51 protein-coding genes and 1 pseudogene (2 of these 52 running past the window's edge) are annotated in these 55,484 nt (G+C 74.8%); 20 read left to right on the forward strand and 32 right to left on the reverse strand.

All coding sequences use genetic code 11. The annotated features are described in order from the left end of the window. Together ACI2LW_RS25550 and ACI2LW_RS25555 are read left to right on the forward strand one after the other, a co-directional pair. Positions 1–33 carry the 3' portion of an SsgA family sporulation/cell division regulator gene (locus ACI2LW_RS25550; protein ID WP_404733538.1) on the forward strand. The gene continues 393 nt to the left of window position 1, outside the view, so 33 of the gene's 426 nt are visible here — the last part of the coding sequence; the start codon falls outside the window, past its left edge; its stop codon occupies positions 31–33. Position 34: 1 nt separating this feature from the next. Beyond that, a pseudogene (locus ACI2LW_RS25555) lies at positions 35–472 on the forward strand (DUF2238 domain-containing protein); the annotation flags it as partial. Positions 473–568: 96 nt separating this feature from the next. On the opposite strand, the gene ACI2LW_RS25560 reads toward ACI2LW_RS25555, so the two are convergent. After that, the gene (locus tag ACI2LW_RS25560) at positions 569–994 is read right to left on the reverse strand and encodes a DUF6328 family protein (protein ID WP_404733604.1); all 426 of its coding nucleotides are present in this window, start codon (positions 992–994) and stop codon (positions 569–571) included. 277 nt (positions 995–1,271) lie between these two features. On the opposite strand from ACI2LW_RS25560, the gene ACI2LW_RS25565 reads away from it, so the two are divergent. Beyond that, entirely contained in the window at positions 1,272–1,619 is a 348-nt protein-coding gene (locus ACI2LW_RS25565) for a hypothetical protein (RefSeq protein WP_404733539.1), read from the forward strand. 54 nt (positions 1,620–1,673) lie between these two features. Here ACI2LW_RS25565 and ACI2LW_RS25570 read toward each other — a convergent pair whose 3' ends face one another. From ACI2LW_RS25570 to ACI2LW_RS25580, 3 genes are all read right to left on the reverse strand, one after another. Further along, a complete protein-coding gene (locus tag ACI2LW_RS25570; RefSeq protein ID WP_404733540.1) occupies positions 1,674–2,657 on the reverse strand; it encodes an aldo/keto reductase in 984 nt (327 codons plus the stop codon). Between the two features lie 95 nt (positions 2,658–2,752). After that, positions 2,753–3,424 carry a TetR family transcriptional regulator gene (locus tag ACI2LW_RS25575; protein ID WP_404733541.1) on the reverse strand — a complete coding sequence of 224 codons (672 nt, stop codon included), beginning with the start codon at positions 3,422–3,424 and terminating at the stop codon, positions 2,753–2,755. Next, positions 3,421–4,914, reverse strand: coding sequence for an MFS transporter (locus tag ACI2LW_RS25580; RefSeq protein ID WP_404733542.1), 1,494 nt, complete (start codon positions 4,912–4,914; stop codon positions 3,421–3,423). The genes ACI2LW_RS25575 and ACI2LW_RS25580 overlap by 4 nt, the downstream gene beginning before the upstream one ends. A 377-nt stretch (positions 4,915–5,291) precedes the next feature. Here ACI2LW_RS25580 and ACI2LW_RS25585 point away from each other — a divergent pair, with 377 nt between their 5' ends. Continuing rightward, positions 5,292–5,753: a tyrosinase cofactor gene (locus tag ACI2LW_RS25585; protein ID WP_404733543.1), complete on the forward strand. Its 462-nt coding sequence runs from the start codon at positions 5,292–5,294 to the stop codon at positions 5,751–5,753. Between the two features lie 82 nt (positions 5,754–5,835). Beyond that, complete coding sequence (locus tag ACI2LW_RS25590; protein WP_404733544.1) at positions 5,836–6,660, forward strand: tyrosinase family protein; 825 nt, start codon at positions 5,836–5,838, stop codon at positions 6,658–6,660. A 122-nt stretch (positions 6,661–6,782) separates the two neighbouring features. On the opposite strand, the gene ACI2LW_RS25595 is transcribed toward ACI2LW_RS25590, so the two are convergent. After that, positions 6,783–7,481, reverse strand: a complete 699-nt coding sequence (locus ACI2LW_RS25595; RefSeq protein ID WP_404733545.1) for a ribonuclease H — start codon at positions 7,479–7,481, stop codon at positions 6,783–6,785. A 56-nt stretch (positions 7,482–7,537) separates the two neighbouring features. Then, the gene (locus tag ACI2LW_RS25600) at positions 7,538–8,335 is read right to left on the reverse strand and encodes a VOC family protein (RefSeq protein ID WP_404733546.1); all 798 of its coding nucleotides are present in this window, start codon (positions 8,333–8,335) and stop codon (positions 7,538–7,540) included. 215 nt (positions 8,336–8,550) lie between these two features. Here ACI2LW_RS25600 and ACI2LW_RS25605 point away from each other — a divergent pair, with 215 nt between their 5' ends. Continuing rightward, entirely contained in the window at positions 8,551–9,558 is a 1,008-nt protein-coding gene (locus ACI2LW_RS25605; RefSeq protein WP_404733605.1) for a zinc-binding alcohol dehydrogenase family protein, read from the forward strand. A 59-nt stretch (positions 9,559–9,617) separates the two neighbouring features. On the opposite strand, the gene ACI2LW_RS25610 is transcribed toward ACI2LW_RS25605, so the two are convergent. Next, positions 9,618–10,100: a VOC family protein gene (locus tag ACI2LW_RS25610; protein WP_404733547.1), complete on the reverse strand. Its 483-nt coding sequence runs from the start codon at positions 10,098–10,100 to the stop codon at positions 9,618–9,620. Positions 10,101–10,389: 289 nt separating this feature from the next. Here ACI2LW_RS25610 and ACI2LW_RS25615 point away from each other — a divergent pair, with 289 nt between their 5' ends. Next, complete coding sequence (locus ACI2LW_RS25615) at positions 10,390–11,028, forward strand: ATP-dependent Clp protease proteolytic subunit (protein WP_404733548.1); 639 nt, start codon at positions 10,390–10,392, stop codon at positions 11,026–11,028. A gap of 1 nt (position 11,029) precedes the next feature. Continuing rightward, a complete protein-coding gene (locus ACI2LW_RS25620; protein WP_404733549.1) occupies positions 11,030–11,632 on the forward strand; it encodes a ClpP family protease in 603 nt (200 codons plus the stop codon). Positions 11,633–12,215: 583 nt separating this feature from the next. On the opposite strand, the gene ACI2LW_RS25625 is transcribed toward ACI2LW_RS25620, so the two are convergent. From ACI2LW_RS25625 to ACI2LW_RS25635, 3 genes are all read right to left on the reverse strand, one after another. Beyond that, on the reverse strand, positions 12,216–12,632 hold the full coding sequence (locus ACI2LW_RS25625) for a helix-turn-helix domain-containing protein (RefSeq protein ID WP_404733550.1): 417 nt from the start codon (positions 12,630–12,632) through the stop codon (positions 12,216–12,218). Between the two features lie 127 nt (positions 12,633–12,759). Then, positions 12,760–13,218, reverse strand: a complete 459-nt coding sequence (locus ACI2LW_RS25630) for an ATP-binding protein (RefSeq protein WP_404733551.1) — start codon at positions 13,216–13,218, stop codon at positions 12,760–12,762. 99 nt (positions 13,219–13,317) lie between these two features. Continuing rightward, positions 13,318–14,613: a DUF6777 domain-containing protein gene (locus tag ACI2LW_RS25635; protein ID WP_404733552.1), complete on the reverse strand. Its 1,296-nt coding sequence runs from the start codon at positions 14,611–14,613 to the stop codon at positions 13,318–13,320. A gap of 460 nt (positions 14,614–15,073) precedes the next feature. On the opposite strand from ACI2LW_RS25635, the gene ACI2LW_RS25640 reads away from it, so the two are divergent. Continuing rightward, positions 15,074–16,372 (forward strand): streptophobe family protein, encoded by a 1,299-nt coding sequence (locus ACI2LW_RS25640; protein ID WP_404733553.1) that lies wholly within the window; start codon positions 15,074–15,076, stop codon positions 16,370–16,372. A gap of 253 nt (positions 16,373–16,625) precedes the next feature. Here the strand turns inward: ACI2LW_RS25640 and ACI2LW_RS25645 are convergent, their stop codons facing one another. The 3 genes from ACI2LW_RS25645 to ACI2LW_RS25655 form a co-directional block, all read right to left on the reverse strand. After that, positions 16,626–17,312: a hypothetical protein gene (locus tag ACI2LW_RS25645; RefSeq protein ID WP_404733554.1), complete on the reverse strand. Its 687-nt coding sequence runs from the start codon at positions 17,310–17,312 to the stop codon at positions 16,626–16,628. A 13-nt stretch (positions 17,313–17,325) separates the two neighbouring features. Next, complete coding sequence (locus tag ACI2LW_RS25650) at positions 17,326–19,665, reverse strand: FHA domain-containing protein (RefSeq protein ID WP_404733555.1); 2,340 nt, start codon at positions 19,663–19,665, stop codon at positions 17,326–17,328. A gap of 146 nt (positions 19,666–19,811) precedes the next feature. Then, positions 19,812–20,222 carry a hypothetical protein gene (locus ACI2LW_RS25655; protein WP_404733556.1) on the reverse strand — a complete coding sequence of 137 codons (411 nt, stop codon included), beginning with the start codon at positions 20,220–20,222 and terminating at the stop codon, positions 19,812–19,814. A 283-nt stretch (positions 20,223–20,505) separates the two neighbouring features. Here ACI2LW_RS25655 and ACI2LW_RS25660 point away from each other — a divergent pair, with 283 nt between their 5' ends. After that, complete coding sequence (locus ACI2LW_RS25660; protein ID WP_404733557.1) at positions 20,506–20,889, forward strand: nuclear transport factor 2 family protein; 384 nt, start codon at positions 20,506–20,508, stop codon at positions 20,887–20,889. 183 nt (positions 20,890–21,072) lie between these two features. Here ACI2LW_RS25660 and mgrA read toward each other — a convergent pair whose 3' ends face one another. Beyond that, complete coding sequence (mgrA, locus tag ACI2LW_RS25665) at positions 21,073–22,065, reverse strand: L-glyceraldehyde 3-phosphate reductase (protein WP_404733558.1); 993 nt, start codon at positions 22,063–22,065, stop codon at positions 21,073–21,075. Between the two features lie 295 nt (positions 22,066–22,360). Here mgrA and ACI2LW_RS25670 point away from each other — a divergent pair, with 295 nt between their 5' ends. Both ACI2LW_RS25670 and ACI2LW_RS25675 read left to right on the forward strand, forming a co-directional pair. Continuing rightward, positions 22,361–23,275, forward strand: a complete 915-nt coding sequence (locus ACI2LW_RS25670; protein ID WP_404733559.1) for a LysR substrate-binding domain-containing protein — start codon at positions 22,361–22,363, stop codon at positions 23,273–23,275. Between the two features lie 112 nt (positions 23,276–23,387). Then, positions 23,388–23,903 carry a DinB family protein gene (locus ACI2LW_RS25675; RefSeq protein WP_404733560.1) on the forward strand — a complete coding sequence of 172 codons (516 nt, stop codon included), beginning with the start codon at positions 23,388–23,390 and terminating at the stop codon, positions 23,901–23,903. Here the strand turns inward: ACI2LW_RS25675 and ACI2LW_RS25680 are convergent. From ACI2LW_RS25680 to ACI2LW_RS25700, 5 genes are all read right to left on the reverse strand, one after another. After that, positions 23,867–24,955, reverse strand: coding sequence for an adenosine deaminase (locus tag ACI2LW_RS25680; protein ID WP_404733561.1), 1,089 nt, complete (start codon positions 24,953–24,955; stop codon positions 23,867–23,869). The genes ACI2LW_RS25675 and ACI2LW_RS25680 overlap by 37 nt on opposite strands. A gap of 69 nt (positions 24,956–25,024) precedes the next feature. Next, positions 25,025–25,438, reverse strand: coding sequence for a VOC family protein (locus ACI2LW_RS25685; RefSeq protein WP_404733562.1), 414 nt, complete (start codon positions 25,436–25,438; stop codon positions 25,025–25,027). Between the two features lie 438 nt (positions 25,439–25,876). Next, complete coding sequence (locus ACI2LW_RS25690) at positions 25,877–27,262, reverse strand: phospholipase (protein WP_404733563.1); 1,386 nt, start codon at positions 27,260–27,262, stop codon at positions 25,877–25,879. Positions 27,263–27,336: 74 nt separating this feature from the next. Next, on the reverse strand, positions 27,337–28,230 hold the full coding sequence (locus ACI2LW_RS25695; RefSeq protein ID WP_404733564.1) for a glycoside hydrolase family 19 protein: 894 nt from the start codon (positions 28,228–28,230) through the stop codon (positions 27,337–27,339). Positions 28,231–28,678: 448 nt separating this feature from the next. Further along, the gene (locus ACI2LW_RS25700; protein WP_404733565.1) at positions 28,679–29,035 is read right to left on the reverse strand and encodes a YciI family protein; all 357 of its coding nucleotides are present in this window, start codon (positions 29,033–29,035) and stop codon (positions 28,679–28,681) included. A 98-nt stretch (positions 29,036–29,133) separates the two neighbouring features. Here ACI2LW_RS25700 and ACI2LW_RS25705 point away from each other — a divergent pair, with 98 nt between their 5' ends. Further along, positions 29,134–30,180: an acyl-CoA dehydrogenase family protein gene (locus tag ACI2LW_RS25705; protein WP_404733566.1), complete on the forward strand. Its 1,047-nt coding sequence runs from the start codon at positions 29,134–29,136 to the stop codon at positions 30,178–30,180. Positions 30,181–30,292: 112 nt separating this feature from the next. Here ACI2LW_RS25705 and ACI2LW_RS25710 read toward each other — a convergent pair whose 3' ends face one another. From ACI2LW_RS25710 to ACI2LW_RS25720, 3 genes are all read right to left on the reverse strand, one after another. Beyond that, positions 30,293–30,457, reverse strand: coding sequence for a hypothetical protein (locus ACI2LW_RS25710; protein ID WP_404733567.1), 165 nt, complete (start codon positions 30,455–30,457; stop codon positions 30,293–30,295). Between the two features lie 184 nt (positions 30,458–30,641). After that, entirely contained in the window at positions 30,642–32,786 is a 2,145-nt protein-coding gene (locus tag ACI2LW_RS25715) for an MMPL family transporter (RefSeq protein ID WP_404733568.1), read from the reverse strand. A gap of 317 nt (positions 32,787–33,103) precedes the next feature. Then, entirely contained in the window at positions 33,104–33,634 is a 531-nt protein-coding gene (locus tag ACI2LW_RS25720) for a MarR family winged helix-turn-helix transcriptional regulator (RefSeq protein WP_404733569.1), read from the reverse strand. Positions 33,635–33,774: 140 nt separating this feature from the next. On the opposite strand from ACI2LW_RS25720, the gene ACI2LW_RS25725 reads away from it, so the two are divergent. Next, on the forward strand, positions 33,775–35,340 hold the full coding sequence (locus ACI2LW_RS25725) for an SDR family oxidoreductase (protein WP_404733570.1): 1,566 nt from the start codon (positions 33,775–33,777) through the stop codon (positions 35,338–35,340). A gap of 562 nt (positions 35,341–35,902) precedes the next feature. Here ACI2LW_RS25725 and ACI2LW_RS25730 read toward each other — a convergent pair. The 4 genes from ACI2LW_RS25730 to ACI2LW_RS25745 all read right to left on the reverse strand — a co-directional run bounded on the left by ACI2LW_RS25730 (position 35,903) and on the right by ACI2LW_RS25745 (position 39,588). Continuing rightward, positions 35,903–36,826, reverse strand: coding sequence for a Rieske 2Fe-2S domain-containing protein (locus ACI2LW_RS25730; RefSeq protein ID WP_404733571.1), 924 nt, complete (start codon positions 36,824–36,826; stop codon positions 35,903–35,905). 89 nt (positions 36,827–36,915) lie between these two features. Continuing rightward, positions 36,916–37,719, reverse strand: a complete 804-nt coding sequence (locus tag ACI2LW_RS25735) for a GNAT family N-acetyltransferase (RefSeq protein ID WP_404733572.1) — start codon at positions 37,717–37,719, stop codon at positions 36,916–36,918. A 57-nt stretch (positions 37,720–37,776) separates the two neighbouring features. Further along, the gene (locus ACI2LW_RS25740) at positions 37,777–38,640 is read right to left on the reverse strand and encodes a GNAT family N-acetyltransferase (protein WP_404733573.1); all 864 of its coding nucleotides are present in this window, start codon (positions 38,638–38,640) and stop codon (positions 37,777–37,779) included. 327 nt (positions 38,641–38,967) lie between these two features. Then, the gene (locus tag ACI2LW_RS25745) at positions 38,968–39,588 is read right to left on the reverse strand and encodes a chaplin (RefSeq protein ID WP_404733574.1); all 621 of its coding nucleotides are present in this window, start codon (positions 39,586–39,588) and stop codon (positions 38,968–38,970) included. A gap of 684 nt (positions 39,589–40,272) precedes the next feature. Between ACI2LW_RS25745 and ACI2LW_RS25750 the strand changes: the two genes are divergently transcribed. The 3 genes from ACI2LW_RS25750 to ACI2LW_RS25760 all read left to right on the forward strand — a co-directional run bounded on the left by ACI2LW_RS25750 (position 40,273) and on the right by ACI2LW_RS25760 (position 44,315). After that, positions 40,273–41,886: an alpha/beta hydrolase gene (locus ACI2LW_RS25750; protein WP_404733575.1), complete on the forward strand. Its 1,614-nt coding sequence runs from the start codon at positions 40,273–40,275 to the stop codon at positions 41,884–41,886. Positions 41,887–42,115: 229 nt separating this feature from the next. Further along, on the forward strand, positions 42,116–43,216 hold the full coding sequence (locus ACI2LW_RS25755) for a chemotaxis protein (RefSeq protein WP_404733576.1): 1,101 nt from the start codon (positions 42,116–42,118) through the stop codon (positions 43,214–43,216). Positions 43,217–43,289: 73 nt separating this feature from the next. Then, positions 43,290–44,315, forward strand: a complete 1,026-nt coding sequence (locus ACI2LW_RS25760) for a Gfo/Idh/MocA family protein (protein WP_404733577.1) — start codon at positions 43,290–43,292, stop codon at positions 44,313–44,315. A 163-nt stretch (positions 44,316–44,478) separates the two neighbouring features. Here ACI2LW_RS25760 and ACI2LW_RS25765 read toward each other — a convergent pair whose 3' ends face one another. Further along, positions 44,479–44,892 (reverse strand): SsgA family sporulation/cell division regulator, encoded by a 414-nt coding sequence (locus ACI2LW_RS25765; protein WP_404733578.1) that lies wholly within the window; start codon positions 44,890–44,892, stop codon positions 44,479–44,481. Between the two features lie 417 nt (positions 44,893–45,309). Between ACI2LW_RS25765 and ACI2LW_RS25770 the strand changes: the two genes are divergently transcribed. Further along, a complete protein-coding gene (locus ACI2LW_RS25770; RefSeq protein ID WP_404733579.1) occupies positions 45,310–46,809 on the forward strand; it encodes a PP2C family protein-serine/threonine phosphatase in 1,500 nt (499 codons plus the stop codon). A 104-nt stretch (positions 46,810–46,913) separates the two neighbouring features. Here ACI2LW_RS25770 and ACI2LW_RS25775 read toward each other — a convergent pair whose 3' ends face one another. Continuing rightward, entirely contained in the window at positions 46,914–48,407 is a 1,494-nt protein-coding gene (locus ACI2LW_RS25775) for a hypothetical protein (RefSeq protein WP_404733580.1), read from the reverse strand. A gap of 234 nt (positions 48,408–48,641) precedes the next feature. Here ACI2LW_RS25775 and ACI2LW_RS25780 point away from each other — a divergent pair, with 234 nt between their 5' ends. Then, positions 48,642–49,781, forward strand: a complete 1,140-nt coding sequence (locus ACI2LW_RS25780) for an aminoglycoside phosphotransferase family protein (RefSeq protein ID WP_404733581.1) — start codon at positions 48,642–48,644, stop codon at positions 49,779–49,781. A 506-nt stretch (positions 49,782–50,287) separates the two neighbouring features. Further along, complete coding sequence (locus tag ACI2LW_RS25785; protein ID WP_404733582.1) at positions 50,288–52,279, forward strand: N-acetylmuramoyl-L-alanine amidase; 1,992 nt, start codon at positions 50,288–50,290, stop codon at positions 52,277–52,279. A 139-nt stretch (positions 52,280–52,418) separates the two neighbouring features. Here ACI2LW_RS25785 and ACI2LW_RS25790 read toward each other — a convergent pair whose 3' ends face one another. The 4 genes from ACI2LW_RS25790 to ACI2LW_RS25805 all read right to left on the reverse strand — a co-directional run. Next, positions 52,419–52,916: a hypothetical protein gene (locus ACI2LW_RS25790; RefSeq protein ID WP_404733583.1), complete on the reverse strand. Its 498-nt coding sequence runs from the start codon at positions 52,914–52,916 to the stop codon at positions 52,419–52,421. Positions 52,917–53,075: 159 nt separating this feature from the next. Further along, positions 53,076–53,978 carry a universal stress protein gene (locus ACI2LW_RS25795; RefSeq protein ID WP_404733584.1) on the reverse strand — a complete coding sequence of 301 codons (903 nt, stop codon included), beginning with the start codon at positions 53,976–53,978 and terminating at the stop codon, positions 53,076–53,078. Positions 53,979–54,106: 128 nt separating this feature from the next. Further along, positions 54,107–54,349, reverse strand: coding sequence for a DUF397 domain-containing protein (locus tag ACI2LW_RS25800; RefSeq protein ID WP_404733585.1), 243 nt, complete (start codon positions 54,347–54,349; stop codon positions 54,107–54,109). A gap of 917 nt (positions 54,350–55,266) precedes the next feature. Continuing rightward, on the reverse strand, positions 55,267–55,484 hold the end of the coding sequence (locus tag ACI2LW_RS25805) for an acyl-CoA synthetase (protein ID WP_404733586.1). Its footprint extends 1,279 nt past the window's final position; only the last 218 of its 1,497 coding nucleotides appear in the window; its start codon lies off the right edge, out of view; the stop codon is at positions 55,267–55,269.

Consider the following 55,484-nt stretch of genomic DNA (forward strand, 5'->3'; position numbering starts at 1 on the left):
GACTTCCTGGCGGAGGTCATCGCGGGCGGCTGAGGCGCTGCTGTGCTGTCTGCTCGCGGCGCACGCGCTGGTCCTGGCGGTGGGCGGGCACTACACCTACGCCGAGGTCCCCGCCGGCGACTGGGTCCGCGACACCCTCGGCCTGGACCGCAGTCCGTACGACCGCTTCGGCCATCTCATGCAGGGCTTCGTTCCCGCCGTGCTGGTGCGGGAGCTGCTGGTGCGCACCTCTCCGCCGCGCGGCAGCCGCTGGCTGCCGGTGCTGACGGTGTGCGCCTGCCTCGCCTTCAGCGCCTTCTTCGAGCTGCTGGAGTGGGCGGCGGCGGTGATCGGCGGGCACGGCGCGGACGCGTTCCTCGCCACCCAGGGCGATGTGCGGGACACCCAGTGGGACATGTTCTGCGCGCTGGCCGGCGCCGTCGTGGCGCTGCTCGTCCTGGCCCGCCCGCACGACCGGCGGCTCGCGGCCCTCAGCGGGGCGCTCACCGAAGCCGTCTGCGCGGGCCGTGCCGCGGCCCTGCGCGGTCCGGCCCGCGCAGGGGGCCACGCGCCCGCGCGGGGCGCGGTCTCACCGGGAGGTGTAGCGGCGCCGGGTCCACAGGGGCAGCACGAACCAGCACAGCAGGTACCACAGGACCACGACCGCGACCAGCCAGGGCACCCAGCCGCCGTGCGTCGCCACCCGCAGGATCAGCAGGAGTGAGGCGGTCATGGTGGCCAGCAGCAGCACCAGGCCGACGAAGGTCAGCCGGGACGCCCAGCGCACCGCCTGCGGCTTGACCCGGCGCCCGGAGACCAGGCGGTGCAGGGACACCGGGCCGATGAGCGCGCCGGTCGCGGTGGCGCCCAGCAGGACGGTGACGACGTAGATCACCTTTTCGGTGTGGGCGAGCGTGTCGTACTTCTGCTGGAAGACCACGGTCAGCAGGAAGCCGAAGAGGATCTGCACGCCGGTCTGGGCCACCCGCACCTCCTGGATGAGCTCCCCCCACATGCGGTCGGCCCGCTCCTCCTCGGTCTCATTGCGCCCCCGGCGCCGCTGCGCCTCCGCTCCCCTCTGCTCCGGTTGTCCCGGCTGTACCGGCTTTTTCGGCTTTCCCGTTTCTTCCGCCACCGTCACGACGCCTCCCCGTTGCCGTTCACTCGGTTCCTCTTCCTCGCGAGTGCCCAGATCGGCGGGATTCCTGCCCGTCCGGCCGCCCGTTTGCGCGGCCGGACGGCGGTTACACGGTCGGGGTGGATCACAAGCCCGCTTCAGGAGGTTCCGGTCGATGTCCGGCACACAGCTCACGGTGACGCTCGACGGTGGCCAGGTCGCCGACGCCCAGGCGGTTGTCAGCGCCCTGGAGGAGGTCTTCGGGGCGCCGGACGGCCTGCCCTCGGACGAGAGGGCGACCGTGCGCACGGCCACCTTCTCCGGGGAGACGACGGCCGGGACGCCCGCTGACGCGGCGGGCGGCGGACACCGCCTCACCGCGCCCGTGACCGTCACCGTGCAGGGCACCCCGGAGGCCGTGCGCAGGGCCCGCGACACGCTCAACCGCGCCTTCTCGGCGCGCGACGAGGGCGTGTCCGCGGGCGACCAGGAGCAGGAGCGCCGGCTGCGCCTCGAGCCGTGAGCGGTCCGGTCCGGTCCGGTCCGGTGACGAGCCATCACCGGCCTGCGACCGCTGCTACCAGCGGGACTCCACCTGGTCCTTGATCCGGCGGTCGTACAGGTCGCGTACGGCGGCCAGGGTCGCGTCGGTCAGCGGGGGCAGTTTGGCCGCGGCCGCGTTCGCGCGGGCCTGCTCCGGTGAGCGGGCGCCCGGGATGACGGTGGTGACGCCGGGCTGCTGGATGATCCAGCGCAGCGCCAGCTGGGCCGGGGTGTACCCCTCGGGGGCGAGCGCGGCGAACTCCGCCGCCGCCTCGACGCCGCTCGCGTAGTCCACGCCGGAGAACGTCTCGCCCTGGTCGAAGGCCTCGCCGTGCCGGTTGAACGTGCGGTGGTCGTTGGCGGCGAAGACGGTGTCCTTGGAGTACTTGCCCGACAGCAGGCCCGAGGCCAAGGGGACCCGGGCGATGATGCCGACGCCGGCCTCGCGCGCGGCGGGCAGCACCTCGCGCAGCGGCTTCATGCGGAACGGGTTGAGGATGATCTGCACGCTCGCCACATTGGGCCGGGCGATCGCCGTCAGCGCCTCGGCGCAGGTCTCCACGCTGACGCCGTACGCGGCGATCCGCTCCTCCTCCACCAGGGTGTCCAGGGCGTCGAAGACCGCGTCGGTGGAGTAGACGGGTGCCGGCGGGCAGTGCAGCTGCACCAGGTCGACGCGGTCGACGCCGAGGTTGCGCCGGGAGCGGTCGTTCCAGGCGCGGAAGTTGTCCAGGACGTAGTTCTCCGGGATCTGCTCCACGCGCCGGCCCATCTTGGTGGCGACCAGCACGTGCAGGTCGGGGCGGGTGCGGAGGAAGGTGGCGATGGTCTGCTCGCTGCGCCCGTCGCCGTAGACGTCGGCGGTGTCGAAGAAGGTCACCCCGGACTCGGCGGCCGCCTCCAGCACGGCCTCGGCCTCCTTGGTGTCCACGTCGCCCCAGTCGGCGCCCAGTTGCCAGGTGCCCAGGCCCACGACCGAGGCGTGCTGGTGCGACCTGGGGAATTCACGTTCGTCCATGGCGTCAGTGTGTCACCCGCCGCGCACCGGTGCGGACCGGTGCGCTCCGCTTGTGTGCCCGGGAGAGCGCCGGCGCCTCCCGCCGGGAGCGGGCGTCAGCGGCGCTCACCGGGAGCGGGTGTCAACTGGGACTGCACCAGCGGGGCGTACCGCTCCACGAGTTCCTCGGTGTCGGTGTCCCGCATCGCGCTCCCGCGGGCGATGCCGTACATCACGCCCAGGCCGAGCAGGGCGCCCACCGCGAGTTCGGCCCGCAGGCCGGCGTCGGGGCCGGTGAGCCGTGCGGCGAGGCGTTCGGTCACCTGGGCGCGGAAGTTGGCGCGCAGCACGTCACCGCGCTCGCCGTGCAGCGGGGCGAAGACGATGCGCAGGACGGGGTCGGCGCCCCGCTCGCGCTGGCCGCGCAGGACATGGCGGACCATGTGCCGGCCGAGGTCGTCGAGCGGTGCGTCCAGCAGGGCGGCCGCGTCCTCGTCGAAGGACATGACGCGGGCGAACAGCGCCTCCTTGGAGCCGAAGTACTTCAGCACCAGCGGCGGGCTGACCCCGGCGCGTTCGGCCACCGCCTTCAGCGTGATCCCCGTGTGGGCCTGCCGGGCGAGGAAGTACCGGGCCGCCTTGAGGATGGCCTCCTTGGTGGCCTCGGCGTCCCGCCGGACGGGCCCGGCGGCGGGGGCGCCGGGAGCCGGCGCGGGGGTCCCGGGGGCGGGCACAGAGGTGCCGGGGGCCGGCGTGGGGGTGCCCTGGGGCGTGCTCACCGCGCTCATGCCTGCTCCAGTGCCTCGTCGCGTACGCCGCGGCCGCGCCCCCGGGCGCCGCGCGGGCCACCGGGGGCCGCGTCCCCGGGGATGGACAGGGCCGCCGCGCAGGCGGCCAGGGCCACGGCGCCCGCCATCGCGAACGCCAGCAGATAGCCGTGCAGGGTGGGCACCGGGGAGCCGTCGACGGAGACGCTGTGGTGGACGAGGACCGCGGCGACGGCGGCGCTGGAGGTGGCCTGGCCGATGGTGCGCATCAGGACGTTGACGCCGTTGGCGGAGGCGGTCTGGGCGGCCGGCACGGCGCGCAGGATCAGGGTCGGCAGCGCCGAGTAGGCGAGCGTGGTGCCGGTGGCCACCACGGTGGCGCCCAGGATGATCATCCACAGGTCGCGGCTGTCGGCGATGCGCAGCGCGTAGCCGCAGGCGATGACCGCGGCGCCGAGGGCGAGCGTGACGCGCGGGCCGCGGGCGGTGGAGATGCGGGCGGACAGGGGCGAGAACAGCAGCATGGTCACACCGCCGGGCAGCAGGCACAGTCCGGTGGCGACGATCGACAGCCCGAGGCCGTACCCGGTGGCCTTCGGCGCCTGCACCAGCTGGGCGGTGACCAGCGAATTGGCGTAGAACGCGAAGCCGGTCAGCAGCGCGGCGACATGGGACAGGCCGACCCTCGGCCGGGAGACCAGCCGCAGGTCGACCAGCGGGCGCGCGGTGCGCAGCTGGTGCCACCACCACAGGGCGAGGACGGCCACGGCGGCGGCGAACAGGCCGAGGACCCGCGGGCCGCCCCAGCCCCACTGGCCGCCCTGGGACACCGCGAGCAGCAGGCACACGAGCCCGGCGGCCAGCCCGAGGGCCCCCGGCACGTCGAACCGGCCCGGCTCGCGCACCGGCGACTCCTTGACCGCCCACCACACGGCGGTCACGCCGAGCGCGCCGAGGACACTGGTGAGCCAGAACATCGTGTGCCAGTCGGCGTACTGGACGACGAGCGCGGCGAGGGGGAGACCCAGCGCGGCGCCGATGCCGACGGTGGAGCTCATCAGCGCGACCGCCGAGCCCCGGCGCCCGGGCGGCAGTTCGTCCCGCAGGATGCTGATCGACAGGGGTACGACGGAGGCGGCGGCGCCCTGCAGGGCGCGGGCGGTGATGAGCACGCCGATGTCGGAGGAGAGCGCGCACATCACCGAACCGGCGGTCATCAGCGCGAGCGCCGCCGTCAGGACCCGGCGCTTGCCGTACATGTCACCGGCCCGGCCGAGCACCGGGGTGAGGACCGCGCCGGACAGCAGGGTGGCGGTGACCATCCACGAGACGGCGCCCGCCGACGCGCCCGTCAGCCGCGGGAGATCGGGCAGGAGCGGTACGACCACCGTCTGCATGACGGCCATGAGGATGCCGCCCGAGGCCAGCACGGGGATGGTGAGCCGGTCCCGCAGGCTCCGGTCCGCCGCGCGGGTGCCGGGCGGGTCGGACAGCGGGGCGGGCTGCTCCATGAGGGCACTCCAGCGGAGGATCTGAAAACCAGGTGAATGACAATTCACCTTATCGAGTGAATGACCTTTCACCCAACACCGGCTCGCGCTCCACCTTCGTGATCACGTCAGCTTGCGGGGGTGAGCCGCACCACGCCGGGCGCGCCCCCGCGCGAAAGTACGCGCCGAACCGCCGCGCCCTGGGGAGGAATTCCCCGTTCCGCGGGCCCGCGACCACCCGGCACAGCAAGATCATCTTCGTTCAATTCTGTACGACATGGGGGTGATTGTCCGAAACACGGCCAACCGCTTCCCGGGGATTTCTCCCGCTCTCCCACCACCCGATAGGCATGCGGTGTCTCCACCCGAACTCCTCCCACCCATCCCGGAGGTCCCGTATGCCCGAACTCAGCCGTCGCCGCGCGCTCACCGTCACGGCGGTCCTCGCCACGGCCGCCGCCGCCCGGACGGCGACCGCCGCACCGGCGTCCGCCGCCGCGCCCCGTGCGTCCGTCCCCGCCCCTCGCGCGTCCGCCGCCGCGCCCCGCACGTCCGGGGCCGCACCCCGCGACCACCGGCACCACGCCGCGCCCGAGCCGTTCGACGAGGTCTACAAGGGCCGCCGGATACAGGGCCGTCCGGCGGACGACGGCGGTCACCACCACGGCATGGAGGGCATGCCCGGCATGGACTACGCCGTGTTCGTCGACGGCGCCCCCCTGCACGTGATGCGCAACGCGGACGGGACCTGGATCAGCGTCGTCAGCCACTACGACCCGGTCGAGAGCCCCAGGGCCGCCGCGCGGGCCGCGGTCGACGAACTGCGCGGCGCGCGGCTCGTGCCGTTCCCCGCCGGCTGAGGCGCCCGACGACACCCCGCACCGACCCGAGGACAGCGCCCCGAGGGGCACAGGCACACATGGACATCCGGAGCACCCGCGCATGACGGTACGCAAGAACCAGGCCGCCCTGACCGCCGACGAGAAGCGGCGCTTTGTCGCCGCCGTCCTGGAGCTGAAGCGCACTGGCCGCTACGACGCCTTCGTCACCACGCACAACGCCTTCATCATGGGCGACACCGACACCGGCGAGCGGACCGGACACCGCTCACCGTCGTTCCTGCCCTGGCACCGCAGATTCCTGCTGGAGTTCGAGCGGGCCCTGCAGTCGGTGGACGCCTCCGTCGCGGTGCCGTACTGGGACTGGAGCACCGACCGCACCCCCCGCGCCTCGCTGTGGGCGCCCGACTTCCTCGGCGGCACCGGACGCGGTGTGGACGGCCGGGTGATGGACGGCCCCTTCGCCGCGGCCGCGGGCAACTGGCCGATCGCCGTCCGCGTCGACAGCCGCGCCTATCTGCGCCGCTCGCTGGGCGCCGGGGTGCGCGAACTGCCCACCCGGGCCGAGGTGGAATCGGTGCTGGCGATACCGACGTACGACGCCGCCCCCTGGAACAGCGCCTCGGACGGCTTCCGCAACCATCTGGAGGGCTGGCGCGGGATCAATCTGCACAACCGGGTCCATGTGTGGGTCGGCGGGCAGATGGCCACCGGGGTCTCCCCCAACGACCCGGTGTTCTGGCTGCACCACGCCTTCGTCGACAAGCTGTGGGCCGAGTGGCAGCGGCGGCACCCCGGCTCCCGCTATGTGCCGGCCGGGGACACGCCGGACGTCGTGGACCTGCACGAGCCGATGAAGCCGTGGAACGACACCACCCCGGCCGACATGCTCGATCACACCGCGCACTACACCTTCGACACCGACTGAGGGGTCGGGACCGGTCGCGACGCCGGTCGGCGGCCCTGCCCGTGCCCGGCCCGGCGGTGCACACCCGGGCAGGCGACCGGCGCGAGAAGCCAGGGCGGGCCAGGGCTAGCCCGGTCGGGGCCCTAGCCGGCCGCGGCCGTGCGGCACTCCGGGTGGCCCCAGCCCTGGTCGTTCTTGGCGATCTGCTCGCCGGCCGCGTAGGAGCGGCCGCACACGCAGCGGCCGGGGAACTTGGCCTTGATCGTGCGCGTCGGCGATCCGCCGCCGCGCTGCCGGGCGGCGCCCGCGCCGCTGGACCGGCGGCGCGGCGCGGCGGACGCCGGTGCGGCCGGCGAGGGCGGCGGCTCCGGCGAGCCGAGGGCGCTGCCCGCCGGCTGCTGGGAGGTCGCCGCCTGGCTGGCGGCGCGGTCGGCGAAGTCGTTGAGCGGATCGCCGTCCACCTGGTGGGCGGGCACGTAGCGGAAGTCGACCGAGCGGCCCTCGAGCAGCGCGTCGATCCGCACCACCAGCTCCTGGTTGGCGACCGGCTTGCCGGCGGCCGTCCGCCAGCCGTTGCGCTTCCAGCCGGGCAGCCAGGTGGTAACGGCCTTCATCGCGTACTGCGAGTCCATCCGCACCTCCAGCGGCACGGACGGGTCGGTCGCCGTCAGCAGCCGCTCCAGCGCGGTGAGTTCGGCGACGTTGTTGGTGGCGGTGCCGAGCGCCCCGGCCTCCCAGCGGGCCGCCGTCGCGGCGTCCTCGGAGACCACCCACGCCCAGCCCGCGGGACCCGGATTTCCCTTCGACGCCCCGTCGCACGCCGCCACCACACGTTCAGCCATGGCCCCGATCATGCCACGGCCGGCGGGGCCCTCCGTACGGGAACGTCCGGCGGCGGCTAGGAGGCGTCCGTCGTCCCGGGCATCTCCCCCCGCGTCGTGGTGAGGTCGATCACCGAGAAGTTCGCGCCCTGCGGGTCGCTGAGCGCGGCGAACCGGCCGAAGGGACTGTCCATCGGGCCGAACCGCAGCTCACCGCCGCGCCCGGTCGCCGCCGCGACGGCCTCGTCGCAGTCCGCGACGGCGAAGTAGACGTTGATGTACGGCGGCACCTCGGGCGGGAAGTCCTCCGTCATCGTCATCCGGCCCAGGACCGTCTCGTCACCGACGTTGAAGATCCGGAAGTCGATCGCGTCGTCCTCGAGCCGCTTGGAGGTGTAGCCGAAGACGCCGGTGAAGAAGGCGTCCGCCTTGCCGGGCTCGCGGGTGAAGACCTCCGCCCAGCAGTAGGCGCCGGGCACCGCGGTCGCCTCGAAGCCCTCGTGGCTGCCGGCCTGCCACACACCGAACACCGCCCCGCTGGGCTCCCGGGCCAGGCACATCGTGCCGAAGTCACCGACGCGCATCGGCTCCATCAGCACCTCGCCGCCGTGCTCGCGGATCCGGCCCGCGGTCGCCGCCGCGTCCGGGGAGGCGAAGTACAGGCACCACTGCGAGTGGCCCTCCTGCCCGGGCATCGGCGGCACGACGGCCGCGACGGCCTTGCCGTCGGCGTAGGCCTGGGTGTAGCCGCCGAACTCCGGCGCGGTCTCGCCGAAGGTCCAGCCGAGCACCTCGCCGTAGAACTCCTTGGCCGCCTGAAGGTCCGGGAACACCGCGTCCGCCCAGCAAGGGGTCCCCTCGGGTCGTACCGCCATGGCCGCGGCCCTTTCCGTGCGGTGGCTCGTCCGGTTCCTCACGCTAGCGGCGCCCGGGACGGACCGCGCGCCGAACCGCCGCCCGCGCCCCGCGCGCCCCGGACCGGACGCGCCCCAGACTGGAAAGGACACGGGCGTCCGCACGGACGCCGTGACGGCAGGACGCGGGACGGACGGCTTTCGCCGGGACGGGGCGTGAGATGGCGGACGGAACGATGCGGGCGTGGACCGTGACCCGGCCGGGACCGGTCGAGGAGGACCCCCTCCGGCTGACCGACAGGCCGGTGCCCGAGCCCGGGGACGACGAGTTGCTGGTGCACGTGCGCGCGTGCGGGGTGTGCCGCACCGACCTGCATGTCACCGAGGGCGATCTGCCCGTGCGGCGGCCCGGCGTCACCCCGGGGCACGAGGTCGTGGGGACGGTCGCGGGCCTGGGCGCCGCGGTGAGCGGCTTCACCCCCGGGGAACGGGTCGGCGTGGCCTGGCTGCGCCGCACCGACGGCACCTGCGCGTACTGCGTGCGCGGGGCGGAGAACCTGTGCCCGGCCTCGCTCTACACGGGCTGGGACGCCGACGGCGGCTACGCGCAGTACACCACCGTGCCGGCCGCGTTCGCGCACCGGCTGCCGGCCGGGCTGGACGACGTGGCGCTCGCCCCGCTGCTGTGCGCGGGGATCATCGGCTTCCGGGCGCTGCGCCGCGCCTCGCTGCCGCCCGGCGGACGGCTCGGGCTGTACGGCTTCGGAGGCAGCGCGCATCTGTGCGCCCAGGTGGCGCTGGCCGAGGGCGCCAGGGTGCACGTGATGACCCGCGGGGCGGCGGCACGCCGGCTCGCGCTGGAGCTGGGCGCCGCCTCGGCCCAGGACGCCTACGCGGCGCCGCCCGAGCCCCTGGACAGCGCGATCCTGTTCGCCCCGGTGGGGGACCTGGTCCCGGTCGCGCTGCGGGCCCTGGACCGCGGCGGGGTGCTGTCCGTGGCCGGCATCCACCTGAGCGACATCCCCGCCCTGCGGTACGAGAGCGACCTGTTCTACGAGAAGGAGCTGCGCAGCGTCACCTCCAACACACGCGAGGACGCCCGGGACTTCCTGGCGCTGGCCGCCCGGCACGGTGTGCGCGCCACGACGCACACCTACCCCCTCTCCCGGGCCCAGCAGGCGCTGAAGGACCTCAAGGCCGGACGGTTCGACGGGGCGGCGGTGCTGGTGAACGACCTCGGCTGAGGCGGTGGGGGCCGGCCCACTCCCCCGGTACGGGTGGGCCGGCCGCCGCCCCGGCCCCGCTACTCCCCCGCGTACGCCCGCTTCAGGGCCGCGATGTCGAGCTTGCCCATGGCGAGCATGGCGCGGGTGGTGCGGGCCGCCTTCTCCTGGTCGGGGTCGCGGACCATGTCGATCAGCTCCTCGGGGACCACCTGCCAGGACACCCCGTACTTGTCCTTGAGCCAGCCGCAGGGTCCGGGCTCGCCGCCGTCCTCGGTGAGCCTGGCCCAGTAGTGGTCGATCTCCTCCTGGGTGGAGCAGACGATCTGGAAGGAGATCGCCTCGTTGAACTTGAACTGCGGGCCGCCGTTGAGCCCGACGAACCGCTGCCCGTTCGCGGTGAACTCCACGGTGACCACCGAGCCCGCGGGGCCGGGCCCGGCCTCGGTGTAGCGGGTGATCCGCCCGATGCCGGAGTTCTTGAAGACGGAGACGTAGTAGTGGGCGGCCTCCTCGGCCTGGCCGTCGAACCAGAGACAGGTGATGAATCCTTCGCTGGCCACGAGTACCTCCTTGGGTGCGGAACGCGGTCATGGGTGTGGACCGCGGCGGGCGGCGGAACTCATCGCCGCCCGGCGGAAATCTTCACCGCCCCGCGGGAAATCCCCGGCCGCCCGGCGGGATTCCCCCGGCCGCCCGCATCCGGCTCTCCCGCGGCCCTCTGCCCGTGGCGAATCTGCCACGGGCAGAGCGGCCTCCTGCCGGGCGCGGGCGCGGCCGACAGTGGAGCGGACGGCATTCCCGCCGGCGGCACCACGACGCCGCGACCCGACCGTTCGACGAGGAGATACGATGAGCCCGCTCGCCCCGCTGCTGCCACGCGCAGAGGAGCAGGACACCCCGCCCAGCCGCTTCGACGACCATCTCGCCGCCCAACTGCTCGCCCAGCGGATCGTGTTCCTGGGCACCCAGGTCGACGAGGTGTCGGCCAACCGCGTGTGCGCGCAACTGCTCCTGCTGTCGGCGGAGGACCCCCGCACCGACATCGGGCTGTTCATCAACAGCCCGGGCGGGTCCGTCACCGCGGGACTCGCCATCTACGACACGATGCGGCTCATCCCGAACGACGTGTCGACCCTGGCCATGGGGTTCGCCGCGAGCATGGGCCAGTTCCTGCTGACGGTGGGCACGCCCGGCAAGCGGCTGGCGCTGCCGAACGCGCGGATCATGATGCACCAGCCGTCGGCGGGGATCGGCGGCACCACCGCGGACATCGAGATCCAGGCCCAGAACCTGGAGTTCACCAAGCGCGCCATCGAGCGGATCACCGCCGAGCACACCGGCCAGAGCCGGGAGACGATCGCCCGGGACGGCGACCGGGACCGCTGGTTCACGGCCGAGCAGGCCAGGGAGTACGGGATGGTGGACCGGGTGGTGGAGTCGCTCGCCGACGTCCGCCCGGCCGCCTCGCGCCGAAGGGCAGGGCTCTGACATGGGGTCGTACACGGTTCCGTACGTGATCGAGCGGACGGCGCAGGGCGAGCGGTCCTACGACGTGTTCAGCCGGCTGCTGAACGAGCGGATCATCTTCCTCGGCACGGAGATCGACGACGGCGTCGCCAACGTCGTCATCGCCCAGCTCCTGCACCTGGAGTCCGCGAACCCGGAGCACGAGATCGCCGTCTACCTCAACTCCCCCGGCGGATCGTTCACGTCGCTCATGGCGATCTACGACACCATGACGTTCGTGCAGTCGCCGATCTCCACGTTCTGCGTGGGGCAGGCGGCCTCGACGGCGGCCGTGCTGCTGGCGGGCGGGGACCCGGGGCGGCGGTTCGTGCTGGAGCACGCGCGCGTGCTGCTCGGGCAGCCGGCCAGCGGCGGCCGCCAGGGCACGGTGTCCGACCTGACCCTGCAGGCCAAGGAGATGGTCCGGATCCGCTCCCAGGTGGAGGAGGTGCTGTCCCGGCACACCGGGCACGACGTGGCCGCGCTGCGCGCCGACATGGACCGCGACAAGGTGTTCACCGCGAGGGAGGCGGTGGCCTACGGACTGGCCGACGAGGTACTGAGCCGACGCCTCGCGATGGCCTGAGCCGCCGGGCCACCGGCCCTGCCGCGATCCCGGACCGGCCCCCGGGCCCGGGATCGCGGCCTGGCCCGGGGCCGGGGCCGCGACCTGTGCCCCGGGATCGCGGTCTGGCCGGGGATCGCGGCCCGGCCGGGGATCGCGGTCTGGCCGGGGCCACGACCCGGTTCGGGGGGCCCTGTCCGGGGCCGCTCGGACCGGGCGGCTGTGTCCGGGGCGGCCCGATCCGGGGCGACTCGGGGGCGGAAACCTGGATCTGCGGCCGGTCGCACGTCCGGTACCGGCCGCACGGCTCGCGGCCGAACCGGACCCGGAGCGGGGCCACGCTCCGCGCAGGGGCCGGACGGGACGAGCCGGAACGAGACGGGACGCGACGGAACGAGCCGCGACCGGACGGAAGGAGCCGGTGGGAGCCGGTGGGAGCCGGTAGGAGCCGGATCGGGCCGGGAGGAGCCGGGTCAGTCCGGGACCGCCCGGGACACCGGGACCGCCCGCACACCCGGACCGCCCGCACACCCGGACCGCCGGGAGACCGGGACCGCCGGGTGGGCGGCCGGAACCGGCCGGGACCCGGCCCGTGAGGCCGGGGTCAGGCGGCCAGGCACAGGCCGTCGCGGTGGGCGGCGGACGGGCCGGGGCCGCGGCGCGCGGTCCGGGCGGTGAGCCGGACCAGTTCGCCCTGCACCCGCGACAGCAGGTCGCCGAGGCCGAGGCCGAGGGCCTGCGCGGCGGCCGCGAGGACCTCCGAGGAGGCCTCCTTGCGGCCGCGTTCGACCTCCGACAGATACGGCATCGAGATCCGCGCCGCGTCGGCGACGTCCCTCAGCGTGCGCTCCTGGGCGAGCCGCTCCCTGCGCAGCACGTCCCCGACGAGGTCCCGCAAGAGGGGCTCGCGCCGGGTGTGCTGGGGGGCGGGGGCAGGGGCGGGGGCGCCGGGGCGGCCGGCCGGACGCAGGGGAATGACACGGGCCGAGTCGGGCGATGAGGCGGGCGAAGGGTTCGTCACCCCTTCAGATTAGGAGTCCCGGGCGCGGAGGGAAGGCAACGGCGTTCCGCCCTGGGTGAATCATCGCCGGACCACGGTCCGGCGGCAGGCGGCCGGACCCGGCCGGGAAGCGGTGTCCGGCGGCCGTTCAGACCTCGTCGAGCCGCAGCACGGCGCGCACCCGCTTGCCGACCGGCACCCGTTCCACGGTGACCTCCGCGGCCAGCGCGTGCACGATCTCCAGGCCGTGGTGGCCGACGCGTTCGGGGTCCTTGGCGAAGCGCCGGGGCAGCGTGGCGCTGCTGTCGTACACCGACACGGCCACCGAGGCGTCGGTGCCCTCCAGTTCCAGGATGTACGGACCGTTGCTGTGCCGGTCCGCGTTGGTGACCAGCTCGCTCACCACCAGCAGCAGCGCCTCGCCGCACCGTGGGCCGATCGCTGCGCACCACTCGGTGCGCAGCTGTTCCAGGAAGTGCGCGGCGAAGGAGCGGGCGTCGGCGATGCACCCCGGTTCACCGGTGTAGTGCGCCGCGCGCCGGAGCGGGTCCACGGGAACGTCGAAACCCGCAGTCGTTATCACTGCCCCGTCCAGGTCTTCGGTCATGCATGTCTCTCTCGGGATCCGGTCCGGCCAACCGGACACTGCTGCATCTGTGCTGTTACCCCGAGCGGCGCCCGGCAGTCCCCCGCACACACGGACGGGTCAGGAGGGCGTCCCGGCGGGGGCGGCCGAGGTGGGCAGCGGCTCGGAGCCGCGGGACTGCGAGGGCGGCTGCTGCTGGACCGGCGCGGACCTCTCCGACTGCGGCGCGGAGGGCGGTGCGGAGGGCAGGGGCTCGGAGCCGCGGGACTGCGAGGGCGGCTGCTCCTGGGGCGGCGCGGTCCTCTCCGACTGCGGCGCGGAGGGCGGCGGCGCCGACGGTTGCTCCGGCTGCGAGGGCTGCGAGGGCTGCGACGGCGGGGCCGCGGGCTTCTCCGAGGACGGCGGCGGGGCGTTCGGCGAGGACTCGGGCGCGGACGGGGCCGAGGACGGTTCGCCCGACGGCGGGGGCTGGGAGCCCGGCGAGGCGGGCTTCTCGGACGCCGGCGGGTTGGAGGATCCCGGGGAGGCGGGCTGCGGGGCGTTGGAGGACGGCGGCGGCGCCCCGGGCGAGGACGGGGCGGAGGGCGGCTTGGACACCGACGACGGCGTACCGCTGGGCAGGGAGACGCTCGCGGTCGGCGCCGGAGGGTGCTTGGGGGCGTGCGTCCACTCGTCCTTGCCGCCGTGGTCACCGCGCTTCCGGGCGAAGTACTTGTCCTGGTGCGGGTCGAAGAGGACGAACTCCTTGACGGGCTGCGGCGCGGGCGTCACCACGACGACGTCCTGCGGCCGGTACGACGACCAGGTCTGGCCCGTGTAGTCGGGCGTGCCCGGCTGGGCGACCGGCGGGGTCAGCGGGTTGCCGCACGCGCAGCGGTCCTTGGGCACCCCGCGCCCGTCGACGAGCACGGCCGTGCCCGCCTGCAGCACGGCCTGGTAGCTGGTGACGGATCCGTCCCTGTAGCCGTGCGCGGTGACGCGGGTGTCCATGCCGAGTTGCACGGGGGTGAGTGAGCGCAGATAGGCGGGCACGCCGTCCGGGCGCACGCCCACCGTGGCGGCGTAGGCCCGGTTGCGGTCCGGGTGCGCCCGGAGATCCGCGATCTCCTTCTCGACGTCGCACACGGCGTCGTTCCGGGCGCCCTGGTAGAGGCCGGGCGCCCCGCCCGAGACGGCGCGCACCGTGTTGGGCGCCATGGACTGCGTGCCGGCCGGCGAGGAGGGTCCGGCGGCTGCCTTCCCCTGCGCCGTCTTGGCCGCCGTCGCACCGGAGTCGGCGGTCACGGACGACCGTGTGAAGGGATCGGGTCCCGTGGCGGCCGCGGGCTGGAGGAAGACCTCGCCCTTCTGCGATCCGCCGGTGCCGGTGAGCACCACGGCCACCACGACCGCGGCCGCGACCACCGCGGCCAGCACCCCGATCCGCGGGATCGAGGTCCACTTGCCCCGCCCGGGTTCCGGCCCGGCGGCACCGCCCCCGCCACCGCCGGTCCCTCCGCCACCGCCGGTCCCCCCACCACCACCACCGGGCCCGCCGCCACCACCGGGCCCGCCGCCACCACCGGGCCCGCCGCCACCACGGGTCCGGCCGGACCCGCCCTCGCCGCCGAACCCGCCGCCGGGCTGGGTGGGAGGTCCCGCGGGCGGCCGGGAGGGCGGTCCCAGCGGCCCGGAAGGAGGTCCTGTGGGACGGCCGGAGGCCGGTGGTTCGACACTCACGAGCACTCCCCGCGTCGGCTTTTCGCGGCGTATCACCCGGATGCCACCGCTTTTTCCGAACGTCACCATTGTGTGCCCCGTTCCCCGGTGCCTCGCAAGCGGACGCGGACGGCCCTCCCGGCGGGCGGCCCGGCACGTCGCTGCTTAGCGTGTCAGCGTGAGCGCACCGAGCCCCTCCGCCCCGTCCGGCGTCCCCCGTCACGGCTGGCTCCAGGCCCTGCTCACGGTGGTGGCCGGGCTGGTGGCCATGGCCGCGGTCGCCTCGCTCGGGCTGTGGGCGGCCGGGGCCACCGGGCTGCCCGACAACGCCTTCCCCCGGGTGGTCGCCGCGACCGTCGCCACGGCGGTCGGCGGGTCCGTCCAGCTCTCGGGGAACGCGGGCGCGCTGGCCGAGACGCACGCGGGGATCACGGTGACACCGCTGTCGGTCACGCTCACCGGGGCGCTCGTCGTGGCCGCCGGCTTTCTGCGTCCGCTGCGGCACCGGGCGGTGGCCGGGGTGCGGGAGCTCGCCGGGTGGGCCGCCCGGATCGCCGCGCTGTGGCTGCTCGCGCTGATCGGCCTGGCCCTGGGCGCCCGCCAGACCTTCGCCGTGGACCTCGGCGAGGGGGTGCTCGGGGCCATCGGCAGCCTGTTCGGCGCCGCTCCCCGGGTCGGCTTCACCACACAGCTGCCGCTGACCGTGCTGTTCGGCCTGCTGTGGCTGGCCGGCGTTCTGGTCCTGGCCCTGCTGGTGGCGCCGGGGGCACCGCTGCCGGCCCGGCTGGTGCGCTTCTGGGCGCCGGTGCGCCCGGCGGCCTACGCCATGGTCGCGCTGCTGCTCGCCTGCGTCGCCGTGGGGCTCGTGGCCGCCCTGGTCGCGGCGGCGACCCGAGGCCATCCGGCGGAGACCTTCGCCCTGATCCTGCTCGGTCTGCCGAACCTGGCCTGGCTCGGTCTGACCATCGGCATGGGCGCCACCTGGGACGGCCGGGTGGCGGGGCCCTTCGGACTGCCGATGCCCCGGCTGCTCGACGAGGTGCTGCGCACACCGGAGGTGTCCACGCTGAACCTGGGCACTCTCGCCGGGCACGACGGCCGGGCCTGGTGGCTGCTGGTGGCCGACGCCGTGCTCCTGCCGGCCGCCGCCTTCCTGATGGCGGCCCGGTCGCCGGACCGGGCGCACGGCCCGGTGCACGCGGTGCGGATGGCCGTCGCGCTGGCGCTCACCGTGCTGATGATCTGCCTGCTGGGCCGGGTCTCCGCCCACTACGGGCTCTCCCTGCTCGGCATCGGGGACCTCGGCGGCGGTCTGTCCGGCGAGGTGCTGCTCACCCCGAGGCTGTGGAGCGCGCTCGGACTGGCCGTGCTGTGGGGACTGGTCACCGGATTCCTCGGCTCCCTCGCCGCCCGCCGCCTGCGCCACCGCGGCGAGGTCCCGGCGGACGCGTCCCGGCCACCGGGCGAGCGGCCCTGACGCCCGCCCCAGCGGATCCGCGCCGGGCCCTTCGGACCGGGGGCGCGACGCGGACACGCCCGTCCGACCCGGCGGCGCCATGCGGACACGCCCGTCCGACCGGCGGCGCCATGCGGACACGCCCGTCCGACCGGCGGCGCCATGCGGACACGCCCGTCCGACCGGCGGCGCCATGCGGACACACCGGTCCCACCCGGCGGCGCCAGATGGACACGCCCGCCGGACCGGGGCGTGATCCGGGCAGGGGTCCCGCCTAGTCGACGGGCGGGGTGACCACGCGGGTGGCGGTGCGGTCCGGGGCGTGGTCGCGGGCCGCGGGGCCGAGGGCGTCGGCCCCCTCGTCCGGCCCGGCCCCCTCGTCCGGCCCGGCCCCCTCGTCCGGCCCGGTCCGTTCGTCCGGCCCGGTCCGTTCGTGCGCGGCGTCCGGCTCGTCCGGTTCGCCGCCGCCGGTGGTCCGCGGTGCCGCGTCGGCGGCGTACGTGCTCAGGCGGGTCCCGTCCGCGTACTCCCAGCGGCCGTACCTGCTGTCGTACAGCCACACCGACTCGCCGTCGACGACGACGCCGATCCGCAGGCCCTGGGTGCGTTCGTGGAAGGACTCCCCGTCGAGCCGGCCGTCCGTCAGTTCCTCCACGGCCGCCCGGTAGCGGGTCAGCGCCTGCTCGGCGCGGGCGAGCAGGGGGCGCGGGTCCGCGGTCCTGGCGGGCGGCGACTCGGGGTCGGGCGGGCCGTGCGGGACGGTGACGAGCAGCCGGCCGTCGACCCAGGCGGACCAGCCGTTGGCGCACTCGACGTGCCCCCAGTCGCCGTGCCGTTCCAGCAGCCGCACCGGCAGCAACGGGTCCAGGGAGACCGTGGGCCGGGTGGGGTCGGGCGCCTCCCAGGCGGGCAGCCCGTCCTGGGGCACCACGTGGGTGGGGAGGAAACCGGGGGTGGTCATGGTGGCGCCGCCCTCACTTGCGCATCACGGCGGGTTCGTGCCGGCGCAGCAGCCGGGACACCACCCAGCCGAAGGCCGCCGCCAGCACCACCAGCGCGCCCAGGTTGCGCAGCCACACCTCGGCCGTGTGCCGGAACAGCGGGTCGGCGGTCAGGTCGCCGGGCACGATCCGGGCCAGTTCGACCGTGCCGGCCATCGCCCCGAGCGCCCAGCGGGAGGGCACCAGCCAGGTCAGCTGGTCCAGCACGGGGACACCGTGCAGTTTCAGCAGCGCCCCGCAGAAGGTGACCTGGACGACGGTCAGCAGCACCAGCAGCGGCATCGTCACGTCCTCCTTGGGCACCAGCGCGGAGACCAGCAGGCCGAGCAGCATCGCCGCGAAGGCCAGCAGCGCCACGGCGAGGGTGATCTCGAGCAGGGGCGGCAGCAGCACCCCGCGTCCCCCGGGCGCGTTGAGGTCGACGCCGAGCAGGCCGACCAGGGTGAGCACGATCGCCTGGAGCACGGTGATCGCGCCGAGGACCACGATCTTCGAGGCCAGGTACGCCGATCTGGGCAGGCCCACCGCCCGCTCCCTGCGGTAGATCACACGTTCCTTCACCAGTTCCCGGACGGCGTTGGCCGAGCCGGTCAGCATGCCGCCCACGCACAGGATGAGCAGGACGTTCATGGCGCTCTCCCGGGTCAGGCTGCTCCCGGCGACGGCCCGTGCCATCAGGCCGGTCAGGAACGGCAGGGCGACCATGGTGGCGATGAAGGTGCGGTCGGCGGCGAGGGCGGCGGTGTAGCGGCGCACCAGCGTGCCGAGCTGGGCGATCCAGCTGCGCGGCCGCGGCGGCGGGGCGGGCTCCGGAGGGTTGCCGCCCGGCAGGTGCGGCTGCGCCGCGGCGTCCACGACGTACTCCCGGTGCTGTGGCGAGGCCCGGTAGGCGCCCGCCCAGTCCCGTTCGCGGTCGGTCTCGAACGCCTCGAAGGCCTCCGGCCACTGCTCGAAGCCGAAGAAGTCCAGCGCCTCGCCGGGCGGCCCGAAGTAGGCGGTCCTGCCGCCCGGCGCGAGCACGAGCAGGCGGTCGCAGACGTCCAGGCTGAGGACGCTGTGGGTGACCACCACGACCGTACGGCCGTCGTCGGCGAGGCCGCGGAGCATGCGCATCACCGAGCGCTCCATGCCCGGGTCGAGGCCGGAGGTGGGTTCGTCGAGGAAGAGCAGGGAGGGCTTGGTGAGCAGTTCCAGGGCCACGCTGACCCGCTTGCGCTGGCCGCCGGAGAGGCTGTGCACGGCCTGGTCGGCGCGCTCGGTGAGGCCGAGTTCCCGCAGCACCTCCTCGACGCGGGTGCGGCGCTCGGCGCGTGAGGTGTCCTGCGGGAAGCGCAGTTCGGCCGCGTACGTCAGGGCGCTGCGCACGGTCAGCTGGGTGTGCAGAATGTCGTCCTGCGGGACCAGGCCGATGCGCTGGCGCAGTTCGGCGTAGTCGCGGTAGAGGTCGCGGCCGTCGTAGAGGACCGTGCCGTGCCCGGCGGGCCGCTGGCCGGTCAGGGCGCCCAGCAGCGTCGACTTCCCGGCGCCGCTCGGCCCGACCACGCCGAGCAGGCACTTCTCCCCCACCGGGAAGGACACGCGGTCGAGCAGGACCTTGCGGCCGCGGTCGACGGTGACCGTGAGGTCCTGGACGTCCAGGGAGACCTCGCCGGTGTCGACGTACTCCTGGAGCTCTTCGCCGACCAGGCAGAACGACGAGTGGCCGACGCCGACGATGTCACCCGGCGCGACGAAGGCCAGGCCGACCGGCCGGCCGTTGAGGTAGGTGCCGTTGTGGCTGCCGAGGTCGGCGATCTCGTAACCGCCGTCGGGACGGGCCCGCAGTTCGGCGTGGTGGCGGGAGACGACGAGGTCGTCGACCACCAGGTCGTTGTCGGCGGCCCGGCCGATGCGGACCACCCGGGCGGGCAGCGGGCGCACCGTGGTGGGCCGGCGGAACGTGCCGGTCAGGGCGGGCGTCAGGACGGCGGAGGGGCGGTCGGGCGCCGGCCGCGGACGGTCGACCAGGATGGCGGTCGGGCCGTCGACCGGGTTGCCGAAGCGGACCACGCAGTGCGGGCGGACGCCCCAGTCGTGGATGCGGTGGCCGTCGGCGTAGGTGCCGTTGGTGCTGCCGTCGTCGTGCAGGGTCCAGTGCCCGTCCTCCGGGCGCAGCACCGCGTGGTGCCAGGAGACCCGGGCGTCGTCCAGGACGACGTCGCACTCCGGGTCCCGTCCGAGGTGGTAGTCACGACCGGGACTCATCACCGTCGAGCCGGTCTCCGTCTCGAGGAGGAGCTCGGGTGCAGTCGGCGTGACCGGCCGCTCAGCCATGCCAGAATTCTAGCGATATGCCCCATTCCGCGCCCGGGCGCGGACGGTGGAGCCGGCCGGGCGCGGACTGTCCGAGCCGGAAGGCAGTACGGCCGCCGACGCCCCGTGGGCCGGCGGCCGGCGGCCGGCGGCTCGGGGGGAGGCGGTCAGGCCGTCGGGAGGAGCAGGGCGGGCACGGTCCGCTGCATGCGCAGCGCGTCCACGGACTCCGCGAGCAGTTCGTACTCGGTGGTCTCGTCGCCCGCGGCGATCCGCACCAGCCGCCCGCCGGCCAACTCGTCCGCGACGATCTCCTGTTGTGCCGTGTCGGCGCACCAGGAGCGGAGGATGCGGGGGACGTCGGGCACGGTCTCGGGCACCGGGACCAGCGCGCTCGGTGGAATGCGGGGGTTCCCGGGGCTCGGGTCGAGGCGCTCGGCGATCCAGGAGGCCCGGTCGCGCAGCCACCACAGGGCCAGGGCCAGGGTGGGCGCCCGGTAGGTGCCTAGCGGCACCCCGATGCGACGGCCGTCGCACACACCGTATGCCGTGACATGGCACAGGAATTCGTCGTGCACAGCTCCACCCCCGTGGCGTCGCGCGTGTCTGCTGGTCCTGCCTCGCTCCCCTTGCGGCCCTTGTCCGGTGATGTGCCCCTGACCATCGAGTATGTTGACTTCTGAAACAGTGTCACCACGACTTTCCGGCCAGTCTCCTGGCATATTCAGCGCGTCGCGTGGCTGGAAAGCCGTCGCTCGGTGCGACCGCCATTACCCCGGCGGTAATCGACCCCGCGCGGGGTGTCCCGGCACGGTGGAGCCATCGGAACCCGCACCCGCGACTCGATGGAGGCCGATCCGCATGTCCGCACGCACCGACCGTTACGAGACCGCCGTCGCCCGCTACTTCGAGGCCTGGAACGCCGACGAGCCGGAGGCCAGGGCCAAGGCGGTGGCCGCCGCCTGGTCGCCGGACGGCTCCTACACCGACCCCCTCGCCGACGTCAGCGGCCACGACGGCATCGCGGCCGTGATCACCGCGGCGCGCGGGCAGTTCCCCGGCTTCGCCTTCCGCCCCACCGGGACCGTGGACGGGCACCACGACACGGCGCGCTTCTCCTGGGAGCTGGTGAGCACAGCGGACGGCTCCGCGCCCGTCGCGGGCTCCGACGTGATCACCCTGGACGCCGGGGGACGGATCCGCACCGTGCTGGGCTTCCTCGACCGGGTACCCGAGGGGGCCTGACACCCTCAAGGCCCGGGCGCCGTCCGCCGGCGCCCGGGCCGGAAGGTCCGGGTTCTCCGTGCCCGGCAGGGATCCGGGGTTCCCCGGGCCCGGCAGAGGTCCCGGGTTCCCCGTACCCCGCGGTGGTGTACGCCGTCGTACGGCCCCGGAGACCTCCCACGCGGACTGCGCGAACTCCGCGGACTACGCGGACACGGCCGCGTCGATGCGGGCCAGCTCCTCGTCGTCGAAGTCCAGGTTGCGCACCGCGGCGACGCTGTCCTCCAGCTGCCCGGGGCTGCTCGCGCCGACCAGCGCGGAGGTCACCCGGCCGCCGCGCAGCACCCAGGCGAGCGCCAGCTGGGCCAGGGACTGCCCCCGCGACTTGGCGATCCCGTCCAGTGCGCGCAGCCTGCCGACCAGTTCCCCGGTGACCGCGTCGGAGGACAGGAAGGGGCTGTCGCTCGCGGCCCGCGAGTCCTCCGGGATGCCGTCGAGGTAGCGGGTGGTGAGCAGCCCCTGCTCCAGCGGGGAGTAGGCGATGGAGCCGACCTGGAGTTCGTCGAGCGTGTCCAGCAGGCCCTGCTCCTCGGGGCGGCGGTCCAGCATGGAGTAGCGCGGCTGGTGGATCAGCAGCGGGGTGCCGAGCCCGTCGAGGATCCGGGCGGCCTCCCGGGTCTGCTCCGCGGAGTAGTTGGAGATGCCGACGTAGAGCGCCTTGCCCTGCTGGACCGCGGAGTGCAGCGCGCCCATCGTCTCCTCGAGCGGGGTGTCCGGGTCGGGGCGGTGGGAGTAGAAGATGTCGACGTACTCGAGGCCCATCCGCTTCAGGCTCTGGTCGAGCGAGGACAGCAGGTACTTGCGCGAGCCCCACTCGCCGTACGGACCGGGCCACATCAGGTAGCCGGCCTTGGTGGAGACGACCAGTTCGTCCCGGTAGGGCGCGAAGTCCGCGCGCAGCGCCTCGCCGAGGGCGGACTCGGCGGCGCCGGGCGGCGGCCCGTAGTTGTTGGCCAGGTCGAAGTGGGTGACGCCGAGGTCGAAGGCGCGGCGCAGGATCGCGCGTTGGGTCTCCACCGGCCGGTCGGGGCCGAAGTTGTGCCACAGGCCGAGCGACAGCGCGGGGAGCTTCAGGCCGCTGCGTCCGGTGCGCCGGTAGGGCATGTCGGTGTAGCGGTCGGGGTGGGCGGTGTACAACGCGACTCCAGTGGGGTGGGCACAGGTGTTCCGGTTCCGTGGAGCCGGTGTTCCCGTGCTGCGTGCTCCAGGGGACCGCCGTCCCACTCTCGCGCGCCCGGCCGCAGCGGTCCAACAGAGGAATCGGATGTGATTCAGCGGCCGGGCTTCTCAATGACCGGGGTCCCCGGCCGTTGCCGTACGGCCCGCCGCGCGCCGGTCGCCGTGGACGCGGTGTCTACGATGTACGGGAAGCCGGCCGCCCGTGGGAAGCGGGAGGCGGCCCGTGGGAAGCAGGAAGAGGTCCGGGGACCCGATGGAATTGCGTCACCTCCAGCACTTCGTCGCGGTCGCCGAGGACCAGCACTTCACCCGCGCGGCGGAACGGCTGATGGTGTCCCAGTCGGGCCTGTCGGCCTCGATCCGGGCACTGGAGCGGGAGCTGCGGGCCCCGCTGTTCGTGCGCACCACGCGCCGGGTGACGCTCACCGGGGCCGGGCGGGCGCTGCTCGTCGAGGCGGAGCGGATCCTGGCGCAGGTGCGGGCGGCGCACGAGGCGGTGGCGGCGGTGCAGGGCGTGCTGCGCGGCACGCTGTCGCTGGGCACCGAGCAGTGCATAGCCGGTGTGCACGTGGCAAGGCTGCTCGCTGCCTTCCGGCGGCACCACCCGGACGTGGAGATACGGCTGCGGCAGGCCGGTTCCGGGGCGCTGGCGGAGGAGGTCGCGGCCGGCAGGCTGGACCTGGCGTTCGCGTACCGCACCCGCCCGGACACCGACCAGTTGCGCTCGGTGCCGCTGACCAGTGAGCCGATGACGGTGCTGTGCCACCCCGGCCACCGGCTGGCGGAGTCCGGCGCGGCGCTGACCGCCGAGGACGTCGCCCGGGAGGTCTTCGTCGACTTCCACCCTGACTGGGGGCCGCGCCGGACCACCGACGCGGCCTTCGCCGCCGCGGGGCTGCGGCGCACCGTGGCGCTGGAGGTGAACGACGTGCACAGCCTGCTCGACCTCGTCGACGAGGGCCTGGGCGTCGCGGTGGTGCCCCGCCACTTCCGGCACAAGCGGCCGTCGCTCACCGCACTGGACCTCAAGGGCGTGGGCGGGACGGACTACGAGACGATCGCGCTGCTGCCGCCCGAGCAGGCCACCAGCCCGGCCGCCCGCGCTCTGATGGCCCTGCTCGACGGCGGCGGCCCGGCGCCGCACCGCGCGGAGCCGGAGCCCGCCTGATCCCATTCGATCCCGCCTGCTCCCGCCCGCGGGCGCCGAGTGCGTGGGGCACGGGGCGCCTGGCTCACCCAGTTCCGGCGCAAGAGTCCCGGGGATGCGCGAGGGTGGACGCATGCATGCGAAGGACATCCTCATCGACGGCTACGGCCGCATCCGGGAAGAAGTCCATGCCGTCGTCGACGGCCTGCCCGCCGAACGGCTCAACCACCGCCCCGCCGCCGACGTCAACTCCATCTCCTGGCTGGTCTGGCACCTCACCCGGGTCCAGGACGACCATGTCGCCGACGCGTTCGGCCTCGACCAGGTGTGGCTGTCGCAGGGCTGGGAGAAGCGCTTCGGCCTGGACCTGGGCCGCCGCGACACCGGGTACGGGCACAGCCCGGCCAAGGTCGCCCGGGTGCGGGTCGACTCCGGCGAGCTGCTGACCGGCTACTACGACGCGGTGCACGAACAGACCCTCACGGCCTTGCGCTCCCTGACCGCCAAGGACCTGGAGCGCGTCGTCGACGAGCGCTGGGACCCGCCGGTGACGCTGGGCGTGCGGCTGGTGAGCGTCCTGTCCGACGATCTGCAGCACGTCGGACAGGCCGCCTACCTCAAGGGGCTGCTTCGGAGCACGGCCTCGTAGCCGGGCAGGACCACGTCCCGGATGAGGGCGTTGCGCTCGTCGAAGGGGATGAAGGCGCTCTTGAGCGCGTTCACGGTCACCGTGCGCAGGTCCTCCACGGTCCAGCCCGCGTGCTCGACGAGCAGGGACATCTCCCGGGTCATCGTGGTGCCCGACACCAGGCGGTTGTCGGTGTTCAGGGTGACCCGGAAGCCGAGGTCCTTCAGCTCGGTGATGGGGTGCGCGGCGATCGAGGTTGCGGCGCCGGTCTGGAGGTTGGAGGTCGGGCACATCTCCAGGGCGATCCGGCGGTCGCGCACCCAGCCGGCCAGCCGGCCGAGCTTGCCGTCGGTGATGTCCTCGGTGATGCGCACGCCGTGCCCGATGCGCTGGGCGCCGCACACCTGAAGCGCCTGGTGGATGCTGGGCAGGCCGTGGGCCTCCCCGGCGTGGATGGTGAAGGGCACGCTCTCGCGCCGCAGGTGCTCGAAGGCGGCCAGGTGGTCGGCGGGCGGGAAGCCGTCCTCGGCGCCGGCGATGTCGAAGCCGACGACGCCCGCGTCGCGGTGGGCGACGGCGAGATCGGCGGCCTCCCGGCAGCGGTCGAACATGCGCATCCCGCACAGCAGGGTGCCGACGCGGACGGGCGTGCCGGCCGCGGCGGCCTTCGCCATGCCGGCCGCCAGGCCCTCCTGGACGGTCTCGACGACCTCGCTCATGGTCAGCCCGCCCTTGACCATCAGCTCCGGGGCGTAGCGCACCTCGCCGTACACCACGCCGTCCGCGGCGAGGTCGAGGACGTACTCCTCGGCGGTGCGCAGCAGGCCCTCGCGGGTCTGCATCACGGCGAGGGTGTGCTCGAAGGTGGCTATGTAGCGGACCAGGTCGCCGGAGTTCGCCGCGTCGTAGAACCAGGCGGCGAGCTCGCCGGCGTCGGTGGTGGGCAGGGTGTGCCCGGCCGCGTCCGCGAGTTCCACGACGGTGGCGGGGCGCAGGCCGCCGTCGAGGTGGTCGTGCAGCACGGCCTTGGGGAGCCGGCGGAGGGTCTCGGTGTCGATGCGCGGGGCGGTCATGTGCGGTCTTTCCTCGGCTGGTGGTGGGGCGGGCGGTGGCGAAGCCCGGCGGGGCGCCGGGTGGGCGGGTCAGGCGGTGGCGGGCTGGAGCAGGTCCCAGCGGTTGCCGTACAGGTCCTGGAAGACGGCGACGACTCCGTAGGGCTCGTGGCGCGGCTCCTCCAGGAAGGTCACGCCGGCCGCCCGCATCCGGGCGTGGTCGCGGGCGAAGTCGTCGGTGTGCAGGAACAGGCCGACGCGCCCTCCCGTCTGGTCGCCGATCCGGGCCCGCTGCCGCTCTCCCCGGGCCCGGGCGAGCAGCAGGGCGGTGCCGGGTCCGCGCGCGGGGCCGTGGTCCGCCGGTCCGGGCGCGACGACGACCCAGCGGGAGCCGTCCGGGCGGGCGGTGTCCTCGGCGAGGTGGAAGCCGAGCGCCTCGGTGTAGAACCGGATCGCCTCGTCGTAGTCGTCGACGACGAGGGTGACCAGGGCGATGTGTCTCATCGGGGCCTTTCGGGGTGCGGTCGACCGGTGAGGTTATACGTAAAACCCCGGCGGCGCCAGTCACCTGCTCACCCGGGCGGGGCCCCGGCACGCGGATGCGCGCCCCGCCGCCGGGATGCTGGGGCGGGGCGGCGGGGCGGCGGGGCGACGGATCTGCGGGTGTGTGCCTGCCCCGCGCCTCCGGGTGCCCCGGGGGGACACGCGGAGGCGCGGGCGTACGGGTGCGCGGCGTCCCGGCGTACGGGTGCGCGGCGTCCCGGGGTCCCGGGGTCCCGGGGTCCCGGGGTCCCGGCATCCCGGCGTACGGATGCGCGGCGTCCCGGCGTCCCGGCGTCCCGGCGTCCCGGCGTCCCGGCGTCCCGGCGTCCCGGCGTCCCGGGGTCCCGGGGTCCCGGCATCCCGGCATCCCGGCGTACGGATGCGCGGCGTCCCGGCGTCCTACGGATACGTGTACGTGTTGAGGGCGTCCACGGCCGCCGCCGGATCGCCCAGCTCGTAGCGGTCCACGGCGAGGAAGTTGGGCTTCTTGCGGGCGGCCGGCTGGCAGAACCGCCGGGCCCGGTCGGCGAGTTTGGCGTTGTCGGTCTGCGCCGTGCCGGCGATGGGCACGTCGCGGAAGTGGTTCATCACGAACAGCGGGCGGAACCCCGGCTCGGTGCGGGTGAGCGGGATGTTGGTGTCGGCGCCGTACCAGCGGCTGTAGCACGACCAGTCGGAGGAGCCGAGGCCGGAACCCATCGACCAGTAGTTCTCCACCGTCCACTCCCGCTGGTACATCACCCCGAAGCTGTCCCGGGTCAGGCCGGCGGCCTCGTCGGCCGAGCGGCTGTGGTCGGTGAGGACGAGCAGCCGCTGGTTCGCGGCGATCAGGTCGGCCATTCTCGGCCAGCCGTTCTGCCGCACGCCGGTCCGGTCCGGCCGGTAGAGAACCTCGGACAGACCGCTGACCCGGGCGAGTTCGGCCCGCAGGACGCCGGGGTCGACGTAGTCCTCCAGGAAGACGGTGATGAACTGGTCGGGGTGCGCCTTGAGGAAGTTCACCATGCGCTGCAGGTCGACCCAGAGGGCGACCGGCCGGCTGACCAGCGTGCAGCTGTTGTGGCAGAGGATCGCGCCGTCCGGCGTCTGGTGGATGTCCAGCATGAACCCGCGTACACCGTCGGCGAGTTGGCGTTCGATGCCGCGGGTCTGGTTGGGCGCGAGGTTGACGAACGGCGGGGCGAAGCCGCCGTCGGCCCCGTTGGCGTAGGCGTTGTGCGCGGTCAGGAAGGTGGTCTGGTCCAGGGTGCGCCGGTCGGCCGGCGGCATGGGAGCGGTGGCCGGGGAGACCGGGGTGAGGTACCAGGTGGCGAGGTCCCCGGCGGAGCCGATGGCCAGCTGGGCGGGGTAGTTGGCGCCGGCGGGCTTGGCGGCCACGGTCAGACGGCGGTCGGTGCCGGGGACGGTGAGGGTGTACCGGTCGCCCCCGGCGGCCGCGATGTCCCAGGCGGCGTCGGCGCCGGCGCAGTCGACGGTGCGCGCCTGGCCGCCCGGGTGACCGAGGCAGCTGCCCGTGGCGTCGGCGCCGCGCAGGACGTACGACGATCCGCTCGCCGCGAGGTTCCACTGCTGGTGGTCCTCGTCGCCCTTGGGGTTGTGCTGTTCCACGGCGCCGCCGGCGGACGCCGCGTTGAGGCCGGTGACGGCGCTCTGGACGTAGTACGTCCCGGCGGACGGGACGGGTGCTGCGCCGGCGGCGCCGGCCGGGCTGGGAGGTGCCGCGACCGCCACGGCCGCCGCGGTCAGCGCGACGGTCGTGGCGAGCAGGGCGTGGGGGGTGCGCATGGCGGTCTGCCCTTCGTCGGAGGAGGGTACGACCTGATGGTCAGGTGCATGACACCATGCCGCACGAAAGGCCGTCAGCAGTAGAGGTTGCCGCCCGGTGAGACCCCGAGGATCTGCGTGAACCGCTGGTAGGCGTTCACCCGGCTCTGCACCTGGGCGGGGTTCCTGCCGTCGCACTCCAGGGAGCCGTTGATGCTGCGGATCGTCTGGCCGAAACCGGCCTGGTTCACCATCGCGTTGTGCGGGGTCATGGAGCCGGGGCCGGACTGGGTGTTCCAGTACCACAGGCCGGTCTTCCAGGCGACGGCGGCGTCGTTCTGCACCAGCCAGGGGTTGTTGAGGAGGTCGATGCCCAGCGCGTCGCCCGCGGCCTTGTAGTTGAAGTTCCAGCTGAGCTGGATCGGGCCGCGCCCGTAGTACGCGGACTGACCGGCCGGGCAGCCGTACGGCTGGCTCCAGTCGCAGTAGTGCGGGTAGTTGGCGGTGTTCTGCTCGACCACGTACACCAGGCCGCCGGTCTCGTGGCTGACGTTGGCGAGGAAGGCCGCCGCCTCCTGCTTGCGCACGGTGTCGCTGCCGGTGTTGGCGAAACCGGGGTACGCGCTGAGGGCGGCGGTCAGCCCGGCGTAGGTGTAGAAGGGGTTCCGGTTCGGGAACATCTGGTTGAACTGGGCCTCGCTGACGACGAATCCGGACGGATTCGGGTTGCCGCCGCCGCTGTCGCAGGCGTAGGGGTCCCAGTACCAGGTGCTGATGACCGGGTCGTAGCCCGGGTTGTCGTGCTCGGCTATGTAGGCCTTGCCGTCGGTGTAGCGGACGATGTCACCGGTGCGGTAGGCCTTTCCGGCCACCCAGTTCGGGTAGCTGGAACAGGAGGCCGCCGACGCGGCCGGGGCCGGCAGCACCAGGGGCAGCGCGCCGCCGAGGACGAGCGCGGTCAGCGCGGCGGAGATGTGTCGCCTCGACACTGGATCAACTCCTTCACGGTCCACGGCCGCACCCGGGCAGGGCGGAACGGGAACCGCACTTCACGCTGGGATCGCCGGTGGTACCGGACACGGCGTGGGGGGCGGCCGTGGTGGGGGGTGTGGTGGCACACTCAACCGTGTTGGTCTGTACCAGTCAAGGGTGTAGACCAGTCAACTGGCCTGGACCAGATGGCCGGTGACGGTCCGGGACGGCCGATGTCCGGGACGGCCGATGTCCGGACCGCCTGCGACGGTCCGGGACGGCCGGTGCGGGTCCGGCCGGCCCGGCGGCGCGTCGGCCGGCCGTCTCGGCCGTGCCGCGGCGGCCGGGCGGGGCGAGGCGGTGGACCAGGGCGGGGCGAGGCGGTGGACCAGGGCGGGGCGAGGGCGGAGGCAGAGGGCTGGGGGTTGAGAGTCGGGGGCTGAGGGTCTGAGGTTGGGGCGGAGCTCAGTCCTCTGCCGTGTGAAGGAACGGCCGCACCTCGATGGGCAGGGTGGTGGCCAGGCTCGCCTTGCGGCCCCACTCCAGGGCCGCCTCCGCGTCGGGCGCCTTGATCAGGCACAGGCCTCCGAGGTATTCCTTGCCCCGCGTGTAGGGTCCCTGCGCGACCTCGACGTCCTCGCCCTCGGGACGCAGCACGGTGGCGGTCTCCGGACCGTCCAGCCCGCCCGCGAAGACCCAGGCCCCCGCGGCGCGCAGCTCCCGGTGGAATGCCTCGACACTGCCCATGATGTCCGCCAGCGCCTCCGCCGAGGGCGGTGCGGCCTCACTCGGCTGGATCACGCTGAGCAGGTAGTACTCCATGACGGTCCTCCTTGGCGTCCGTGCGTTGTCCCCCTCCTACACGAACGGCGCGCCCCCGCACGGGCACCTCGCCCGCGAGGACCGGGAGAATTTCCCGCATGACCTTCGCCGCGCACCCCCTCGTCACCCGCGCCCGCCGGCTCGCCGAGGACCTGCTCGCCCCGGCCGCCGAGACCGTCGACCAGGAAGGCGTGCCCCCGGGCCACATCGAGGCGGTACGGCGCTCCGGGCTGCTGGGGCTGGGCGCCCCGGCGGAGTACGGCGGGTCCGCCGCGCCGTCGTCGGTGGGCCGGGAGACCGCCGAGGTCCTCGCCGGAGCGTGCTGCTCCACCTGGTTCGTGATCACGCAGCACTACACCCCCGTCAAACTCCTCGCCGCCGCCGAACGGCCCGTGCGCGAGCGTCTGCTGCGCCCGCTGGCGACCGGCGAACTGCTGGCCGGGATCGCCTACGCGCACGTCCGCGCCTTCCCCCGCGTCCCGGTGCGCGCCGTGCCCGAGCGGGGCGGCTGGCGCTTCGACGGCACCGTGCCCTGGTACACCGGGTGGGGGCTGAACGACCTGATGCTGCTGGCGGGTGTGACCGCCGCGGAGGAGGTGGTGTTCGCGTTCGCCGAGGCGCGCGAGCAGCCGGGGCTGCGCGCGTCACCGCCCATGCGGCTCGCGGCGCTCGGCGCGGCCCGCACGGTGTCGCTGGAGCTGGACGGCCTGTGGCTGCCCGACGACGCCGTGGTCCTGCGAACGCCGCAGAAGCGGTTCGCGCAGATCGACCGGCCGCGCAACACCAACGCCTCCCCTGCCGTGTTCGGTGTCGCGTACGCGGCGCTCGACCTGCTCGACGGCGTCCCCGAGGCGGAGGACACCGTGCGCTCCCTGCGCTCCGGTCTCGACGAGGTGCGGGAGGAGGCGTACGCCCTGTGGGACCACCCGGTGCCGTACGAGCGGATCGAGGAGCGGCTCGCACTCAAGACGCGGGCGTACGACCTCATGCGCGCCGCGACGACGGCCGCGGTCGTGGCCGGGGGCGGCCGGTCCCTCGCGCTGGACAACCGGGCCCAGAGGCTGGCCCGGGAGGGGTTGTTCCTGCTGGTGCAGGGGCAGACGGCCGAGGTCCGCCGGTTCCACCTCGGCCATCTGGCCGGCTGAGCACCGGCTCGCGCCGGGCGGTGCCTACGACGGTTCCGTCGGTGCGGGCCGGGTGCCTCGCACACACCGCGTCTCCCCGGCCCGGACGGCGCGTGCCCGCGCGGGCACGCGCTCAGTCCTCCTCGGCCGGCACCACCACGAGGAAGGCGTCGTCCTTCAGATCCATCACCACGGTGGCGGGCTGTCCCTCCGCCCGGCGCCGCGCCGCGTACTCCTCCGCCGGCCAGGACCCGCGCGGAGCTCCCGCGGGGAACCGCTCCAACACCTTCGCACTCATACCGGCACACACCTCCAGGTTCTGCCATGCACCGCCGGGACGGCTTCCGACGCGTACAATCCACCTGCCCGCCGGCGGCCGGAGCATGTACGCGCCCACGGAACCGGCCGGTCCAGGCACAGCGCGTGTCCGGGCGCAGCGCGTGTCCGCGCGCCACCCCGTCCAGCGGTCCCGGTCCGGCGGTTCAGTGCCGTGCGGGCCGCTCCCCGCCGTCATGGGGCTTGTCAGTGCCCTTCCGGCCGGCGGTCTCCCCGCCGGGCCGCGGCCGGCTCAGCCGCCCCGGCCACCAGGCGACGGCCCCCATGTCCCGGACCAGCGCCGGGACCAGCAGGGACCGCACCACCAGCGTGTCGAGCAGGACGCCGAAGGCCACGATGAACGCGACCTGCGCGAGGAAGGCCAGCGGGATCACCCCGAGGGCGGCGAAGGTCGCGGCGAGCACCACGCCCGCCGCCGTGATCACCCCGCCCGTGCTGACCAGCCCGAGCAGGATCCCCTCGCGCACCCCGTGCCGCAGCGACTCCTCCCGCACCCGGGACATGAGGAAGATGTTGTAGTCGACGCCCAGGGCGACCAGGAAGACGAAGCCGTACAGCGGCACGGACGGATCGGTCGCGGTGAAGCCGAACACGTGCCGGAAGACGAGGGCGGAGACGCCCAGCGTGGCCAGGAAGTTGAGCGCCACGGTGGCCACCAGCAGGGCGGGCGTCAGCAGTGACCGCAGCAGCACGGTCAGGATGAGGAAGATGATGGCGAGCACGACGGGGACGATGAGCGTGCGGTCCCGTTCGGCGGTGCGCAGGGTGTCGTACCGCTGTGCCGTGTAGCCGCCGACCAGGGCCCGCGCGCCCGGCACCTCGTGCACGGCCGTGCGCAGCCGGGCCACGGCCCGCGCGGCGGCGTCGCTGTCCGCGGCGTCGCGCAGGGTCACGTCGATCCGTACCCTGCCGTCCACGACCAGCGGGTCTCCGCCCGGGCGTCCGGAGGCGCCCACGCCCGAGGCGTCGGCCACGCCGTCGGTGCGGCGGGCGGCGGCCAGGACCTGGTCCAGACGGTCGGCGTCGGCGATGACGACGGCCGGGTTGCCCGCGCCGCCGGGGAAGTGCCGGCCGAGGGTCCGCTGGGCGGCGACGGACGGGGCGTCGTCGACGAACGTCTCCTCCAGCGGTACGCCCCTGCTGGTCAGCGTGGGTGCGAAGGCGGCGCAGGCCAGCAGCCCGGCGAGGGCGAGCGCCCACACCCGGCGCGGCGCCCGGTCCACCAGCCGGGCGGTCCGCTCCCACAGGCCGTCACGGTCGCGGTCCGCCGGGCGGGCGGGGGCAGAGGGCCAGTAGGCGGCCCGGCCGAGCAGGACCAGAACGGCCGGCAGGAACGTCAGCGCGCTGAGCACCGCGCAGGCGATGCCGACCGCGCCGACCGGTCCCAGGGCACGGTTGTTGGTCAGGTCGCTGATCAGCAGCGCGAGCAGGCCCAGCGCGACGGTGGCCGCGCTGGCGGTGACCGGGCCCCAGGACCGCTTGAGCGCGGCCTTCGCGGCGGCGTACCGGTCCTCGCGGACGCTCAGCTCCTCCCGGTAGCGGGCGGTCAGCAGCAGCGCGTAGTCGGTGGCCGCGCCGATCACCAGGATGGAGAGGATGCCCTGGACCTGGCCGTCGACGCGCACCACGCCCTGCCGGGCGAGGGCGTAGACGACCGCGCAGGCCAGGCCCAGCGCGAACACGGCGCCGAGGATGACCACCAGCGGGAGCAGGACGCTGCGGTAGACGAGCAGCAGGATGACCAGCACGGTGGCCAGCGCGACCCCGAGGAGCAGGCCGTCGATGCCGGAGAAGGCGTCGGACAGGTCCGCCTGGGTCGCGGCCGGGCCGGCCAGCCGCGCGGTGGTGCCCGGAACCCGCCCGGCGGCGGCGCGGATCCGGTCCAGGGTGTCCGGGAGCTTCTTGCCGAGGTCGGGGCGCACCTGCACCACACCCCGCAGCGCCCGGCCGTCCTTGGAGAGCACCGCGGGCGAGGCCCGGCCCGTGACGCCGGGTACGCCGGACAGCGAGGCGAGGGCTTGCCCGGCCGCCTTCCGGCGGTCGCGCACCGGGGCGTCCGCACCGGCCGTCCAGACGACGATCACCGGCAGCGTCTCGTCCTGCCGGAAGGCGCGCTGCTGGGCGATGACCTCGGTGGACTCCGAGCTGCGGGGCAGGAACGCGGCCTGGTCGTTGGTGGCGACCTCGCCGAGCCGGCCGGCGAAGGGGCCCAAGGCCCCGCCGACGACGAGCCAGAGCACGAGCAGGGCCGGCGCGAGCAGCCGGCGGGCCCAGCGGGGGGTGAGGGACATCGCTCTCCAGACAGCTCCACGAAAAAGCATCTCAATGATCGAGACACCTTGTGCCCGGGTGATCGTAGACGACACTCCGTGTTCCCCGGCGGGCCGGTCACCGGACGCACCGGACAGCGGATGCACCGGACAGCGGATGCACCGGACAGCGGGAGACGGCGCACGGGCGGCCCGGGTCCGCCGCTGGGTCGGCTGGGTCGGCGCGCGGGCGCGCGTCGGGGTCGGCGCGCGGGCCCGCGGTGGAGTCGGCGTTCGGGCGCGCGGTGGAGTCGGCGTTCGGGTGTGCGGCGGAGTCGGCGTTCGGGTGTGCGCAGGGGTCAGCGCTCGGGCGGGCGCTGCAGCGCGAGTTCCTCGTTCAGCGCGGTGACGAAGCGCAGTACCACCGACAGTTCCTCCTCGCCGAACCGGGAGAGCGCGGTCTCGGCCGCCCGGGCCAGGGGACGGAAGTAGGCGCGGGCGGCCGAGCGGGCCTCGGCGGCGTAGTGCAGGTGGACCACCCTGCGGTCGGTACTCTCCCGCACCCGGCGGATGTGCCCGGCGCGCTCGAGCCGGTCCACGCACGCGGTCACCGCCCCGGAGGTGAGGCCGAGGCGGGCGCGCAGCCGCCCGGGGGTCATCGGCCCCTCGGCGTCCAGGACGGCCGCGAGGGCCTGCACGTCCGTGGGATGCAGCCCGTGGTCGCCGGCGAAGGCGAGCACCAGCCGGTTGATCTCGCCGTTCATCCGCCGCAGCGCCACCGCGAACGCCTGCAGGTCGCCGGACGCCGGCGGGCCTCCCGCCTCGGTGCGGGCTTCCGCCTCGGGGCGGGCTCCCGCGACGGGCTGCTCGGGATCGTCTGCTGTGGCCACGCGATCAGGGTATAGAACGGGCCGCGTAGCCCGGCCGGCCCACCGGGCGCATCCGTTCCCGCGCACCGCGGGGAAGTGATGACGCGAGCGGCCGGGGGACCCCGGTGCCGAGGAAAGGCAGCCGAGGGAAGGCAGGGGCGATGGAGACCGACGAACGAGGGACGCGCCCGCGCTGCCTGGTGACGGGCGCCACGGGCTACATCGGCGGCCGCCTCGTCCCCGAGCTGCTGGCCGCCGGGTACCGGGTGCGCTGCCTGGCCCGCTCCCCCGGCAGACTGCGCGACCACCCGTGGGCGGACCGGGCCGAGGTGGTGCGGGCGGACGTCACGGACCCCGCTTCGGTGGCCGAGGCGATGCGGGACGTCGACGTGGCGTACTACCTGGTGCACGCGCTGGGGTCGGGCCGGGACTTCGAGGAGACCGACCGCCGGGCCGCGCGCGTCTTCGGCGAACAGGCCCGGGCCGCGGGTGTACGCCGCATCGTCTATCTGGGCGGCCTGACGCCCACGGGCGTGCCCGAGCGGAACCTCTCGCCGCACTTGCGCTCGCGCGCCGAGGTCGGCCGCATCCTGCTGGAGTCGGGTGTGCCCACCACGGTGCTGCGGGCCGCCGTCATCATCGGCTCCGGCTCCGCCTCCTTCGAGATGCTGCGCTACCTCGCCGAGCGCCTGCCGGTGATGGTCACCCCCAGCTGGGTGCGGACCAGGATCCAGCCCATCGCCGTACGGGACGTGCTGCGGCTGCTCGTCGGCAGTGCGCGGATGCCGCAGGACGTCAGCCGCGCCTTCGACATCGGCGGGCCGGACGTGCTGACGTACCGGGACATGATGGCGCGGTACGCGGCGGTGGCCGGGCTGCCGCGGCGGCTGATCGTGCCCGTCCCGGTGCTCACGCCCGGGCTGTCCAGTCACTGGATCGGCCTGGTCACGCCGGTCCCGGCGTCCATCGCGCGCCCGCTGACCGAGTCGCTGCGGCACGAGGTGGTCTGCCACGAGAACGACATCGCCCGGTACGTGCCCACCCCGCCCGGGCATCCGGTCGGTTTCGACGAGGCCGTCCGGCTGGCCCTGCAGCGGATCCGCGACGCCCGGGTCACCACGCGCTGGTCCTCGGCCTCGGTGCCCGGAGCGCCCAGCGATCCGCTGCCCACCGACCCGGACTGGGCGGGCGGCAGCCTGTACACCGACCGGCGGGAGAGGACCGTCGCGGCCCCGCCCGAGGCGCTGTGGCGGGTGATCGAGGGCATCGGCGGGGAGAACGGCTGGTACTCCTTCCCGCTCGCCTGGGCGCTGCGGGGCCGGCTGGACCGGCTGGCGGGCGGGGTCGGGCTGCGTCGCGGCCGGCGGGACGCCCAGCGGCTGCGGGTCGGCGACTCGCTGGACTTCTGGCGGGTGGAGGAGATCGAGCCGGGCCGGCTGCTGAGGCTGCGGGCCGAGATGCGGCTGCCGGGCCTGGCGTGGCTCGAGATGCGGGCCGACCGGGACCCGGCCGGCCGCACGCGCTATCGCCAGCGCGCCCTGTTCCATCCGCACGGGCTGCTGGGCCACGCCTACTGGTGGGGCGTCTCCCCCTTCCACGCCGTCGTCTTCGGCGGCATGGCCCGCAACATCGCGCGGGCCGCCGCCGCCTCGGCCGGGACCGCCCCGGCGGACCGGGAGGCGACCGCCCCCGCGAGCGGCGCGGGGGGCGGGCGCCGGGAACGGTAGGGCGGCGGGCGCGGGCGGGGAGCGCCGCGGCCGGTACGACGGCCGCCGGGGGCGTGCCCCTGCCGGTCCCCGGCGCCGGCCCCACCGCCTGCCTTCCGGCCCCACCGCCTGCCTTGCCGTGCCCGGCCCAGACCGGACCGTGGCCCGCCCGCACCGTGGCCGGCACGGCCGTGGCATCCCCGGCCCGGGGCGGGCCGCCCACCCCCGGCCGCCAGCACACCGGCGTTCCGTGGACGATCCTCATCGGAATCATGGCCGTGCTGAACGGCGCGGCGATCGCGTCCGCGCTCGGCGTGGCGGACACCAAGGGCGTCGACTGGACCGACTGGATCGAGTGGCTCATTCCGATCGCCCTGACCGCGGTCGGCGTCACGGCGCTGGACCGGGCGAGGGCGACCCACCGCGAACGGCGCGGCGGCCGGCCGGCGCACGCCAGAGGGGCCGCACCGGAATCCGCGCAGGCTGACCGGTGCGGCCCCTGTTGCGACGGGCGACGGCCACTGGAACATGTGCCTCGCCCGGCTCCTCGGGGCGGGCGGGCCGGCTTCGGGGCCGTCCCCCGCTAGGGGGTGCGCAGCCGGGCCTCGACCTGGTCCCCGACGATGCGGGTGTCGAAGGACGGCTGCGGGGCCGTGGCCGGGCCCTTGACGTTCCAGCCGTCGGACAGCCGGAAGACGCTGCCGTGCCAGGGGCACTGCAGGCATCCGTCCTTGACCGTTCCCTCCGAGAGGGGGCCGGCCATGTGGCTGCACCGCTCGGCCAGCACGTGCACGGTGTCGGACCCCTGCCGGACCACGACGACGGCGATGCCCTCGATGTCACGGAGCACCGGCCTGCCGTCCGGCAGATCGGCGAGGTCGGCGACCGGGTGCCAGCCGGGGGACACCAGGTGCGGCACGTGCTCGGCGTGGTTGGCGCCGGACGCCTGGCGGTAGGCGAGGTGCCCGCCGAGCGCGCCGCCGGCCGCGACGGCGGCCAGACCGGCCAGTCCCAGTCCCTTGCCGAGCGCCTCCCGGCCGCGCAGGCGCGCGGTCAGTGACCCGGTGTACAGGGTGAGCGCCAGGACGTTGGCCGTCGCGTGTACCGCGCCGACGCGCATCTGCTGCCGATGCAGCTCCGCCCAGTCCACCAGTCCGGCCACCGCGGCCGGCAGCGCGCTCACCACTCCGGTGGCGATCAGGATGCGCACGGCACGGCGCTGTCCGGGGACGACGTCGAGGACGGCGGCCGACAGCCAGCTGCCGATGGGCAGTTGGACCATGACCGGATGGACCGGGTGACCCAGCCATCGTCCGTGGAGGCCGTCCCGGGCGCGGCCGAGCGGCACGGCGCGTACCGTGCGGCGGACCGCGTCGAGCATCCGGTCGGCACCGGAGAACTGTTCGAGCTTGTCGATGCTGCGCAGGACCCGGCCTGGGCCGGCCGTGCCGGGCAGGAGACGGCCGGCCGCCGCCGCGACCTGACGGGAGAGGGTGTGCTGTGTCATGTCCCCCGAGTAGCCGCTGTGCGCGTCGGCAACCGCCGGCGCGCGGAAGGGGGCCAGGGGTGCACGGAAGAGGGGCGGAGGTGCGGGCCTTACGGCTCGGGGTGGTCGTAGTGCTCGGGGTGGTCGTAGGAGTAGGGGGTGGTCGTGGTCAGGGGTGTGAAGCCGAGGCGTTCGAGGATGGGACGGCTGCGGCTGGTGGCGTCGACCTGGAGGTAGCGGCAACCCCGCTCGGCGGCGAGCCGGGCGCGGAGCGCCACCAGCGCCCGGTACAGGCCCTGCCCGCGCCGGCCCTCGACGGTCCCGCCGCCCCACAGGCCGGCGAAGCCGGTGCCGGGCACGAACTCCAGGCGCCCCGCGCTCACCGGCTCGTCCCCGTCGAGGGCGACGACCGCGACGATCGTGTCCGGCGCGGCCGTGAGGCGGTCCAGCAGGCGCTGCCGCAGTCGCGAGCCGTCCGTGCCGAACACCCGCTCGTGGACCTCGACCAGCAGGTCCACGCCGGTCGCCTCGGTGACGGTCCGCAGCCGGACGCCCGCCGGCGGCTCGGCGTCGAGGGCCGGCCCGGCGGTCTCGCCGACCATCAGCGTCTCCTCGGGCCCCGGCGTGAAGCCGGCGGCCCGCAGCCGCCGTCCGAGGTCCGCGGGCCGGTCGTGGCCATACAGCTCCCACTCGAAGCCGTGACCCGCCGCGGCGAAGCGGGCGATCTGTTCGGCGATCACGCCGTCCGGGTCGGCGATGTCGGGGGCGGACCACAGCACGCCGTTCCAGTCGTGCGCGGACCCGACCTGCCGGACCACGCTCGCGGTGCGCTCCACGCGCGCGCCGGGCCCGTCAGGGACGGCGCCTTCGCGCAGGTCACGGTCGTACAGGGCGAGTACCGCGGCGTGATCCACGGCCCCACTCCAGCAGAGCGCGCCCGGCCCGGCAAGGAGGTTTCCGGGGGTGGTCCGTCAGCCCAGTTCGAGGGTGGTCACCCCGAAGACCCGTTCGCGCGCGTACGGCCTGACCGGCCCCGTGTACATGCGCGCGGTCTCGAAGGCGGGGGCGAGACCGGCCTCCTCGGCCAGGGCGATCGCCGGCTTGTTCGTCTCGGGCACGTCGACGGCGACCGTACGGCCCCCGGCGGCGGCGGTCAGCGCGGTGAACAGCGCCCGGGCGTCCTCGGGGGTGTCGGCGAACAGGGGGCCGACGCGAAGGCAGTCGCGGGCCGGGCGGAGAACGCCGTAGCCGGTGACGCGTCCGGCGGTGCGGCGGACGAAGGCGCGGTGTCCCGGCGTGGTCAGCCAGCGGGCGACGAAGCGGGGGCGGTCGGCGGGGTGGCAGGCGCAGTCGTAGGCGGTGACGGCGTCGAGGTCCCCGGGGGCGAAGGGCCGCACGCCGTCCGGTGTCCCGGAGCCGCCGGCGGCGGGCGCGGGGCCGGTGAAGCGGATGGTGCGGTGGGCCGCCTCGAAGCCCGACCGGCGGTAGTTGTCCTGCTGGGCCACCACGCCGTCGAGGCCGATCGTACGGTCACCGGCGTGGGCGAGAGCCGTCCTCCAGGTGGCCAGGCCGTGGCCCCGGCCGCGCAGATCCGGACGGACGAGGTAGCAGCCCAGGAAGGCGTAGTCGGGGCCGTGGTTGACGACGGACACCGCCGACACGGGCTCACCGTCGATCCGGCCCAGGAAGAAGCCGTCCGGGTCCTGGGCGAAGAAGGCCGGGCCGTCGTTCAGGCCCGGGTTCCAGCCCTCGTCCGCCGCCCACCCGCTGATCACCGGCCAGTCCGCGAGGCGGGCCCGGGTGACGACGAGGTCTTCGGTGGCGGGAAGGGTCATGGACGCGCTCCGTTCCGTGGGGGGCGGCGGGGATGGGCAGCATCCTTGCCGATCACGCGTAAGCGCACCACGGCGGGATCAAGCCGGGGACGGGTTCAAGCCGGGGGGCCGATTCAAGCCGGGGGCCGGTTCAAGCCGGGGCCGGGGGCGCCGACGGGCTGTTGCCGTACGGCGGTTGAAGCGTGGACCCGGCCACGCTGCAGCGCCCGCCGTGAGGCGGGCGGCCGGGCCGTGGCCGGGGACCGTGGACCCGACTGGTCCGGGAGCGCGCGAGGCCCCACCGGGCACGCGTCCGGTGGGGCCTTCCGCACGGGGCGCGGACCGGCGTCAGCGGGCCGAGCCGGGCCGGTAGCGCCGGTAGAGGGCCGCTCCGCCGAGGAGGAGGGCGGCGGAGGCGGCGACGGCGGGCAGCGTCTCGTCCGCACCGGTCTGCGCGAGCGACACCTGCGTGTGCGGCTCGGGCGCGGTGTGGCCCACCGGCTCGGGCAGCGGGTGGGGCTTCGCCCGCTCCGGCGGCGTCACCGGGGCCGGGGCCGGCTCGTCGGTGTCCGGTCCGGATTCGCTGGTGGAGCTGTTGCCGACGGATTCATTGCCGATGCCCGCCACGTCCACCGTGTTCCCGCTGGCGTTGACCGGGAGGTGCACCGGGAGCTGGACGACGTTGCCGGAGCCCTCGCCGGACGAATCCTTTCCGCCCCCGAGAGCCGACGCTCCGCCCGCTGACGAGGCCCCATCCCCCCCGGCGGACTCGTGGGCGCAGTGGTTGCCCGCCGAGGAGTTGAGCACCCCTGCGACGGTCACCGTGTTCCCGCACACGTTCACGGGGAGGTGCACCGGGATCTGCATGGTGTTGCCGGAGATCACCCCACCTGAGCCCACCGCGGCTGCGTCCGCCGCGGCCCCGCCGTCGGCCGCGAACGCGGCGGCCACGGGTACCGTGATCGCCATCGCGCCGGATGCTGCGGCGGCGGCGATCACACGGTTCCGGGTAACCCGTTTCATAGGTTCCCTGCCTTCCAGACATGGTCACGGGCGCTCGCCCGCACCGGGTAAAACGCCGGTGAACGATCAGGGTTATGGCTCAGCGGCCTTTCACCCCTTTGGGCGCACCCCCTTTCGAACGCCACGCAAAACGCCGTACGAACACCGGCAGGAGACTGGGACGCGGGAGGCGTAGGGCGCAGGAGACCTGGGGCGCAGGAGGCGTGGGGCGCAGGAGGCGTGGGGCGCAGGAGGCGTGGGGCGCAGGAGGCGTGGGGCTCCCGGCGAGGAGACTCCACCGGACGCGGCGGGCCCGGCGTGAGGCGTCCGCGCACGGACACGGACGCGGACGGGGACGGGGAGCCGGAACGGGCCGGCCCGGCCCGGCTCGCCCCGGCTGCGGGCCGCGCCGGGCGGACGCCGCCGACCGGACGGACGCCGCCGATCAGACGGACGCCACGGCCGGGCGGGACGCCACGACCGGGCGGGACGCCACGACCGGGTGAACGCCGCCCGCCGGGTGGACGCCACAGGCCGGTGGACGCCACCCGCCGCACCCCCGCTTGCTTCGGCAAGCGGGGGTGCGGCGGTCCGCATATGGTGGGCGAGGGCGTTGTGCCCGTCCGCGGCAGAGTGTCCCTGGAGGCATCGATGCTGGCGAAGCTGTCGACGCGGTCCACGGCCCGGCGCTGTGCGTGCGCCGGCGCGATCACGCTGGCCCTGGTCGGCGCGGGGCTGCCGGCGCGGGCCGCGGCCGGCGGCGAGGGCGCTCTGGACCGCTTCTACCGGCAGAAGGTGACGTGGGCCGCCTGCGACATACAGGCCCCCAAGGACATGCAGTGCGGAAAGGTCACCGTCCCGCTGGACTACGCGCACCCGGGCGCGGGCACACTCGAACTGGCGCTGGCCCGCTACCGCGCCACGGGGCCGTCGCGGGGCTCGGTGCTGCTGAACTTCGGCGGCCCCGGCGGCGCGGGCGTCCCGGAACTCGCCACCGGCGGCAAGGACTTCATGGACCTGACCAACCGCTACGACGTGGTCGGCTTCGACCCCCGCGGCGTGGGCAGGTCCTCCCCGGTCAGCTGCGGCCTGGACGCCGGCGACCCCAGCACGCGGACGGCGACGGACGACACCGTGGACCTGAGCGATCCCAAGGCCGCCACCAAGGTCCTCGCGGCCTGGCGGCAGGTGGCGGCGAGGTGCGCCGAGAACTCCGGTCCCGTGCTGCCCCGCATAGGCACGGTGAACGCCGCCCGCGACATGGACGTGATACGCCAGGCCCTCGGCGACGACAAGCTCAACTACCTGGGCTTCTCGTACGGCACCCGGCTCGGCGCCGTCTACGCCGCCGAGTTCCCGGACAAGGTCGGCCGGATGGCCCTCGACGGCGTGGACACGCTGACCGAGCCGCTGACCGAGCAGGGGGTGGCGGCCGCCGAGGGCCAGCAGACGGCGCTGGAGGACTTCCTCGACTGGTGCGCCGAGGACATCGCCTGTCCGTTCGGGCAGGACCGGCGCGCGGCGGGCGACCAGGTCGTGCAACTGGTCCGCTCGCTCGACGAGAACCCGGTCCCGACCGGCTCCGGCGGCCGGCTCTCCGGCCAGACCCTCGTGGCGGCGATCGGCCAGGCCCTCTACAGCAGGGCGATGTGGCCCTCCCTCGAACGGGCGATCGCCTCGCTGGTCCAGGACGGTGACACGCGCGGGATCGAGACCTTCTCCTCCGGCGGCGTCACCCTGCCCCGGCGGCAGGAGCCGGTGCGGCGCGGCGACGGCGGGCTGGTGGACGCCGCGGAGGTGCCGCTGGACAACCTGCCCGCGGCCATGATGGCGATCAACTGCGCGGACGACCCCGACCGGCCCACCGCCGGGCAGATCACCAAGGACCTCGCCCGGCTGCGCGCCGAGTACGAGCAGGCCTCCCCGGTCTTCGGCCGGTACCGCCTCAACGAGCTGCTGATGTGCTATGGCCGTCCCCGCGGCACGGACTTCATCCGCGAGAAGGTGAAGAGCGTCGACACGCCCAGGATGCTGCTGGTGGGCACCCGCGGCGACCCCGCGACCCCGTACCGCTGGACCGAGGAGACCGCCAAGCGGCTCGGCTCCTCGGCGGTGGTGCTCGACAACCGGGGCGACGGGCACACCGGATACGGGTCGTCCAAGTGCGTGCACCGCAAGGTGAACGACTTCCTGCTGTACGGCTCGCTGCCGCCCTCCGGCAGCTCCTGCGCCGCCGACACGGCGCCGTCGCCCGCGGGCGGATGACCGCCGCACCCCACCGCCGCCGGCCGCCCGCCGCCGGCCGGACCCGGCACGCCGGCTGGACCCGCGGTCCCGTCCGGGGCGCGGCACGCCCGCCGGGCCCGCGGCCGGCGCCCGGGCCCGGCCCCGCTCGCCGCGCCCCGGACGAACAACCCGCCCGGGTGACCCAACCCGCCCGGGTGACCCAATTGCTCCAAATGCCCGGAAGGTGAATCGGCCCTATGGTGCTGTCATGGAGCACGATCTGAGTCCCGCGTCCCTTGCCGAACTGCGGCGTCCGCGCAGCTACCCCGCCGTGTCGGTGCTCACGCCGACGCACCGCCGCGAACGCGACAGCACCGAGGACCGGCTGCGGCTGCGCCATGTCGTGGCCGAGGCCAAGAAACAGCTGGAATCCGACCCGGCGGTCTCCCGGGACCGGCGTGCGGAGGTGGAGCGGCAACTGGACCAGGCCCTCGCCGAGGTGGATCTGACGTACGCCGAGGACGGTCTCGCCATCTTCGCCGCCCCGGGCGAGCACCAGGTGTGGGCGCTCGGCCGCACCGTCCCCGAGCGGGTGGTGCTGTCCGACACCTTCCTGACCCGCAACCTGGTTTCCGCGCACACGGCGGAGCGTCCCTTCTGGGTCCTCTCGGTCTCCGCCGACCGCGTGACCCTGTGGAGCGGCAGCGCCGGACGGGTCACCGAGGCCCGCACCGGGGGCTTCCCGCTGACCAGGGATCTCGCCGAGAACTTCGACGCCGAGCGCCAGGAGCGGATCGGCAACCAGCCGAGCACCTTCCGGGACGAGCGCACCCGCCACTTCCTGCGGGAGGCGGACGCCGCCATGAGCAGGGTGCTGCGCGAGCACCCGCACCGGCTGTACATCACCGGCGAGCGGGCCGCGCTGTCCGCGCTGGAGGAGATCGGCGGCGTGGCCAAGGACGCCGTGCAGGTGCCGCGCGTCGGTCTGGCGCACGGCACGCCGGAGGCCGTGTGGCGCGCGATCGCGCCGGTGCGGGAGGCGGAGGCCGCCGAGGAGGCGGCCGCCGTGGCCCGGGAACTGGAGGCGGCGCGCGGGCGCCGGGCGTACGCGGCCGGCGTCGACGAGGTGTGGCGCACCGCGCGGGAGGGCCGGATACGACTGCTGGCCGTGGAGGAGGACTACCGGGTGGCGGTGCGCGACATCGCGGGCGACCATCTGGTGCCGGCCGAGCCGGACACTCCCGGTGCGCGCGAGGACGTCGTCGACGAGATCGTCGAGCAGTGCCTGGAGACCGGCGCCGAGGTCCGCTTCGTGCCCGACGGCATGCTCGCCGAGGCCGACGGCATCGCCGGGGTGCTGCGCTACTGAGGGCGCCGCGGCCGTCTCCTCACCGGCGCGTCTACGCTACGGCGGAACGCGTCGGCGAGGAGGGAGTGCGCACGTGGGTGACCTGCTGGGCGTGGCCGTACTGGGTGCCGGGCACATGGGTGCCGATCACATACGGCGTCTGGAACGGGTGGTGAGCGGGGCCAGGGTCGCCGCGGTGGCCGACCCGGACACCGAGCGGGCGAAGGCGGCCGTCGGCGGCCTCGCGGACGTGCCCGTGCACGACGACCCGGTGGCCGCGCTCGAGGCGCCCGGGGTCGAGGCGGTGCTGATCGCCTCGCCGGGCCCGGCGCACGAGGAGGCCCTGCTCGCCGCCTTCGAGCGCGGGCTGCCGGTGCTGTGCGAGAAGCCGATGGTTCCGGACCCGGCAGGGGCGCTGCGCGTCGTGGAGGCGGAGGCCCGGCTCGGGCGGCGGCTGGCGCAGATCGGTTTCATGCGCCGCTACGACGGCGAGTATCTGCGGCTGAAGTCCCTGCTGGACAGCGGGCGGCTGGGCCGGCCCCTGATGCTGCACTGCGTCCACCGCAACGTTTCCTCGCCGCCGCACTTCACCAGCGCGATGCTGGTCGACAGCTCGGTCTCGCACGAGATCGACGCCGCCCGCTGGCTGCTCGGGCAGGAGCTGACCGCGGTCACCGTGCTGCGTCCGGCGCCCTCCTCGGGCGCTCCGGCCGGGCTGCAGGACCCGCAGTTCGTGCTCTTCGAGACCGAACGGGGCGCCCTGGTGGACGTGGAGGTCTTCGTCAACTGCGGCTTCGGCTACCAGGTGCGCTGCGAGGCGGTGGGCGAGGCGGGCAGCGCCCGGATCGGCGAGGAGCACGGAGTGGTCGTCACCACGGCCGACGGGGCGGGCGCGCAGGTGCCGCGGGACTACCTGGTCCGCTTCGCCGCCGCCTACGACCGCGAGGTGCAGGCCTGGGTCGACGCGACCCGGCGCGGACGGGTCACCGGCCCCGGCGTGTGGGACGGTTACGCCGCCGCGGTGGTCGCCGAGGCCGGGGTGCGGTCGCTGGAGAACGGCGGCCGGGTGCCGGTCGCCCTCGCCCCGCGCCCGGAGCTCTACGCGCCCGGCGCGCGCTGACGGCGACGAGCCCGCGCCGCGGCGGCCCGCACCGGCCACCCTCCTCCCGCGCGCCGGTCGCACCGCCGCGTCACACCGCACCGCACCGCCGCGGGTCGCACCACCCCCAGGAGTCGCACCGGACCGCCGCGTCACACCACCCCCACGAGTCGCACCCCCGTGGTCACACCGCGCCGAACAGGGTGCCGAGGCCGCGGTCGACGGCCGCGGCCACGTCCTCCCGGCCCGGCGCGACCACGGCGTAGGTGCGCAGCAGGAAGCGGCGCAGCGCCGGGGTGTCGAACTGGAGCAGGGCCATGCCGGACGGCGAGTGCAGCTCGAGCACCGTACGCGACTGCCCGCACGGCCACAGCCGCACGTCGCCCGTCCCGGCCGGCTGGTCGAGGCCGTCCGCCAGCAGGGTGCGGGAGAAGGTCCACGAGACGTCGTCGCCGTCGAGGGAGGCCTCGGGCGGGAAGTCCAGGTGTACGGCCAAGGGGTCGGCCGAGGCGTAGCGGAGCGTGGCCGGCACCGGGCGCTCGCGCTCGTCCGCGGTGATCAGGCGGGCGCGGGCGGGCTGCTCGAGGGTGATGTCCATGGTCCGTCTCCCCTGCGGGTCGTCAGGTCGGCCGGTTCTGCCGTGTGTTGTTAGGAGCCCGCAGGAGCCGATCGCATTACGCCGGAGCACCCACCAATTGATGTGACCTGCGTCACGCCGGCGCGGGATGCGTCCGCCGACCCGCACCCGGTCGAACACACCGCCGGGGAACGCACGCCCGAACGACGTGCGAAGAGTGCCGGCGCTCCGTCGGATCGCGTACCACGCCTACGCCTTCACCGCTTGCGGCACTACTGCGAAGACACCGCCCGATCGGCCCGGGAAGACGGTGGCATATGCCTGAAGCACCACCGTATCGTGTGTTGCCAAATCCCTTACGGGCAGTCGCCGGCTGTGCGACAGTCGTAACCGGTCCCCCGCCGCCCCGGTCGCACCGTTCCCGCATCGGAGTACGTCATGCCGTCCCACCTCTCCGCGGACCGCTCACCCGGCCAGCCGCCGGGACGCGGCCAGGTCGACGCCCTGATCTCGCAGGCGCGCCGGCTCCGGGGCGAGGTGGACGCCGTACGGCGGGGGGCGCGGGAGGACGTGTCGGACCCCCGGAGCCGGTGGGAAAGGGCGCTGTGCGAACTGGCGCTGCATCAGCTCGCCGATCTGGGCGAGCACTTGGCTCAGCTGAGGGACGGCCCGCCGCCGGTGCACGCGGTGCACGAGGTGGTGGCCGCCGCGCCGGCGGCCACCGGCCACGAGGCCGCCGGACCCGATGGCGCGGCACGCCAGGGCTCGCTGCTCGCCCGGGTGGGCAGCGCCGAGTGGAACCTGCTGACGGACGAGGCCGACTGGTCCGGAGAGCTGTACCGGATCCTCGGCCGGGACCCCGCCGCCCCCGCGCTCACCCTCGACGAACTGCCCTCCCTGGTGCTCGACGAGGACCGTCCCCGGCTGACCGCGATGGTCACCGACTGCCTGGTCGACGCCAAGCGCATCGACGGCGAGTTCCGCGTCGTGCGGCCCGACGGGACGGTGCGCACGGTGCACATGATGGGCGAGCCCGTGCTCGACGCCGACGGCGGCACCGCCTCGATGTGGGCGGTGCTGCGGGACGTCAGCGAACTGCGTCGGAGTCAGTCGGCGGTGCGCGAGACCCGTGACTCGCTGCAGCACCACCGGAGCCTCGCGCAGACCGGGCACCGGCTCGCGGTCGAGCCGCAGGAGGCCGTGCCGCCGCCGTGGCGCGGCTCCCTGCGGCTCCCGCGCGGGCGCGACGCCGTGCTCGACCTGGCCGCCCACCGCCTGCCCGCCCCGGCGAACACGCCGCTCGGGGCCGAGTGGTATGACGCGCTGGAGCTGCCCGACGGCGACATCCTGCTCGGCGTCGGCGGCCTGACCGGGCAGGGGCCGGGCCTCGCTCCGGGCACGGCGATGCTGCTGGGCGCCCTGCGCGGCATGGCGATGGCCGGCACCGCGCCCGGCCCGCTGATGACCTGGCTCAACCAGCTCCTCGGCGCCACCGTGCGCCCCGCCCTCGGCAGCGCCGTGTGCTGCCGCTACCGCCCCGCCACCCGCACCCTGCTGTGGGCGCAGGCCGGCCACCCCGCCCCGCTGCTCTTCCGCGGCGGGACGGGGCGCGCGCTGCCCGCGCCCGGCGGCGCCCTGCTCGGCGCGGCCCCGGCGGCCCGCTACGGGCAGGCCGAGGAGACCCTCCGGGTGGGCGATGTGCTCGTGCTGCACACCGACGGGCTGGTGCCCCGGCGGCCTGCCCGTCCTCAGGAGGACGGCCCGCGCCAGGACGGACCGGGGGCGGAGAGGGCCGGCGGGAACCCGCTGCTCGGCCTGGCACCCAGGCTGGGCCGGGCGGACGGCGCACGGGACTGCCTGCGCCTGGTGGTGGAGGAGTTCGGCACGGCGCGGCGCGAGGACCACGCCTGCGTGCTGGCCGTCCGGGTGCTGTCCTAGCCCCGGAGACCGCCGTCACGACGTGCTGCCCCGGCCCGAGGGACCGCCCTCACGGCAGCCGCTGCCCTCACGACAGACAGCCGCTGCCCGCGCGCACCGCGCGGCTACGCCGGTGCGCTGCCGAGATCCTTGCCCATGCCCTTGGGCAGGGCCAGCCGGATCTCCTCCCGCAGCTCGTTGATTCTCGGATAGGTGGCGTACTGGCCGGTGAGCCGGTACATCTCGCGCAGGCGGTCCCAGGTGCGGTGGGAGGAGTTGGAGCCCATCGACACCAGGGCCAGTCGCGCGTACCGGTCCGCCTGCTCGGGGTCGTCCGCGATGAAGCAGGCGGAGGCCATCGACAGGAAGTCGAAGATCTTCGACCGCTGCCGTCCGTCGTTGCGCAGCGCCAGCGCCTTCTCCGCGTAGTGCTGGGCGTGCACGGCCGCGCCCGGCTCGTGCTCCGCCAGGGTGCGGTAGGCGAGGGCCTGCATGCCGTACAGGTCTTCCTCCTTGAAGGTCTGCATCCAGCTCGGCGGCGGCACGTCGCCCTTGTCGGAGACGAAGAGCTCCTCCGCCCGGCCGAGGGTGCGGCGCATCGCCTGTCCCTTGCCCATCGACGCCTGCGCCCAGGCCTCGATGGTGTGCAGCATCGCCCGCGTGCGGGGCAGCACCTCCTCGCCGGAACCGGCGCGGGCCAGCTTCATCAGGTCCAGCGCGTCGTCGGGCCGGCCCAGATGCACCATCTGGCGCGCCGCCCGGGACAGCGCCTCCCCCGCGCGCGGCCGGTCGCCGCCCTCGCGTGCGGCGTGGGCGGCGATGACGAAGTACTTCTGGGCCGTGGGTTCCAGGCCGACGTCGTGCGACATCCAGCCCGCGAGGACGGCGAGGTTGGCGGCGACGCCCCACAGGCGCCGCTGGAGGTGGGGCGGGTGGCGGTAGGCGAGCATGCCGCCCACCTCGTTGAGCTGGCCGACCACCGCCTTGCGCTGCAGCCCGCCGCCGCGGGCCGCGTCCCAGGCCCGGAACACCTCCACCGAGCGTTCCAGTTCCTCGATCTCCTGCGACCCGATGGGGGCGGCCTCGTAGCGGTCGTACCCAGCGGGGTCGGCGTGCAGGGGACGGTCGAGGTCGGGAGCGTCGGCCTTGAGTGTCGGATCGGTCTTCAGCCAGTCGTGCATGGCGCCGCTGAGTGCGGATCCCGCGGTGAGCGCGGCACCCGCGCCCACCAAGCCGCGTCGGTTGAGCATGAGGTCCATTCCCGTGAATTCGGTGAGGACCGCGGCGGTCCGCTCGGGCGCCCACGGCACTCCGTCGGGAAGTTCCGCACTCCCGCCGCCCTGCCGTCTCCCCGCACGCCCGTGCCGTACCAGACCGAGGTCCTCGATGGTCACGACACGGCCGAGACGCTCGGTGAACAGGGCCGCCAGCACCCTCGGCACGGGATCGCGCGGGATCTCTCCCATGTCGATCCAGCGCCGCACCCGGGAGGTGTCGGTCGCCAGCTGGGGGTGGCCCATGGCCGCCGCCTGCCGGTTGACCAGCCTCGCGAGCTCCCCTTTGGACCAGCCGGCCAGGCCGAACAGGTCCGCGAGACGGGTGTTGGGTTGTCCTGTCACGTCAAGCCCCCAGGTACTCGGCTGAGTTGACAGTAGACCCGCCGAGAGTTGCCGGGCGACTATTCGCCAGGGTTCGCCAGGGTGCGCCAGATGGTGTGCCAGTGGGCAACGGGTGTCAGGTAGGAACGCGCCATCCCGACCCGGTCGCCGGGGGACATTCCCCAGGGTGCACCCGGGCGACCGGGCCGGGCGGCGCGTCAAGCAAGCAGGCACACGAAGGGATCTGTATCGCCCATGTACGCAGCATCGTCCTCCGTGTCCGCCCCGCCCCGGCCGCTGCGTCCCCGCCAGGGCGCCGGCGGCCCCTACCTCGACCCCGCGCGTCAGGCGCCCCCCGTCCTCGGCGCGAACCGGACGCGGCGCCCCGCGGGGATCGGCACACAACCGCTCAGCGGGAGAATCGACTTGTCCGGCCCCCAGGGCGCCCAGCTGCGCACGGCGCTCGCCTCCGTGCACCGGATCTGCCCGGAGTTCGCTCCGGTGCAGGTGCTGCGCCGCAGCGGGCGGTCCGTCCTCCTGGTCGGCACGACCGGACGCAGCACCGCCGTCGCCAAGTGCTTACTCGACCACTCCCCCGCCTGGGCCGAGCGGTACCGGCACGAGATAGCCGCATACCGCTCGTTCGTCCGGCACCGGCCCCCGGTCCGCGTGCCCCGGCTGATCGCGGCGGACCCGGACAACTGCACGCTGGTGATCGAGCGCATGCCCGGCAGGGTGGCCGCACTCCAACGGCACCCGGCGGAGACCCCGCCGCGGGCGGACCTCAGGGCGGCCCTGGGCGCGATCTGCCGGCTGAACGCCTGGCGCCCCCCGGCGGGCACCTTCGACGCCCCGCTGGACTACGCGGCCCGCATCTCCCGCTACCACGAACTGGGGCTGCTCACCGACCGGGACATGGGAGACCTGCAGAAGCTGCTGCACGGCATCGCGCACGCGGCCGGCCGGCAGGGCATGGGCCAGTTCTGTCACGGCGACGCGCTGCTCGCGAACATCCTGCTCTCACCGGCCGGTCCAGTGCTGGTGGACTGGGAGCACGCGGGCTGGTACCTGCCGGGCTACGACCTGGCGACGCTGTGGGCGGTGCTCGGGGACGCGCCGGTGGCGCGCCGCCAGATCAGCCAGCTCGCCCAGTCCGCGGGACCGGCCGCGCGGGACGCCTTCCTGGTGAACCTGATGCTCGTGCTCACCCGCGAGATCCGCACCTACGAGACGGCCGTGCAGCGCTCGATGCACGACGCCGCTCCGCTGCCACCGGGAACGGCCCAGGCGGGTGCCGCTCCCTCCGGCGAGGAACAGCGGCTGCTGCTGCGCCGGCTGCACGACGACTGCCAGCTGGCCCGGCGGGCAGTGCGCGCGGCCGTCGGCACCCGCTGACGGGGACGGCACTCGCCGAAGGGGACACAGGTCCGTGGCGCGCCCACCGCGAGGGGGCGCCGGCACGGACCTGTGTCATGCCCGCTCCGCGCGCACCCCGCCCGTCCGGCACGCCCGCGCGTCCCCGCACGCCCCGCACGTCCGGCACGCCTCGCGCGTCCCCGGACGCCCCGCACGCCCCGCACGCCCCCGGACGCCCCGCACGCCCAAGTCCCGCACACCCAAGTCCTCCTCGCGTCCCTCACGCCCGTGTCCCGCCCATGTCCCGCCCGTCCCACGGCCGTCGCTCCACGGGATCCCCTCATCCGTCCGGGCCGCGGCCATTGGTGTACTCCACTGACGCCCCGCAGGCCCCGGGGTCGCCGCCACGAAACTCCACCGAACCCCGCTTGACATGGGAAATCGCCTCCGTGCGCGCATGATTGACGGGTCGTCGGCCAGCCGGTACCACTGATCCACGCCGGCCCCGCACGCACCGCCCCGCCCGAGCGCCCCAGGAGGCTGCTTTGCAGGAATCCCCCACCGGCCCCACCCGCACACCGGGCCGCAGACGCGCGCGCAGGACCACCGGCGCCCTCGCCTGCGCGGCACTGGTGCTGCCGCTGCTGGGCGCCGCCCCACCCGCCGGCCCGGCCGCGTCCGCCGCCGCGCAGGACACCGGCCGGCTGCAGCGGGCGTTCACCCGCGCCGCCGCCGAGTACCACGTACCCGTCAGCGTGCTGCTCGGCGTGTCCTATCTGCAGTCCCGCTGGGACGGCCACGCCGGCGCCCCGAGTGTGACGGGCGGCTACGGCCCCATGCATCTGACGGACGCGCGCACCGCGCTCGCCCGTGCCCCGCACCACAGCGCCGACTCCGAGGACCCGCGCGGCGACACCGCCCGCGCCGCCCTCCACCCCGACGTGGCCGTACCGGCCCCGTCCGCCCTGCCCGACCGGCTCAGGACGCTGCCCCGGGCGGCCGCGCTGACCGGCATCCCCGCCGAGCGGCTGCGCACCGATCCGGCCGCGAACGTCGCGGGCGGGGCCGCGCTGCTGGCCGCCGCGCAGCACAAGCTCGGCGAGCGGCTCAGCGCGGACCCGGCCGACTGGTACGGGGCCGTCGCCCGGTTCTCCGGCGCGGACGACACCGCGACGGCGGCGGCCTACGCCAACGACGTGTACGAGGTGATCCGCTCCGGACAGCGCCGCACCACGGACGCCGGGCAGCGGATCGTACTGGCCGCCCGGCCCGCTGTCGCCCCCCGCACCGCGCAGCTCGCCCGCACCGGCCTGCGGCACGTCTCCGCGGACGGCACGGAGTGCCCGGCCACGGTGTCCTGCGAGTGGATCCCGGCTCCGTACGAGGAGTTCGGCGGGGACGACTACGGCAACCACGACCTGGGCGACCGGCCGAAGTCGCAGAGCATCCGGTTCATCGTCATCCACGACACCGAGGGCCGCTGGGACGGCGTGATCAACCTGGTCCAGGACCCCACCTATGTGTCCTGGAACTACACCCTGCGCTCCACCGACGGGCACATCGCCCAGCACGTGAAGGCCAAGGACGTGGCCTGGCACGCCGGGAACTGGTACGTCAACGCCAAGTCGATCGGCCTGGAGCACGAGGGCTTCCTCGCCGCGCCGGACTCCTGGTACACGGAGGCGATGTACCGCTCCTCGGCACGGCTGGTGCAGTACCTCGCCGCGAAGTACGCCATTCCGCTGGACCGCCAGCACATCCTCGGCCACGACACCGTGCCGGGCCCGACCACGGGCACCATCCCCGGCATGCACACCGACCCGGGGCCCTACTGGGACTGGCGGCACTACTTCCAGCTGCTGGGCAGCCCCATCGAGCCCACGGCCGGCAAGAACGGCGGACTGGTCACGATCCGCCCGGACTACACGGCCAACCGGCCGGAGTACACCGGCTGCGAAACCTCCGGCGTGCCCTGCCCGGACCACGGCTCCAGCGAGGTGCGGCTGTACTCGGCGCCCGACACCTCCGCGCCGCTGATCAAGGACATCGGCCTCAGGCCGAACGGCGCCGACTCCACCGTCGACGTCAACGACGTGGGCTCCCGGGTGGAGACCGGGCAGCAGTACGCCGTGGCCGAGCGGCGGGGCGACTGGACGGCGATCTGGTACCTGGGCCAGAAGGCGTGGTTCCACGACCCGGCGAAGCAGCCGGCGGCGGTGGACGCGGCCGGGCTGGTGATCACGCCGAAGGCCGGGCTGGACAGTGTGCCGGTGTACGGGCGCGCGTACCCGGAGAAGGAGGCGTATCCGGCGGGCGTGCCGGTCCAGGCGGTGTCACCGCTGCCGTACAAGCTGCTCGCCGGGCAGCGGTACGTGGTCGGTGACGTGCTGCCGGGCGAGTACTACTACGCGGTCACCTTCACCCCGGACTCGCACCGGGTGGTGGTCGGCAAGGACCGGTACTACGAGATCCAGTTCGGGCACCGGGTGGCGTTCGTGCGGGCCGCGGACGTACAGGTGCGGCCGTCGGCCCCGTAGGGTCCGGGCGGCGACGGCACCAAGGGCCGGTCCGAGCGGGCCGGCCCTTCGTGCGCTGCCGTCGGCCGGCGGGCCGGGCGCGCGGCTCGTGGGCCCGGCGCGCACGCCGGTGGGCCGGCGCGCGGGGCCCGACCCGCGGTCAGCCCTGCTGGAACAGCTCGGCGGGCAGCGGCTTGAGCAGGGCGTACAGGTCGTCGGTGATCGGGCGGTCCCAGGCGGCGATGGTGACCAGCACGCCGTCGCTGCGGTCGAACTGCACACAGGAGATCCGGCCCTCGGAGAGCTTCAGCCGGCGCACGATCAGCAGGTTGTCGCCCTGGAGCACCGGCATGTCCTCGGTGCCGACGACGGTGACCTCCTCGTCGTTCTCCAGGGCCAGCAGCAGCTGGGCCACCTCGAAGGGCACCTCGCCCTCGGCGACGTCGCGGGCCGGTGACCCCTCGGGCAGATTGCCGATGATCATCGCGGTGCCCCGGCCGCCGAACAGGTCGTAGCGCAGGAAGACGCCCTGGCAGGTGCCGTCGGGCGCGGGCAGCAGCCCGGCGCCGAGGTTCCCGGGCCAGTCGCCCGGGTCCATGGCCAGTACGTCGAAGTCGGGCCCGGCGGGCGTGGCGCTGCGGCGACGGAGGAACGACATGCCGCCATGGTACGTGCCCCGGGCGCCCCCGCACCGCCCGGGCGCCCGCCGCCCGGCGGCCGTCACCGGGACCACCCCCGTCCGGCGGCCGTCACCCGGGGCCGCCCCGTCCGGGGCCGTCACCCGGGCACCCCGCCCCGGCCCCGCCCGGTCCCGGGGTCAGTCCTCCGGCGGGGACGGCGGGACCACCGCGATGGGGCACGCCGCGTGCAGCAGGACGGCCTGGGTGACCGAGCCCATCATGCGGGCCGGGGCGAGCAGACGCCGCCGGTGGCGTCCGACCACCACCAGGTCGGCGTCGCGGGAGGCGGCGACCAGATGACCGGCCGCGTCACCGGGTGCCACGTACGCCTCGGTGCGCACCTCGGGGTGCCGGTCGCGGTGCGGGCCGAGGAAGCCCTCGACGAGGGTCCGGGTGTCGTTCTCCACTGCCTGCTGGTCGTAGACCGGCGGTGCGAACTCGCCGGGCGCCACCCAGGTCCGGGCGGGCCAGGGGTAGGCGGCGACCACCTGGAGCCGGGCGTCGCGCAGGGCGGCCTCGGTGAAGGCGAAGGCGAGCGTGGCCTCGTCGGGGCTGTCGGTCTGCAGGCCGACGACCACCCGGGGCCCCGGGCCGGCCGGCATCTCGCCGTGCACCTCGCGGCCGGGCCGCGGTACGACGACCACCGGGCACTCGGCGTCACGGGCGACGGCGAGTCCGTTGGAGCCGAGCAGCAGGCTGGCGAAGCCGCCGCGCCCGCGCGAGCCCAGCACCAGCAGCCGGGCGGTGGCGCCCAGCTCGGGCAGCAGCGCTCCGGGAAGCCCGTCGAGGCCCACGTACTCCACCTCGGTGGTGCCGGCGCGCCCCTTGAGATGGGTGCGCGCCTGGTCCAGCACCTCGTCGTCGTCCCCGGCGGGCGGTCCGGCGACCAGGACGTCGGGCTGCGCCCAGGCCGCGTACTGCCGCACATGGACCACGCGCAGGGCGGCCCCGCGGCGCTCCGCGGCGTCGAGCGCCCAGTCCAGGGCGCGCAGGCTGTCGTCGGACCCGTCGACCGCGGCGACGACCGGTGGGGTGCTCATGGGTTCCTCACCTCCGGATGGCGACCTTGCCCCCGCCGGGCCAGCGTGTCGCAGGTCCCGGCCCGGACGGGGCCTTCCTGGTCGCGTGTCCGCAAAAGGGCGGGGAACACCCCCGGATCGGCGTCCGCTCAGGTGAGGTCGAACTCGCCCTCCCGGGCGTTGGACACGAACGCGCCCCACTCCGCGGGGGTGAAGATCAGGGAGGGGCTTTCCGGGCGGCCGCTGTTGCGCATCGCGATGAATCCCTCGACAAAGGCGATCTGGACATCCCCCAGGCCACGGCTGCTGGACTGCCAGTCGGCGTTGCTGAGGTCCAGCTCCGGCTTGTCCCATCCCGCGAGCGGGTGCTGCTGGACAGTGCTCTCGGCCACGTCCGTGCTCCTCCCGAATCGTCGTCCGCGAGGTCAGCCTAGCGATCGTGTCCGGGCACCAACAGGCCGCGCGAGGGGGACCTTTCGGATGCCGCACCGCCCGTGCCCCACCCGCCGCGCGGAGACGGGCGCGGGTCCCGCGCGGGTCCGGCGCGGGTCCGGCGCGGGTCCGGCGCGGGTCCGGCGCGGGTCCGGCGCGGGTCCGGCGCGGGTCCGGCGCCGGGACGCCCCACGGTCCTTCGCCACCCGCCGCTCCACGGTCCGGACGCGCCCGGTGAACGCACATGCCCGTGCCCGCGCGGGGGCCGGCCGGCCGAGCCGGTCGAGCCCGGCAGAGAAGCGGGCCCCGCCCCCGCGCGGGGCGGCCGTGCCGGACGGGCGTTCGCCGGGGGGCGGGCGTTCACCGCGCCGGGGACGGGGCGGCCCGGCGCGGAAGGCCGTCACGCGCCACGGGAAGGCGGGCGAGGCGGGTCCCGCCGGGCACGGTGCAGACCGGCACGCGCTATGGACCGGCCGCCGGGACGCCGGCCACCCATGGTTCGCGCACGGCCGACCGGAACCGCCTCACCGCCGGCCGCGACGCGCGGCCCGGTGTCCGCCCGCAAACCACCGCGGCCCGCGCGGAGCCCTCCCCGCCCGGGCGCGGTGCCTCGTCGCCCGGGCGCGGTCCCTCGTCGCCCGGGCGCGATCCCCCGGCGTCCGGCCGGAGCGCCGTCACCGGCCGGGGCGGCAGCTCACCGCCAGAGGGTGCCCCACCTCCGGGCTCGGTTCCACGCCGGCCGGGGACCCGGGCCCCGCGTGGGCCTCTGGGGTGGCGGCGGTCGGCGGGCGGCGGCCCGCCGTCGCTGTTCGTGGAGGGGTGGGGTGCGGGACGCGCCGTGGGAACGGCGGTTGAGGACGTCTGCCCGCCGGGGCGGCTACCCGCCGAAGCGGTCCCGCAGTTCGCGTTTGAGGATCTTTCCGCTGGCGTTGCGCGGCAGTTCGTCCACGAACAGGATCCGCTTCGGCGCCTTGAAGTGGGCGAGCCTGTCGCGGACGTGGGCGAGGAGGGCGTCCTCCGTGACCTCGCCGCGCGGCACGACGAACGCGGTGACCGCCTCGATCCACCGCTCGTCGGGCAGCCCCACCACGGCCG

Source organism: Streptomyces sp. NPDC004065 (assembly GCF_044903565.1).
GTDB lineage: Bacteria > Actinomycetota > Actinomycetes > Streptomycetales > Streptomycetaceae > Streptomyces.

What these genes read in the sequence shown, in the direction of transcription:
- ACI2LW_RS25605 (WP_404733605.1), top strand. Translation starts at nt 8,551, where the DNA reads ATGCGGGCGTGGACCGTGACCCGGCCGGGACCGGTCGAGGAGGACCCC.
- ACI2LW_RS25615 (WP_404733548.1), top strand. Translation starts at nt 10,390, where the DNA reads ATGAGCCCGCTCGCCCCGCTGCTGCCACGCGCAGAGGAGCAGGACACC.
- ACI2LW_RS25715 (WP_404733568.1), bottom strand. Translation starts at nt 32,786, where the DNA reads ATGTCCCTCACCCCCCGCTGGGCCCGCCGGCTGCTCGCGCCGGCCCTG.
- ACI2LW_RS25790 (WP_404733583.1), bottom strand. Translation starts at nt 52,916, where the DNA reads ATGTCGTTCCTCCGTCGCCGCAGCGCCACGCCCGCCGGGCCCGACTTC.
- ACI2LW_RS25595 (WP_404733545.1), bottom strand. Translation starts at nt 7,481, where the DNA reads ATGGCTGAACGTGTGGTGGCGGCGTGCGACGGGGCGTCGAAGGGAAAT.
- ACI2LW_RS25755 (WP_404733576.1), top strand. Translation starts at nt 42,116, where the DNA reads ATGGAGCACGATCTGAGTCCCGCGTCCCTTGCCGAACTGCGGCGTCCG.
- ACI2LW_RS25645 (WP_404733554.1), bottom strand. Translation starts at nt 17,312, where the DNA reads ATGACCACCCCCGGTTTCCTCCCCACCCACGTGGTGCCCCAGGACGGG.
- ACI2LW_RS25725 (WP_404733570.1), top strand. Translation starts at nt 33,775, where the DNA reads ATGGAGACCGACGAACGAGGGACGCGCCCGCGCTGCCTGGTGACGGGC.
- ACI2LW_RS25590 (WP_404733544.1), top strand. Translation starts at nt 5,836, where the DNA reads ATGACGGTACGCAAGAACCAGGCCGCCCTGACCGCCGACGAGAAGCGG.
- ACI2LW_RS25600 (WP_404733546.1), bottom strand. Translation starts at nt 8,335, where the DNA reads ATGGCGGTACGACCCGAGGGGACCCCTTGCTGGGCGGACGCGGTGTTC.
- ACI2LW_RS25740 (WP_404733573.1), bottom strand. Translation starts at nt 38,640, where the DNA reads ATGACCCTTCCCGCCACCGAAGACCTCGTCGTCACCCGGGCCCGCCTC.
- ACI2LW_RS25680 (WP_404733561.1), bottom strand. Translation starts at nt 24,955, where the DNA reads ATGACCGCCCCGCGCATCGACACCGAGACCCTCCGCCGGCTCCCCAAG.
- ACI2LW_RS25560 (WP_404733604.1), bottom strand. Translation starts at nt 994, where the DNA reads ATGTGGGGGGAGCTCATCCAGGAGGTGCGGGTGGCCCAGACCGGCGTG.
- ACI2LW_RS25575 (WP_404733541.1), bottom strand. Translation starts at nt 3,424, where the DNA reads ATGAGCGCGGTGAGCACGCCCCAGGGCACCCCCACGCCGGCCCCCGGC.
- ACI2LW_RS25745 (WP_404733574.1), bottom strand. Translation starts at nt 39,588, where the DNA reads ATGGCGATCACGGTACCCGTGGCCGCCGCGTTCGCGGCCGACGGCGGG.
- ACI2LW_RS25670 (WP_404733559.1), top strand. Translation starts at nt 22,361, where the DNA reads ATGGAATTGCGTCACCTCCAGCACTTCGTCGCGGTCGCCGAGGACCAG.
- ACI2LW_RS25705 (WP_404733566.1), top strand. Translation starts at nt 29,134, where the DNA reads ATGACCTTCGCCGCGCACCCCCTCGTCACCCGCGCCCGCCGGCTCGCC.
- ACI2LW_RS25585 (WP_404733543.1), top strand. Translation starts at nt 5,292, where the DNA reads ATGCCCGAACTCAGCCGTCGCCGCGCGCTCACCGTCACGGCGGTCCTC.
- ACI2LW_RS25730 (WP_404733571.1), bottom strand. Translation starts at nt 36,826, where the DNA reads ATGACACAGCACACCCTCTCCCGTCAGGTCGCGGCGGCGGCCGGCCGT.
- ACI2LW_RS25690 (WP_404733563.1), bottom strand. Translation starts at nt 27,262, where the DNA reads ATGCGCACCCCCCACGCCCTGCTCGCCACGACCGTCGCGCTGACCGCG.
- ACI2LW_RS25620 (WP_404733549.1), top strand. Translation starts at nt 11,030, where the DNA reads ATGGGGTCGTACACGGTTCCGTACGTGATCGAGCGGACGGCGCAGGGC.
- ACI2LW_RS25795 (WP_404733584.1), bottom strand. Translation starts at nt 53,978, where the DNA reads ATGAGCACCCCACCGGTCGTCGCCGCGGTCGACGGGTCCGACGACAGC.
- ACI2LW_RS25675 (WP_404733560.1), top strand. Translation starts at nt 23,388, where the DNA reads ATGCATGCGAAGGACATCCTCATCGACGGCTACGGCCGCATCCGGGAA.
- ACI2LW_RS25650 (WP_404733555.1), bottom strand. Translation starts at nt 19,665, where the DNA reads ATGGCTGAGCGGCCGGTCACGCCGACTGCACCCGAGCTCCTCCTCGAG.
- ACI2LW_RS25765 (WP_404733578.1), bottom strand. Translation starts at nt 44,892, where the DNA reads ATGGACATCACCCTCGAGCAGCCCGCCCGCGCCCGCCTGATCACCGCG.
- ACI2LW_RS25685 (WP_404733562.1), bottom strand. Translation starts at nt 25,438, where the DNA reads ATGAGACACATCGCCCTGGTCACCCTCGTCGTCGACGACTACGACGAG.
- ACI2LW_RS25780 (WP_404733581.1), top strand. Translation starts at nt 48,642, where the DNA reads ATGTACGCAGCATCGTCCTCCGTGTCCGCCCCGCCCCGGCCGCTGCGT.
- ACI2LW_RS25770 (WP_404733579.1), top strand. Translation starts at nt 45,310, where the DNA reads ATGCCGTCCCACCTCTCCGCGGACCGCTCACCCGGCCAGCCGCCGGGA.
- ACI2LW_RS25565 (WP_404733539.1), top strand. Translation starts at nt 1,272, where the DNA reads ATGTCCGGCACACAGCTCACGGTGACGCTCGACGGTGGCCAGGTCGCC.
- ACI2LW_RS25710 (WP_404733567.1), bottom strand. Translation starts at nt 30,457, where the DNA reads ATGAGTGCGAAGGTGTTGGAGCGGTTCCCCGCGGGAGCTCCGCGCGGG.
- ACI2LW_RS25660 (WP_404733557.1), top strand. Translation starts at nt 20,506, where the DNA reads ATGTCCGCACGCACCGACCGTTACGAGACCGCCGTCGCCCGCTACTTC.
- ACI2LW_RS25700 (WP_404733565.1), bottom strand. Translation starts at nt 29,035, where the DNA reads ATGGAGTACTACCTGCTCAGCGTGATCCAGCCGAGTGAGGCCGCACCG.
- ACI2LW_RS25630 (WP_404733551.1), bottom strand. Translation starts at nt 13,218, where the DNA reads ATGACCGAAGACCTGGACGGGGCAGTGATAACGACTGCGGGTTTCGAC.
- ACI2LW_RS25750 (WP_404733575.1), top strand. Translation starts at nt 40,273, where the DNA reads ATGCTGGCGAAGCTGTCGACGCGGTCCACGGCCCGGCGCTGTGCGTGC.
- ACI2LW_RS25580 (WP_404733542.1), bottom strand. Translation starts at nt 4,914, where the DNA reads ATGGAGCAGCCCGCCCCGCTGTCCGACCCGCCCGGCACCCGCGCGGCG.
- ACI2LW_RS25570 (WP_404733540.1), bottom strand. Translation starts at nt 2,657, where the DNA reads ATGGACGAACGTGAATTCCCCAGGTCGCACCAGCACGCCTCGGTCGTG.